The sequence below is a fragment of the Streptomyces sp. NPDC008079 genome (assembly GCF_042957385.1).
Classification (GTDB): domain Bacteria; phylum Actinomycetota; class Actinomycetes; order Streptomycetales; family Streptomycetaceae; genus Actinacidiphila.
On record NZ_JBIBIC010000006.1, the window covers coordinates 1 to 56,654 of the forward strand.

The 56,654-nt window shown below is 71.7% G+C and carries 51 protein-coding genes and 4 pseudogenes (1 of these 55 running past the window's edge); 36 read left to right on the plus strand and 19 right to left on the minus strand.

The features are described from left to right. Window positions 1-176: 176 nt before the first annotated feature. The 5 genes from ACFZAM_RS15315 to ACFZAM_RS15335 are packed head-to-tail and all read left to right on the plus strand — an operon-like array spanning window position 177 to window position 6,297. On the plus strand, window positions 177-1,196 hold the full coding sequence (locus ACFZAM_RS15315; protein WP_391046219.1) for an ABC transporter permease subunit: 1,020 nt from the start codon (window positions 177-179) through the stop codon (window positions 1,194-1,196). Continuing rightward, window positions 1,196-2,239 carry an ABC transporter permease subunit gene (locus ACFZAM_RS15320; protein WP_391046222.1) on the plus strand — a complete coding sequence of 348 codons (1,044 nt, stop codon included), beginning with the start codon at window positions 1,196-1,198 and terminating at the stop codon, window positions 2,237-2,239. The genes ACFZAM_RS15315 and ACFZAM_RS15320 overlap by 1 nt, the downstream gene beginning before the upstream one ends. Then, complete coding sequence (locus ACFZAM_RS15325) at window positions 2,236-3,336, plus strand: oligopeptide/dipeptide ABC transporter ATP-binding protein (RefSeq protein WP_391046224.1); 1,101 nt, start codon at window positions 2,236-2,238, stop codon at window positions 3,334-3,336. The genes ACFZAM_RS15320 and ACFZAM_RS15325 overlap by 4 nt, the downstream gene beginning before the upstream one ends. Beyond that, window positions 3,320-4,672: an oligopeptide/dipeptide ABC transporter ATP-binding protein gene (locus tag ACFZAM_RS15330; RefSeq protein WP_391046226.1), complete on the plus strand. Its 1,353-nt coding sequence runs from the start codon at window positions 3,320-3,322 to the stop codon at window positions 4,670-4,672. Before ACFZAM_RS15325 ends, ACFZAM_RS15330 begins: the two co-directional genes overlap by 17 nt. A 26-nt stretch (window positions 4,673-4,698) precedes the next feature. Then, window positions 4,699-6,297 carry an ABC transporter substrate-binding protein gene (locus tag ACFZAM_RS15335; RefSeq protein WP_355333012.1) on the plus strand — a complete coding sequence of 533 codons (1,599 nt, stop codon included), beginning with the start codon at window positions 4,699-4,701 and terminating at the stop codon, window positions 6,295-6,297. A 113-nt stretch (window positions 6,298-6,410) separates the two neighbouring features. Here ACFZAM_RS15335 and ACFZAM_RS15340 read toward each other — a convergent pair whose 3' ends face one another. Together ACFZAM_RS15340 and ACFZAM_RS15345 are read right to left on the minus strand one after the other, a co-directional pair. Next, window positions 6,411-7,082 carry a response regulator gene (locus ACFZAM_RS15340; protein ID WP_188282977.1) on the minus strand — a complete coding sequence of 224 codons (672 nt, stop codon included), beginning with the start codon at window positions 7,080-7,082 and terminating at the stop codon, window positions 6,411-6,413. Window positions 7,083-7,101: 19 nt separating this feature from the next. Then, the gene (locus ACFZAM_RS15345) at window positions 7,102-7,986 is read right to left on the minus strand and encodes a PD-(D/E)XK nuclease family protein (protein ID WP_355333010.1); all 885 of its coding nucleotides are present in this window, start codon (window positions 7,984-7,986) and stop codon (window positions 7,102-7,104) included. Between the two features lie 91 nt (window positions 7,987-8,077). Here ACFZAM_RS15345 and ACFZAM_RS15350 point away from each other — a divergent pair, with 91 nt between their 5' ends. From ACFZAM_RS15350 to ACFZAM_RS15360, 3 genes are all read left to right on the plus strand, one after another. Then, window positions 8,078-9,346 carry a site-2 protease family protein gene (locus ACFZAM_RS15350; protein ID WP_391046228.1) on the plus strand — a complete coding sequence of 423 codons (1,269 nt, stop codon included), beginning with the start codon at window positions 8,078-8,080 and terminating at the stop codon, window positions 9,344-9,346. 35 nt (window positions 9,347-9,381) lie between these two features. Then, on the plus strand, window positions 9,382-10,302 hold the full coding sequence (locus ACFZAM_RS15355; RefSeq protein ID WP_391046230.1) for a tRNA (adenine-N1)-methyltransferase: 921 nt from the start codon (window positions 9,382-9,384) through the stop codon (window positions 10,300-10,302). Window positions 10,303-10,533: 231 nt separating this feature from the next. Beyond that, entirely contained in the window at window positions 10,534-11,100 is a 567-nt protein-coding gene (locus ACFZAM_RS15360; RefSeq protein ID WP_355333004.1) for a hypothetical protein, read from the plus strand. A gap of 58 nt (window positions 11,101-11,158) precedes the next feature. Here ACFZAM_RS15360 and ACFZAM_RS15365 read toward each other — a convergent pair whose 3' ends face one another. Continuing rightward, window positions 11,159-11,512 carry a ferredoxin gene (locus tag ACFZAM_RS15365; RefSeq protein WP_355333001.1) on the minus strand — a complete coding sequence of 118 codons (354 nt, stop codon included), beginning with the start codon at window positions 11,510-11,512 and terminating at the stop codon, window positions 11,159-11,161. 236 nt (window positions 11,513-11,748) lie between these two features. On the opposite strand from ACFZAM_RS15365, the gene arc reads away from it, so the two are divergent. The 5 genes from arc (at window position 11,749) to prcA (ending at window position 17,147) form a co-directional block, all read left to right on the plus strand. Next, window positions 11,749-13,515, plus strand: coding sequence for a proteasome ATPase (arc, locus tag ACFZAM_RS15370; RefSeq protein ID WP_355332999.1), 1,767 nt, complete (start codon window positions 11,749-11,751; stop codon window positions 13,513-13,515). Between the two features lie 93 nt (window positions 13,516-13,608). Further along, window positions 13,609-15,120: a depupylase/deamidase Dop gene (gene dop, locus ACFZAM_RS15375; protein WP_391046233.1), complete on the plus strand. Its 1,512-nt coding sequence runs from the start codon at window positions 13,609-13,611 to the stop codon at window positions 15,118-15,120. 144 nt (window positions 15,121-15,264) lie between these two features. Then, the gene (locus ACFZAM_RS15380; RefSeq protein ID WP_188282985.1) at window positions 15,265-15,483 is read left to right on the plus strand and encodes a ubiquitin-like protein Pup; all 219 of its coding nucleotides are present in this window, start codon (window positions 15,265-15,267) and stop codon (window positions 15,481-15,483) included. Then, window positions 15,484-16,329 (plus strand): proteasome subunit beta, encoded by an 846-nt coding sequence (prcB, locus tag ACFZAM_RS15385; RefSeq protein WP_355332993.1) that lies wholly within the window; start codon window positions 15,484-15,486, stop codon window positions 16,327-16,329. A 71-nt stretch (window positions 16,330-16,400) separates the two neighbouring features. Then, a complete protein-coding gene (prcA, locus tag ACFZAM_RS15390) occupies window positions 16,401-17,147 on the plus strand; it encodes a proteasome subunit alpha (RefSeq protein WP_188282987.1) in 747 nt (248 codons plus the stop codon). A gap of 61 nt (window positions 17,148-17,208) precedes the next feature. Here prcA and ACFZAM_RS15395 read toward each other — a convergent pair whose 3' ends face one another. Next, window positions 17,209-18,273, minus strand: coding sequence for a substrate-binding domain-containing protein (locus tag ACFZAM_RS15395; protein WP_391046236.1), 1,065 nt, complete (start codon window positions 18,271-18,273; stop codon window positions 17,209-17,211). A gap of 132 nt (window positions 18,274-18,405) precedes the next feature. Here ACFZAM_RS15395 and ACFZAM_RS15400 point away from each other — a divergent pair, with 132 nt between their 5' ends. The 12 genes from ACFZAM_RS15400 (at window position 18,406) to ACFZAM_RS15455 (ending at window position 30,919) form a co-directional block, all read left to right on the plus strand. Then, window positions 18,406-19,662: an MFS transporter gene (locus ACFZAM_RS15400; protein WP_391046238.1), complete on the plus strand. Its 1,257-nt coding sequence runs from the start codon at window positions 18,406-18,408 to the stop codon at window positions 19,660-19,662. A 9-nt stretch (window positions 19,663-19,671) separates the two neighbouring features. Next, window positions 19,672-21,033: a Pup--protein ligase gene (gene pafA, locus ACFZAM_RS15405; RefSeq protein WP_355332986.1), complete on the plus strand. Its 1,362-nt coding sequence runs from the start codon at window positions 19,672-19,674 to the stop codon at window positions 21,031-21,033. Between the two features lie 205 nt (window positions 21,034-21,238). Beyond that, window positions 21,239-22,249 (plus strand): FKBP-type peptidyl-prolyl cis-trans isomerase, encoded by a 1,011-nt coding sequence (locus ACFZAM_RS15410; RefSeq protein ID WP_391046239.1) that lies wholly within the window; start codon window positions 21,239-21,241, stop codon window positions 22,247-22,249. Between the two features lie 39 nt (window positions 22,250-22,288). Next, window positions 22,289-22,660 carry an FKBP-type peptidyl-prolyl cis-trans isomerase gene (locus ACFZAM_RS15415; RefSeq protein ID WP_188282992.1) on the plus strand — a complete coding sequence of 124 codons (372 nt, stop codon included), beginning with the start codon at window positions 22,289-22,291 and terminating at the stop codon, window positions 22,658-22,660. A gap of 120 nt (window positions 22,661-22,780) precedes the next feature. Further along, complete coding sequence (locus ACFZAM_RS15420) at window positions 22,781-23,719, plus strand: WYL domain-containing protein (protein WP_355332982.1); 939 nt, start codon at window positions 22,781-22,783, stop codon at window positions 23,717-23,719. 141 nt (window positions 23,720-23,860) lie between these two features. Beyond that, complete coding sequence (locus tag ACFZAM_RS15425; RefSeq protein WP_391046693.1) at window positions 23,861-24,787, plus strand: WYL domain-containing protein; 927 nt, start codon at window positions 23,861-23,863, stop codon at window positions 24,785-24,787. Between the two features lie 12 nt (window positions 24,788-24,799). Next, window positions 24,800-25,054 carry a hypothetical protein gene (locus ACFZAM_RS15430; RefSeq protein WP_391046240.1) on the plus strand — a complete coding sequence of 85 codons (255 nt, stop codon included), beginning with the start codon at window positions 24,800-24,802 and terminating at the stop codon, window positions 25,052-25,054. 128 nt (window positions 25,055-25,182) lie between these two features. Beyond that, window positions 25,183-25,386, plus strand: coding sequence for a hypothetical protein (locus ACFZAM_RS15435; protein ID WP_355332978.1), 204 nt, complete (start codon window positions 25,183-25,185; stop codon window positions 25,384-25,386). 247 nt (window positions 25,387-25,633) lie between these two features. Further along, a complete protein-coding gene (tatA, locus tag ACFZAM_RS15440) occupies window positions 25,634-25,921 on the plus strand; it encodes a Sec-independent protein translocase subunit TatA (protein ID WP_391046241.1) in 288 nt (95 codons plus the stop codon). Window positions 25,922-25,989: 68 nt separating this feature from the next. Next, the gene (tatC, locus tag ACFZAM_RS15445) at window positions 25,990-26,919 is read left to right on the plus strand and encodes a twin-arginine translocase subunit TatC (RefSeq protein ID WP_355332976.1); all 930 of its coding nucleotides are present in this window, start codon (window positions 25,990-25,992) and stop codon (window positions 26,917-26,919) included. An 82-nt stretch (window positions 26,920-27,001) separates the two neighbouring features. Then, window positions 27,002-27,898 (plus strand): diacylglycerol kinase, encoded by an 897-nt coding sequence (locus ACFZAM_RS15450; RefSeq protein ID WP_391046243.1) that lies wholly within the window; start codon window positions 27,002-27,004, stop codon window positions 27,896-27,898. Between the two features lie 165 nt (window positions 27,899-28,063). Then, window positions 28,064-30,919 (plus strand): DEAD/DEAH box helicase, encoded by a 2,856-nt coding sequence (locus ACFZAM_RS15455; protein ID WP_391046245.1) that lies wholly within the window; start codon window positions 28,064-28,066, stop codon window positions 30,917-30,919. Between the two features lie 163 nt (window positions 30,920-31,082). Here ACFZAM_RS15455 and ACFZAM_RS15460 read toward each other — a convergent pair whose 3' ends face one another. The 5 genes from ACFZAM_RS15460 to ACFZAM_RS15480 all read right to left on the minus strand — a co-directional run bounded on the left by ACFZAM_RS15460 (window position 31,083) and on the right by ACFZAM_RS15480 (window position 38,785). Continuing rightward, window positions 31,083-31,646: a hypothetical protein gene (locus tag ACFZAM_RS15460; protein WP_391046248.1), complete on the minus strand. Its 564-nt coding sequence runs from the start codon at window positions 31,644-31,646 to the stop codon at window positions 31,083-31,085. 76 nt (window positions 31,647-31,722) lie between these two features. Then, window positions 31,723-33,363: an allophanate hydrolase gene (atzF, locus tag ACFZAM_RS15465; protein ID WP_391046251.1), complete on the minus strand. Its 1,641-nt coding sequence runs from the start codon at window positions 33,361-33,363 to the stop codon at window positions 31,723-31,725. A 210-nt stretch (window positions 33,364-33,573) separates the two neighbouring features. Next, window positions 33,574-37,170, minus strand: a complete 3,597-nt coding sequence (gene uca, locus ACFZAM_RS15470) for an urea carboxylase (RefSeq protein ID WP_391046253.1) — start codon at window positions 37,168-37,170, stop codon at window positions 33,574-33,576. Next, a complete protein-coding gene (locus ACFZAM_RS15475) occupies window positions 37,167-37,919 on the minus strand; it encodes an urea amidolyase associated protein UAAP2 (RefSeq protein ID WP_391046256.1) in 753 nt (250 codons plus the stop codon). The genes uca and ACFZAM_RS15475 overlap by 4 nt, the downstream gene beginning before the upstream one ends. Continuing rightward, window positions 37,916-38,785, minus strand: a complete 870-nt coding sequence (locus ACFZAM_RS15480) for an urea amidolyase associated protein UAAP1 (RefSeq protein WP_355332959.1) — start codon at window positions 38,783-38,785, stop codon at window positions 37,916-37,918. The genes ACFZAM_RS15475 and ACFZAM_RS15480 overlap by 4 nt, the downstream gene beginning before the upstream one ends. A 233-nt stretch (window positions 38,786-39,018) precedes the next feature. On the opposite strand from ACFZAM_RS15480, the gene ACFZAM_RS15485 reads away from it, so the two are divergent. Beyond that, on the plus strand, window positions 39,019-39,591 hold the full coding sequence (locus tag ACFZAM_RS15485; RefSeq protein ID WP_391046696.1) for a TetR family transcriptional regulator: 573 nt from the start codon (window positions 39,019-39,021) through the stop codon (window positions 39,589-39,591). Between the two features lie 42 nt (window positions 39,592-39,633). Here the strand turns inward: ACFZAM_RS15485 and ACFZAM_RS15490 are convergent, their stop codons facing one another. Beyond that, the gene (locus tag ACFZAM_RS15490; RefSeq protein ID WP_391046260.1) at window positions 39,634-40,074 is read right to left on the minus strand and encodes a VOC family protein; all 441 of its coding nucleotides are present in this window, start codon (window positions 40,072-40,074) and stop codon (window positions 39,634-39,636) included. 205 nt (window positions 40,075-40,279) lie between these two features. Here ACFZAM_RS15490 and ACFZAM_RS15495 point away from each other — a divergent pair. Beyond that, window positions 40,280-41,062, plus strand: a pseudogene (locus ACFZAM_RS15495) (DUF1731 domain-containing protein); the annotation flags it as partial. A 64-nt stretch (window positions 41,063-41,126) separates the two neighbouring features. Beyond that, window positions 41,127-41,906, plus strand: a complete 780-nt coding sequence (locus tag ACFZAM_RS15500) for an SDR family oxidoreductase (protein ID WP_391046263.1) — start codon at window positions 41,127-41,129, stop codon at window positions 41,904-41,906. 64 nt (window positions 41,907-41,970) lie between these two features. On the opposite strand, the gene ACFZAM_RS15505 is transcribed toward ACFZAM_RS15500, so the two are convergent. Next, the gene (locus ACFZAM_RS15505; protein WP_391046266.1) at window positions 41,971-42,216 is read right to left on the minus strand and encodes a hypothetical protein; all 246 of its coding nucleotides are present in this window, start codon (window positions 42,214-42,216) and stop codon (window positions 41,971-41,973) included. 135 nt (window positions 42,217-42,351) lie between these two features. Here ACFZAM_RS15505 and ACFZAM_RS15510 point away from each other — a divergent pair, with 135 nt between their 5' ends. Beyond that, window positions 42,352-42,891, plus strand: coding sequence for a GNAT family N-acetyltransferase (locus tag ACFZAM_RS15510; protein WP_391046269.1), 540 nt, complete (start codon window positions 42,352-42,354; stop codon window positions 42,889-42,891). Window positions 42,892-43,019: 128 nt separating this feature from the next. Here the strand turns inward: ACFZAM_RS15510 and ACFZAM_RS15515 are convergent. The 5 genes and pseudogenes from ACFZAM_RS15515 to ACFZAM_RS15535 form a co-directional block, all read right to left on the minus strand. Then, window positions 43,020-43,183, minus strand: a pseudogene (locus ACFZAM_RS15515) (diadenosine tetraphosphate hydrolase); the annotation flags it as partial. A gap of 35 nt (window positions 43,184-43,218) precedes the next feature. Further along, window positions 43,219-44,397, minus strand: coding sequence for an ABC transporter permease (locus ACFZAM_RS15520; protein WP_355332948.1), 1,179 nt, complete (start codon window positions 44,395-44,397; stop codon window positions 43,219-43,221). A 158-nt stretch (window positions 44,398-44,555) separates the two neighbouring features. Continuing rightward, the gene (locus ACFZAM_RS15525; RefSeq protein WP_391046271.1) at window positions 44,556-45,242 is read right to left on the minus strand and encodes an ATP-binding cassette domain-containing protein; all 687 of its coding nucleotides are present in this window, start codon (window positions 45,240-45,242) and stop codon (window positions 44,556-44,558) included. Then, window positions 45,239-46,696: a peptidoglycan-binding protein gene (locus tag ACFZAM_RS15530; protein WP_391046274.1), complete on the minus strand. Its 1,458-nt coding sequence runs from the start codon at window positions 46,694-46,696 to the stop codon at window positions 45,239-45,241. The genes ACFZAM_RS15525 and ACFZAM_RS15530 overlap by 4 nt, the downstream gene beginning before the upstream one ends. 128 nt (window positions 46,697-46,824) lie before the next feature. Continuing rightward, window positions 46,825-47,520 (minus strand): hypothetical protein, encoded by a 696-nt coding sequence (locus ACFZAM_RS15535; protein ID WP_391046277.1) that lies wholly within the window; start codon window positions 47,518-47,520, stop codon window positions 46,825-46,827. A 111-nt stretch (window positions 47,521-47,631) separates the two neighbouring features. Here ACFZAM_RS15535 and ACFZAM_RS15540 point away from each other — a divergent pair, with 111 nt between their 5' ends. Continuing rightward, window positions 47,632-48,360 (plus strand): response regulator transcription factor, encoded by a 729-nt coding sequence (locus ACFZAM_RS15540; RefSeq protein ID WP_355332939.1) that lies wholly within the window; start codon window positions 47,632-47,634, stop codon window positions 48,358-48,360. Then, complete coding sequence (locus ACFZAM_RS15545; protein ID WP_391046281.1) at window positions 48,350-50,242, plus strand: ATP-binding protein; 1,893 nt, start codon at window positions 48,350-48,352, stop codon at window positions 50,240-50,242. Before ACFZAM_RS15540 ends, ACFZAM_RS15545 begins: the two co-directional genes overlap by 11 nt. A 10-nt stretch (window positions 50,243-50,252) precedes the next feature. Here ACFZAM_RS15545 and ACFZAM_RS15550 read toward each other — a convergent pair whose 3' ends face one another. Continuing rightward, window positions 50,253-50,381, minus strand: coding sequence for a hypothetical protein (locus ACFZAM_RS15550; RefSeq protein ID WP_391046284.1), 129 nt, complete (start codon window positions 50,379-50,381; stop codon window positions 50,253-50,255). 168 nt (window positions 50,382-50,549) lie between these two features. Here ACFZAM_RS15550 and ACFZAM_RS15555 point away from each other — a divergent pair, with 168 nt between their 5' ends. Then, complete coding sequence (locus ACFZAM_RS15555; RefSeq protein ID WP_391046286.1) at window positions 50,550-50,738, plus strand: hypothetical protein; 189 nt, start codon at window positions 50,550-50,552, stop codon at window positions 50,736-50,738. Between the two features lie 96 nt (window positions 50,739-50,834). Here the strand turns inward: ACFZAM_RS15555 and ACFZAM_RS15560 are convergent, their stop codons facing one another. Beyond that, window positions 50,835-52,427 (minus strand): amino acid permease, encoded by a 1,593-nt coding sequence (locus ACFZAM_RS15560; protein WP_391046289.1) that lies wholly within the window; start codon window positions 52,425-52,427, stop codon window positions 50,835-50,837. 85 nt (window positions 52,428-52,512) lie between these two features. On the opposite strand from ACFZAM_RS15560, the pseudogene ACFZAM_RS15565 reads away from it, so the two are divergent. Both ACFZAM_RS15565 and ACFZAM_RS15570 read left to right on the plus strand, forming a co-directional pair. Beyond that, window positions 52,513-52,680, plus strand: a pseudogene (locus ACFZAM_RS15565) (PadR family transcriptional regulator); the annotation flags it as partial. Then, window positions 52,666-52,794: pseudogene (locus tag ACFZAM_RS15570) on the plus strand (ABC transporter permease); the annotation flags it as partial. The pseudogenes ACFZAM_RS15565 and ACFZAM_RS15570, both read left to right, overlap by 15 nt. A 353-nt stretch (window positions 52,795-53,147) precedes the next feature. Here the strand turns inward: ACFZAM_RS15570 and ACFZAM_RS15575 are convergent. Beyond that, entirely contained in the window at window positions 53,148-54,086 is a 939-nt protein-coding gene (locus tag ACFZAM_RS15575) for an SIP domain-containing protein (RefSeq protein ID WP_391046291.1), read from the minus strand. A gap of 361 nt (window positions 54,087-54,447) precedes the next feature. Between ACFZAM_RS15575 and ACFZAM_RS15580 the strand changes: the two genes are divergently transcribed. Continuing rightward, window positions 54,448-56,133, plus strand: a complete 1,686-nt coding sequence (locus ACFZAM_RS15580) for a cellulase family glycosylhydrolase (protein WP_391046698.1) — start codon at window positions 54,448-54,450, stop codon at window positions 56,131-56,133. Window positions 56,134-56,412: 279 nt separating this feature from the next. Beyond that, a protein-coding gene (locus tag ACFZAM_RS15585; RefSeq protein WP_391046294.1) for an MFS transporter crosses the window boundary here: on the plus strand, window positions 56,413-56,654 show its beginning. It continues 1,465 nt past the right edge of the window; 242 of the gene's 1,707 nt are visible here — the first part of the coding sequence; its start codon is at window positions 56,413-56,415; its stop codon lies beyond the right edge, outside the window.

Below are 56,654 nucleotides of genomic sequence, written 5' to 3' on the forward strand. Positions count from 1 at the left end.
GGCCCCGTCGGGGCGCCCCCCCGTTTTTTGTGTTTTGGGGGGGGGGGCGCCCCCGGGGGGGGGGGGGGGGGGGGGGGGGGCCCCCCCCCCCCCCCCCCGCCCGCCGCGGCTGTTCCCCAGCCCGCACCCCAGCCCGTACCTGAGCCTGTTCTGTTCCTGAAGAAAGACACACTCAGTTGAGCAACACGAGCAAGCAGTCCGGGTCGCTGCGCCGCTACGTCCTCACCAGGATCGCGCTCGCCGTGCCCATGGTCCTCATCCTGCTGGTCCTGGTCTTCGTCATGATGCGGGTGGCGCCGGGCGACCCCATCTCGGCCTCGCAGGGCGGCAAGCTGAGCGCGGCCGAACTCGCCGCCAGACGCCACGCGGCGGGCTTCGACGCCCCCATCTACCAGCAGTTCTGGGACTACCTGAAGTCCGTCGGCACCCTGAACTTCGGCACCACGTTCTCCGATCGCCGCAGCGTGCGGGACATCATCGTCGAGAACGGCGGCGCCACCCTCACCCTCACCGCGGGCGGCCTGGTCTTCGCCGCCGTCATCGGCATCCCCGTCGGCCTGCTCGCCGGCCGCTACCGGGACCGCGCGGTCGACGTCACCAGCCGGCTCTTCAGCACCGTCAGCTACGCCGCGCCCGTCTTCGTCACCGCGCCGCTGCTGATGCTCGCCTTCGGCTCCACCTCCGGCCAGGCCTCCCCGCTGGTGCAGCTCAACGTGCCCACCCAGACGCACATCCTCATCGTGGACGCGGTACTGGCCGGCGACTGGGACGCGGTCGGCGACATCACCCAGCACCTGATCCTGCCGTCGGTCTGCCTCGGCCTGCTCGTGGTCGGCGTCTTCATCCGGATGATCAGGATCAACCTCATTCAGTCGCTCCAGGGCGACTACATCGAGGCCGCCCGCGCCCGCGGCGTCAAGGAACGCCACGTCGTGGCGCGGCACGGCTTCCGCAACGCCCTGGTGCCGGTGATCACGGTCCTCGGCCTCCAGGTCGCCATGCTGCTCGGCGGCGCGGTGCTCACCGAACAGATCTTCAACTGGCCCGGCATCGGCCGCCAGTTGATCGACTACATCAACCAGCGCGACTACGTCGCCGTCCAGGGCATCGTCACCGTCTTCGCCCTGGTCGTCGTCGTGATCAGCATGCTGATCGACTTCGTGAACGCGCTGATCGACCCGAGGGTGCGGTACTGATGGCCCAGACAACCCCCATGCCCCCCGGCCCGGCCACCGAGGCCCCGCAGGCACAGCTGCCCGCCCCCAGGTCGACCCGCTTCGGCGGCCTGCGGCGGATCTGGGCGGCGATCCGCGAGGCCCGCGGCGTACCGCGGTTCATGCTCTGGACCGGCGCCCTGATCTCCGCGCTCTTCGTGATCATGGCCGTCTTCGGCCCGCTGATCGCGCCGTACGACTTCGACACGTACCAGTCCGGCGGCACCCGCTTCCCCAAGCAGGGCGCGCCCGACGGCGACCACTGGTTCGGCACCACCGTGCAGAGCCTCGACGTGCTCTCGCGCACCATCTACGGCGCCCGCACCGCGCTGGAGGTGATGGTGCTCGCCGTGGTGTTCTCGCTGATCATCGGCGTCCTGCTGGGCCTGCTCTCCGGCTACTTCGGCGGCTGGCTCGACCGCATCCTGGTGCTCGTGATGGACGCGCTCTTCGCGTTCCCCTACCTGCTGCTGGCGATCGTCGCCGGATTCGTCTTCGCCGGGATCGCGGGCGGCAGCATCATCACCGCCGCCCTGTCGATCACCGTGGTCTACATCCCGCAGTACTTCCGGGTGGTCCGCGCCTCCGCGCTCTCCGCCCGCGAGGCGACCTTCGTCGAGGCCGCCCGCGCGATGGGCGCCAAACCGTCCGTCGTCATCCGCAAGTACCTCTTCGGCAACGTCATCCAGTCGGTGCCCGTCATCACCACGATGAACGCCGCCGACGCCATCGCCACCCTGGCCGGCCTCGGCTTCCTGGGCCTGGGCATCCAGCCCACCGACGCCGCCGAGTGGGGCTACGACCTCTCCCGCGCCATCGACGACGTCAACGCGGGCATGTGGTGGACCTGCCTCTACCCGGGCCTGGCCATGGTCATCGCGATCCTCGGCTTCACCCTGCTCGGCGAGGGACTCAACGACGTCCTCAACCCGACCATGCGCCGCCGCCGGATCTCCAAGGTGCTGCTCCCGCCGCACACCCGCCGCCGCACCGTCATCACCCCCGAAGGGACGGCCGCCAAGTGACCACCGTGACCGAACCCGTCCCCGCCGGGCCCGCACCGGCCGGACCCGTCCTGTCCGTACGCGACCTGCGCGTCTGGTACGGCACCGACCGCGGCCCGGTCCGCGCCGTGGACGGCGTCAGCTTCGACGTACGCCCCGGCGAGACCCTCGGCCTGGTCGGCGAGTCCGGCTGCGGCAAGTCCACCCTCGGCCGCGGCGTCCTCGGCCTCACCCCGGCCGCCGCCGCGGTCGACGGCGAGGTCGTGCTGAACAGCGAGGGCGGCGCGGGCCGCAACCTCACCGAACTGTCCGACCGCGAGATCCAGAAGCTGCGCGGCCCGGAACTCGGCCTGATCTTCCAGGAGCCGATGACCCGGCTCAACCCCCTCATGCGGATCTCCCAGCACTTCGAGGAGGCCCTGCGCACCCACCACAAGGACCTCCCCAAGCGCGAGGTGAAGGCGCGCGCCCTGGAGGCGCTGCGCGGCATGGGCATCCCCGAGAGCCGCTACGAGAACTACCCGCACGAGTTCTCCGGCGGCATGCGGCAGCGCATCATGATCGCGCTCGCGCTGGTGCTGCGGCCCGCGTTCATCGTCGCCGACGAGCCCACCACGGCCCTCGACGTCCTGGTCGAGGCGCAGATCATCAAGATCCTCGCCGACCTCAGGAAGAACTTCGACACCTCACTGGTGCTGATCACGCACAATCTCGGTATCGTCGCCGAAGCGTGCGACCGCGTCGCGGTGATGTACGCCGGCCACATCGTCGAACAGGGCGATGCCCGCGCGGTGTTCGCCGACCCGCAGCACCCGTACACCAAGGAACTGCTCCGCTCGACCATCTCCCTGTCCACCACGGGACTGCACTACATCCCCGGCAGTCCGCCGGATCTGGTGCGACCGCCGGATGGCTGCCGGTTCCATCCGCGCTGTCCGGTGGCGATGGCGGGATGCGCGACGGCGGAGCCGCCCGAGGTGACGCTGCCCTCCGGCGTGCGCAGCGCCTGCTGGCACCAGGCCATCGAGGCCGATCCCTCGCTGGCCGACGAGTTGGGAACGGGCGGGCGCGAGCCGCTCGCCGCGGTGAAGGAGATCAGCGTTGCTGACGAAGCCTGATGTGATGCCCTCCGGCGGCGCCGCCGGGGACGGCGCGGAGGCGCTCGTCGAGGTCGACGACCTCGAAGTCCACTTCGGCCTGCGCGGCAGCCTGCTGGGACGCTTCGGCGGCCGGGCGGCCGGCGCGGTCAAGGCCGTCGACGGCGTGAGCCTCACCCTGCGCAAGGGCGAGGTGCTCGGCCTGGTCGGCGAGTCCGGCTCGGGCAAGACCACCCTCGGCCGCACCCTGATCGGCCTGAACAAGGCCACCGGCGGCTCCATCCGCTACCGCGGCCAGGAGATGGGCGGCCTCGGCGAACGCGCGCTGCGCCCCCTGCGCCGCAAGCTCCAGATGGTCTTCCAGGACCCGCACGCCTCCCTCAACCCGGCGATGGACATCCGCACGGCTGTCGGCCACCCGCTGCGCATCCACCGACTCGTCGACAGCGAGCAGGAGTACGACGCCAGGGTCACCGACGCGCTGGAGCGCGTCGGCCTCACCCCGCCCGAGCGCTACCTCTCCAAGTTCCCCGCCGACCTGTCCGGCGGCCAGAAGCAGCGCGCCGTACTGGCCCGCGCGATCATCGCCGAGCCGGAACTGCTGGTCGCCGACGAACCCATCTCGATGCTCGACATGAGCGTCCGCGCCAAGATCCTCCAGCTCATGCTGGACCTCAAGCGCGACCTGGACCTCACGTACGTCTACGTCACCCACGACCTGGCGAGCGCGAAGTTCTTCTGTGACACCATCGCCATCATGTATCTCGGCCGGATAGTCGAGTACGGCCCGACCGCACAGGTCTTCGCCGACCCGCAGCACCCCTACACCAAGGCCCTGCTCGCGGCCATCCCGGAGCCCGACCCGCGGCTGGCCGTGGAGCGCGAACTGCCGCGCGGCGAGATCCCGGACGCCGCCGCACCGCCCCTGGGCTGCGCCTTTCACCCGCGCTGCCCGGTCGCGGTCGCCGAGTGCGGCTGGGAGGCCCGCGACCTGCGCGCCCTGCTGGAACGCCGCTGGCTGGAGCTGCCCCCGCAGGACAGCACCGCGGAGAAGGCGCTGTTCGCGGACCTCGAATCACTGTCCGCTCCAGGGCTCGGCCGCGTATCGATCGCCCCCGGAAGAAGCCACACGGCCGAGGATGTGCTGGAATACCTCCGGCGTCTGCGCGAGGAAGCATCGGCGGCCGAACCGCGTGAGCCCTTCTGGCGCGGAGTGGTCACGATGCGTGCCGAAAGCGGCCGGGTCGTGGTGGAGTTCGCCCCGCCACGCGATCCGCGCCTCAACCTGATTCCGAAGACCGGCGTGCAAGTCGCCTGCCACCTGCACCAGCACGCCGCGAGCGCCCAGGGAACATGAGCGGGAACAAGAGGAGAACGACGACGATGAACCGCAAGCTTCTGGTGCTGCCCGCCCTGCTGGGCGTCATGACACCCCTGATCGCTGGGTGCGGCGGTACCGGCGGGGGGAGCGGCGACAGCGGCAAAGCCATCGTCGTCGGCACCACGGACAGTATCGAGCTGACCAAGGACAACCCGGCCCCCCTCGACCCGGCGACCTCCTACGACAGCGCGACCTGGAACATCTTCTACAACACGTTCCAGATGCTGCTCACCTACCCGCGCGGCAGCACCACCCCGACCCCGGACGCGGCGAAGGAGTGCCACTACAACGACACGTCCGGGCTGACGTACACCTGCACGATGCGCGACGGCCAGAAGTTCTCCAACGGCCACGACCTCACGGCGGAGGACGTCAAGTTCTCCATCGAGCGCATGCAGAAGATCAACTACAAGGTCGGCCCGGCGTCCCTCATATCGGACGTGAAGTCCGTCGAGGCGCCCGACTCCAAGACCGTGATCTTCCACCTGAAGGCCGCCGACGCCACCTTCCCGGCCAAGCTCGCCACCCCGGCCGCCGCGATCGTCGACAGCCGGGTCTACGAGATGGACAAGCCGTACACCGGCTTCAAGCTGGTCGGCTCGGGACCGTACACGCTGGACTCCTTCGTCCAGGCCAAGCAGGGCGTGTTCTCCAAGAACTCGCACTACGGCGGCATCCTCAAGCTCAACAACAGCAAGGTCGACCTGAAGCTGTTCGCCGACTCCAAGAAGATGGAGGCGGCGCTCAAGGCCGGCAGCATCGACGTGATGTCGCGCACGCTGAACCCGGACCAGATCAACAACCTGCTCCAGAGCACCGACCCGAACGTGAAGCTGACCGAGGCCCCCGGCGGCGAGGCGCGCTACCTGTTCCTCAACACCGACTCGCCGAACCTCAAGGACGTCGCGGTCCGGCAGGCCATGGCATGGGTCCTGGACCGCCAGGCGATCACCCGTGACGTCTACAAGCGCACCGCCGAGCCGCTGTACTCGGTCGTGCCGCAGGGCATCACCGGTCACATCAACTCGTTCTTCAACAAGTACCAGGTGCCGAGCGTCAGCAACGCCAAGTCGCTGCTGCACCACGCGGGCATCGACGACAAGGTCGAGCTGACCATCAACTACCGCCGTGACACCGGCGGCACGATGAACCAGCCGGAGGCCGAGGAGATCGCCCGGCAGCTCAACGCCAGCGGCCTGTTCACCGTCACGGCCAAGAGCGAGCAGTGGAACGCCTTCCTGTCCAAGGCGTCCTCCCGCGCCTACCAGATCTTCGCGATCAGTTGGCTCCCGGACTTCCCGGACCCCGACAACTACATCGCGCCGTTCTTCGACAAGGACAACTTCCTGAACCTGCCGTACAAGAACAAGCAGATCCAGGACCAGATCCTGCCCGCCACCCGCAAGCAGGCCGAACGGTCCACCGCCAGCGCCGACTTCGCGACCGCGCAGAACCTCATCGCGCAGGACGTGCCGATGCTGCCGCTGTGGCAGGGCAAGCAGTACATCGCGTCGCGCCCCGACATCACCGGTGTCGAGTGGGCGCTCAACTCCTCGACCACCACGCAGTTCTGGGAGCTGGGCCGCGGCGTCTCCGGCTGACCCGGAGACCGGCCGTCCGGTGACGGCGCGACGACGAAAGCGGCCGGCCGCGGTCCCGAACCTCAGGGACCGCGGCCGGCCGCTTCGCGCGTGTCGTGCGCCCGCGGGGGACGTCAGCCCGCGCCGGGGCGCACCAGCCCGCTCTCGTACGCGTAGACCGCCGCCTGGACGCGGTCGCGCAGCGCCAGCTTGGTCAGCACATGGCCGACATGGGTCTTGACGGTCGTCTCGCTGACGAACAGCTCGGCGGCGATCTCCGCGTTCGACAACCCGCGGGCCACCAGCTTCAGCACCTCGACCTCGCGCTCGGTCAGCGAGTGCAGCGGCTGCGGCACCGCGTCCTCACCGGACGGCAGCCGGCCCGCGTACTTGTCCAGCAGCCGCCGCGTGATGCTCGGCGCGAGCATCGCCTCACCGGCCGCGACCACCCGGATCGCCTGCACCAGCTCGGCGGCGGGCGCGTCCTTGAGCAGAAAGCCGCTGGCCCCGGCCCGCAGCGCCTCCACCACGTACTCGTCGAGGTCGAAGGTGGTCAGCACCAGCACCTTGGCCGGGCCCGACCGGTCGGGCCCGGTGATCTGCCGGGTCGCCTCCACCCCGTCCATCCGGGGCATCCGGATGTCCATCAGGACCACATCGGGCTGCAACGCCCGCACCTGGTCCAGGGCCTGCTGGCCGTCCCCGGCCTCGCCGACCACGACGAGATCGCCCTCGGCCTCCAGGATCATCCGGAAACCGGTACGCAACAGGGGCTGATCGTCCACCAGCAGGACGCGAATAGCCACGGGTTCTCCTTCGCCTTCGCTAGATCGGGCCATTCTCGCCCACGAGAGGCAGCGCACCCGCTATTTCCGCCAGGGGATAGGGCGGGGGAGTCCCCCCGAACTCGGGACAGAACGCCTGGTGGTCGCACCAGCCGCACAGCGGCGTACGGCGCGGGCGCCAGTCCCCGCTGGCCGTCGCCTCCCTGATCGCCTCCCACAGGGCCTGCAACTTGCGCTCGGTGGCCCGCAGATCGCCCTCGGTCGGGTCGTACGTCAGCACGTCCCCGCTGCCCAGGTAGACGAGCTGGAGGCGGCGCGGCACCACACCGCGCAGCCGCCACAGCACCAGCGCGTAGAACTTCATCTGGAACAGCGGCTCGTCCGCGTACTCCGGGCGCGGCGCCTTGCCCGTCTTGTAATCCACCACCCGCAGGTCGCCGCTGGCCGGTGCCACGTCCAGCCGGTCCACGTATCCGCGCAGCGTCAGCCCGGACTCCAGCACCGTCTCCACGTACAGCTCGCGCTCGGCGGGCTCCAGACGCGTCGGGTCCTCCAGGGTGAACCAGCGGTCCACCAGCCGCTCGGCGCTCTCCAGCCACTGCGCCAGCGCCCCCGCGTCCACCGCGTCGTCCGCCGCCCGGAACAGCGACGCCAGCTCGGGGCGGGCCGCCAGCAGCTTCCGCCACTCGCCCGGCACCATCGCCCGGGCCCGCTCGGCCGTACGCTCGGCGGCAGGGGCGTCGAAGAGCCGTTCGAGCACGGCGTGCACCACGGTGCCCCGGGTGGCCGCCTCGCTCGGCTGCTCGGGCAGCCGGTCGATCACCCGCAGCCGGTACAGCAGCGGGCAGCGCATGAAGTCCGCCGCGCGCGACGGGGACAGCGACGACGGAGGTCGCGGCGGGATGCTCTCGGTGCTGGTGCCCATGGCAGACGACCCTACGGCCTGCCACCGACAGTGCGGGTGTCCCGCCCGGAACAGCGGGGCAATAGCATGGCTGCGGAGCCCGTCGTCCCGCATGATCGACTCAGGGTCCGTATCCGAACGAGGGGAACCAGTGAGCGAGAGCGGCCGGCCGCCGTCCAAGAACACCAACATCCCGGGCCGGGACGGCGGCAGCGACAAGCCGCCGCGCGAGCCCGGAGGCGGCATCCTCATGGGCCGCTTCTACGGTGTCCCGATCTACGTCGCCCCGAGCTGGTTCCTGGTCGCCGCCCTGATCACCTGGGTCTTCGGCGGCCAGCTGGAAACCGTGCTGCCCGAGCTGGGCCGCATCCGCTACCTGGTCTCGCTCTTCTTCGCGGTCGCCTTCTACGCCTCCGTGCTCATCCACGAACTGGCCCACACCGTCGCCGCGCTCCGCTTCCGGCTCCCCGTACGGCGGATCCAGCTCCAGTTCTTCGGCGGCGTCTCCGAGATCGAGAAGGAGTCGGAGACACCGGGCCGCGAATTCGTGCTCGCCTTCGTCGGCCCGCTGCTCTCGCTGGTCCTGGCCGGGGTCTTCTTCGGCGGCATGCAGTTCGTGGAGTCCGGCACCGTCCCCGGAGTGCTGCTCGCCGGACTCATGGTCAGCAATCTGATCGTGGCCATCTTCAACTTCCTGCCCGGCCTGCCGCTGGACGGCGGCCGGATGCTGCGCGCCGTGGTCTGGAAGATCAGCGGCAAGCCGATGACCGGCACCGTCGCCGCCGCCTGGGTCGGCCGGGGCCTGGCCATCGCCGTACTGATCGGCCTGCCCCTGCTGTCGTACGCGGGCGGCCTGCGCGACAACGGCGACGGCAGCGGCGCGGACTCGCTCACCGACGCCCTGCTCGCCGCGATCCTGGCCGCCATCATCTGGACCGGCGCGGGCAACAGCCTGCGCATGGCCAGGCTGCGCGAGCGGCTGCCGGGACTGCGTGCCCGCACCCTCACCCGCAGGGCCGTGCCCGTCGCCTCCGACACCCCGCTGTCCGAGGCGCTGCGCCGGGCCAACGAGGCGGGAGCGCGCGCCCTGGTCGTCGTGGACGGCGCGGGAGCCGCGACCGCGCTGGTCCGCGAGTCCGCGATCGTCAACATCCCCGAGCACCGCCGCCCCTGGGTCGCCGTCAGCGGCCTCGCCCAGGACCTCACCCCCGGCATGCGCGTCTCGGCCGAGCTGTCGGGCGAGGAGCTGCTCGACGCCCTGCGGGCCGCCCCCTCCACGGAGTACCTGGTGGTCGAGCCCACCGGCGAGATCTACGGCGTCCTGTCCACCGTGGACGTCGAACGCGCCTTCCTCTCGGCGATGTCCCGGCCCGACGCGTGAACAGGCGGCCGTATAACAGCCGGTAGGGTGGTCTTATGTCCGAACCGACCGGTGCCGCCCGCCGACGCGGGCCCTTCAAAGTCGGGGACCAGGTCCAGCTCACCGACCCCAAGGGACGCCACTACACCTTCACGCTCGAAGCCGGAAAGCAGTTCCACACCCACAAGGGCGCTTTCCCGCACGACGAGCTGATCGGTGCTCCCGAGGGCAGTGTTGTCCGAACCACGGGAAACGTCGCCTACCTCGCGCTGCGCCCCCTGCTCCCCGACTACGTCCTGTCCATGCCCCGCGGCGCCGCCGTGGTCTACCCCAAGGACGCGGGGCAGATCCTGGCGATGGCCGACATCTTCGCCGGCGCCCGGGTCGTCGAGGCGGGCGTGGGCTCCGGCTCGCTGAGCAGCTTCCTGCTGCGGGCGATCGGCGACCACGGCATGCTGCACAGCTACGAGCGCCGCGCCGACTTCGCCGAGATCGCCACCCAGAACGTGGAGCGCTACTTCGGCGGACCGCACCCCGCCTGGCAGCTCACCGTCGGCGACCTCCAGGACCACCTCTCGGACACCGACGTGGACCGGGTCATCCTGGACATGCTGGCGCCCTGGGAGTGCCTGGAGCCGGTCGCCAAGGCCCTGGTCCCCGGCGGCATCCTGTGCGCGTACGTGGCCACCACCACGCAGCTCGCCCGTACTGTGGAGGCCATCCGCGAGCACGGCACCTTCAACGAGCCCGCGGCCTGGGAGACCATGGTCCGCACCTGGCACGTCGAGGGACTGGCCGTCCGCCCCGACCACCGGATGATCGGACACACCGGCTTCCTGCTCACCGCCCGCCGCCTCGCGGACGGCGTGGAGCCCCCGCTGCGCCGCCGCAGGCCCGCCAAGGGCGCCTACGGCGAGGACTACACCGGACCCGGCAGCGCGAGCGGCGGCTCCGCCCCGGCCGACGCCGCCCCGTAGCGCCACCCGGTCAACAGCGCCGTTTCGGCCAACTTCACCCGGCCGCCGCCGGTTTGCCCTCCGATGGGCACCGGCGGCGGCTTTTTCGCGGTCCGATTCTCCGGGTCCGTGGGCCTTTCCCCGCACCGCACGCGCGGTACCACGGGCAACTGCCGCCCCGCCGTTCCCCCCTGGTGTGACGTATGGCACCATGCTGGCCACCCCCGCCGTTCGACCCCAGGAGACAGGCGAGTGCAGCCGTCCGCAGGCCCGGCCCTCCCGCACACCCGCACCCGCACGGTGCACTGGATCACCACGGCCGCCGCGCTCGGCGCCATCGTGGCCGCGGGGGCCCTCGTACAGCCCGCGGACGCCTCATCGGGCGGCGCCGAGGCGCCCGCCACCCCGGTGGCCGCGCCGGACCCCCAGGCGGTCACGTACCCGCTGGACTGCGCGGGCGCCCCGGTGGAGGTCCTGAACCACGTGTCCGGCGACCTGGACGGCGACGGGCGGCCCGAGACGGTCGTCGTGGTGCGCTGCCGGACCGACACCGGCACCCCGCCCAGCGGCGTCTTCGTCCTCGCCGCGCCCGCCACCGCGGGCGGGCGTCCGACGATCGCCGAGACCCTGGTCAGGCCCGCCGACAAGCGGTCCGTCACCGGCTTCCGGCTCCAGGGCCGCACCGTACGGGCCACCGTGCTCGGCTATTCGAGCGACACCACGCCGCGCTGCTGCCCCGACCTGAAGCGGGACTACTCCTGGGAGTGGCGCGACGGCCGCTACGTGGCGCTGCCCGGCCCGGCGAACAACAGCATCTGACCGCGGGCGGCCGTCCGGCCGCACGGGCCCGGCGCCCGCCCCCGGCCGCCCGTCCGGCTCAGTCGGCGTCCGGGCCGTACACCTCGACCCGGTCCGCCGCGCGCCGCACGTGAATGCAGTCGCCCGGGCACTCCTTGGCCGAGTCCACCACATCCCGCAACAGCGGCAGCGGTACGGGTACGGTGGCACCAGGTGTCTGGAGCAGCTCGGCTTCCTCACCCTCCGGAGCCGGACCCTTCACATAGGCCAGCCCGTCGATGTCCAGCTCGAAAATCTCGGGCGCGTACTGCACGCAGATCCCGTCACCGGTGCAGAGGTCCTGGTCGATCCAGACCTCGAGTGCTTCGGCCGTCTCGTTGCCCACGGAAACCCTCGCCTGCCGTTCGTCGTTCAGGAAGCATCGGAAACTCATCAGCAACACCATCAGGAAGCAACAGCCTTCGCAGGGTGTTGACCGGATCGACGATACAACCGGCGGCTTTCCGATGGTGATCGGCGGGTCTCGGTGGGTATCTCACTGGCGGAGGGACGTACGCAAGGGTGAAGATCGGACACACCGCGATCGTCTTTTTGATCTAGGGGTTTACACCCCTACCGGCCCAGGTAGGGTCTGGAAACGTCCAGCTCCCCTTGGAGGAGGTGAGGACCGTGGCGGCCCACGACGACGACTACAACCGTGGCGGCCGACCCGCTCGTGGTTCGGAAGACCCCATGAGCCAGGTCGCCTTTCTTGAGCAGGAGATCGCCGTCCTGCGACGCAAGCTCGCCGATTCTCCGCGGCACACGAGGATTCTCGAGGAGCGGATCGTCGAGCTGCAGACCAACCTGGCAGGTGTGTCCGCGCAGAACGAACGGCTGGCGAACACCCTCCGGGAGGCCCGCGACCAGATCGTGGCCCTCAAGGAGGAAGTCGACCGGCTCGCGCAGCCACCTGCCGGCTTCGGCGTATTCCTTCAGGCGAATGACGACGGCACGGCCGACATCTTCACCGGCGGGCGCAAGCTCCGGGTGAACGTCAGCCCGGCCGTCGACCTCGAAGACCTCAGGCGCGGACAGGAGCTGATGCTCAACGAAGCGCTCAATGTGGTCGAGGCGATGGAGTTCGAGCGCGTCGGCGACATCGTCACCCTCAAGGAGGTCCTGGAGGACGGCGAGCGCGCCCTGGTGATCGGACACACCGACGAGGAGCGGGTGGTACGGCTCGCCGAACCTCTCCTCGACGGCGCCCTGCGGACCGGCGACGCCCTGCTGCTGGAACCGCGCTCCGGCTATGTCTACGAACGGGTCCCCAAGAGCGAGGTCGAAGAGCTCGTCCTCGAAGAGGTGCCCGACATCGACTACCGCCAGATCGGCGGACTCGGCGGCCAGATCGAGCAGATCCGCGACGCGGTGGAGCTGCCCTATCTGCACGCCGAACTCTTCAAGGAGTACGAACTGCGCCCGCCCAAGGGCGTGCTGCTCTACGGCCCTCCCGGCTGCGGAAAGACCCTCATCGCGAAGGCGGTCGCCAACTCGCTGGCGAAGAAGGTCGCCGAGGTCACCGGGCAGCCGCAGGGCAAGAGCTACTTCCTCAACATCAAGGGTCCCGAGCTGCTGAACAAGTACGTCGGCGAGACCGAGCGGCAGATCCGCCTGGTCTTCCAGCGTGCGCGGGAGAAGGCGAGCGAGGGCACCCCCGTCATCGTCTTCTTCGACGAGATGGAATCCCTCTTCCGCACCCGCGGATCCGGTGTCAGCTCGGACGTGGAGAACACCATCGTCCCGCAGCTCCTCGCCGAGATCGACGGTGTGGAGGGCCTGGAGAACGTCATCGTCATCGGCGCGTCCAACCGTGAGGACATGATCGACCCCGCGATCCTGCGGCCCGGCCGCCTGGACGTGAAGATCAAGATCGAGCGTCCCGACGCCGAAGCGGCCAAGGACATCTTCTCGAAGTACCTGGTCGACACCCTGCCGCTGCACACCGAGGACCTCTCGGAGCACGGCGGATCCAAGGCGGGCACCGTGGACGCCATGATCCAGTCGGTGGTCGAGCGGATGTACTCCGAGACGGAGGAGAACCGCTTCCTGGAGGTCACCTACGCCAACGGGGACAAGGAAGTCCTCTACTTCAAGGACTTCAACTCCGGAGCGATGATCCAGAACATCGTCGACCGGGCCAAGAAGATGGCGATCAAGGACTTCCTCGACCACGACCAGCGCGGCCTGCGCGTCTCCCACCTGCTCGCCGCCTGTGTGGACGAGTTCAAGGAGAACGAGGACCTGCCCAATACCACCAACCCCGACGACTGGGCCCGTATCTCCGGCAAGAAGGGCGAGCGGATCGTCTTCATCCGCACCCTGGTGACCGGAAAGCAGGGCGCGGACACCGGACGCTCCATCGACACCGTGGCGAACACGGGACAGTATCTGTAAGCACTACCCTCCGGCTGCGGGTCCCCACAGCGGGTACCCGCAGCCGGTGTGTTTCCGGCTCAGCACGGGCCGGAGCCGGGCAAGGAGGGCCGCATGACCGTACGGCGAGTAATGGGCATCGAGACGGAGTACGGCATCTCGGTCCCCGGCCACCCCAACGCCAATGCCATGCTCACCTCGTCCCAGATCGTCAACGCCTACGCGGCGGCGATGCACCGGGCCAGGCGGGCCCGCTGGGATTTCGAGGAGGAGAACCCGCTGCGGGACGCCCGGGGCTTCGACCTCGCCCGGGACTCGGCCGACTCCACGCAGCTCACCGACGAGGACATCGGCCTGGCCAATGTGATCCTCACCAATGGCGCGCGGCTGTACGTCGACCACGCGCACCCCGAGTACTCCTCGCCCGAGATCACCAATCCGCGGGACGCGGTGCTGTGGGACAAGGCGGGCGAGCGCATCATGGCCGAGGCGGCGCTGCGGGCGGCGCAGCTCCCCGGCGCGCAGCCGATCCACCTCTACAAGAACAACACCGACAACAAGGGCGCGTCCTACGGCACGCACGAGAACTACCTGATGAAGCGGGAGACCCCGTTCTCGGACATCGTGCGGCACCTGACGCCCTTCTTCGTCTCGCGCCAGGTCGTGACCGGCGCGGGCCGGGTCGGCATCGGCCAGGACGGCCGTGAGGACGGCTTCCAGATCAGCCAGCGCGCCGACTACTTCGAGGTCGAGGTGGGCCTGGAGACCACCCTCAAGCGCCCGATCATCAACACCCGCGACGAACCGCACTCCGACGCCGAGAAGTACCGCAGGCTCCATGTGATCATCGGCGACGCGAACCTCTCCGAGATCTCGACCTACCTCAAGCTGGGCACCACCGCGCTGGTGCTCTCCATGATCGAGGACTCCTTCATCAAGGTGGACCTGGCCGTCGACCAGCCGGTCCGCACCCTGCACGAGGTCTCCCACGACCCCACACTGCGACAGCTCGTCACGCTGCGTAATGGCCGGACGCTGACCGCGGTACAGCTCCAGATGGAGTATTTCGAGCTGGCCCGCAAATACGTCGAGGAGCGCTACGGCGTCGACGCGGACCCGCAGACCCGCGATGTGCTGGCCCGCTGGGAGGACGTGCTCAACCGGCTGGAGAACGACCCGATGAGCCTGTCGGGCGAGCTGGACTGGATCGCCAAGCGCGAGCTGCTGGAGGGCTACCGGCGCCGCGACAACCTGGGCTGGGACGCCGCCAGGCTGCACCTGGTCGACCTCCAGTACGCCGACGTACGCCCCGACAAGGGCCTCTACAACCGGCTGGTGGAGCGCGGCCGCATGCGGCGGCTGCTGGACGAGCCCGATGTCGTCAGGGCCGCCACCAAGCCGCCCGAGGACACTAGGGCGTACTTCCGCGGGCGCTGTCTCGAACAGTACGCGGACGACGTCGCCGCCGCCTCCTGGGACTCGGTGATCTTCGATCTGCCCGGCCGGGACTCGCTCCAGCGGGTTCCCACGCTGGAGCCGCTGCGGGGCACCCGCAAGCACGTGAAGGAGCTGCTGGACCGCTGTCGCACGGCGGAGGACCTGGTACGGATCCTTTCCGGCGGCTGATCCGCGGCTGAAACGGTCCAGAACCGGGAAACAACCCAGTGGCACTCGTACGTTGACGTAATCGAGCGCTGATGTCGGGCCCTGCTTGTAGGGTCTGATCTTGTAGGCAGTCAACCGAGCGCACGGAATAGCGGGGTGAGGGACATGGCTACCAAGGACACCGACGGCGGACAGCAGAAGGCGACGCGTTCCACGGAGGAGGTCGAGGAGGTCCAGCAGGACGCCCAGGCGGCCGACGACCTCAAGGAGCGCCAGGAGAAGCTCTCCGACGACGTGGACTCGGTGCTGGACGAGATCGACGACGTACTCGAGGAGAACGCCGAGGACTTCGTGCGTTCCTTCGTGCAGAAGGGCGGCGAGTAGGTGGCAGCCGGCACGTATGGCACCGGACGGCTCCCGGCGGCGTTCCTGACGCCGGGATCCTCCTCCTTCCTGGACTTCCTGGGCGACCACTCGCCGGAGCTGCTGCCGGGCAACCGGTCGCTCCCGCCGGTCAAGGGCGCCGTCGAACTCCCGCACGGCACCACCATCGTGGCCGCCACCTTCAGCGGCGGGGTCATCCTCGCCGGTGACCGGCGGGCCACGATGGGCAATGTCATCGCCCAGCGCGACATCGAGAAGGTCTTCCCCGCCGACGAGTTCTCGGCGGTCGGCATCGCGGGCACCGCGGGCCTCGCGGTGGAGATGGTCAAGCTCTTCCAACTGGAGCTGGAGCACTACGAGAAGATCGAAGGGGCGACGCTGTCCCTGGAGGGCAAGGCCAACCGGCTGTCCACCATGATCCGCGGCAACCTCGGCATGGCGCTCCAAGGGCTGGCCGTCGTCCCGCTCTTCGCCGGATACGACACCGAGCGCGAGAAGGGCCGCATCTTCTCGTACGACGTGACCGGCGGCCGCAGCGAGGACGTGGGCTTCACCGCGACCGGCTCCGGCTCGGTCTACGCCCGCAGCTCGCTGAAGAAGCTCTACCGCAGCGACCTCACCGAGCGTCAGTTGGCCACCGCCGTCATCCAGGCGCTCTACGACGCCGCGGACGACGACTCGGCCACCGGCGGCCCCGACATCACCCGGCGGATCTACCCGATCGTCGCGGTGATCACCGAAGAGGGCTTCCGCAGGCTCAGCGAGGCCGAGGTCTCCGAGATCGCCCGCGCCGTGCTGGACGGACGTCTGGAGCACCCCGACGGCCCGCGGGCCGAAGTGCTCTGAGAGCCGGTCAGTTGAGAACCGGTCAAGCGACGCATCCCTCAGAGCCGACAGCAGAAAGGCACGGTTAGCCGGTGTCCACGCCCTTTTACGTTTCACCTCAGCAGGCCATGGCCGACCGCGCCGAGTACGCCCGCAAGGGCATCGCGCGTGGCCGCAGCGTCGTCGTGCTCCAGTACACCGACGGCATCGTCTTCGTCGCCGAGAACCCGTCCCGCGCACTCCACAAGGTCAGCGAGATCTACGACCGGATCGCCTTCGCGGCGGTCGGCAAGTACAACGAGTTCGAGAATCTGCGGATCGGCGGCGTGCGCTACGCCGATCTGCGCGGATACACCTACGACCGCGAGGACGTGACGGCCCGTGGGCTGGCCAACGTCTACGCGCAGACCCTGGGCACCATCTTCTCCAGCGTGGGGGAGAAGCCCTACGAGGTCGAGCTGATCGTCGCGGAGGTCGGCTCGGCGCCCGAGGACGACCAGATCTACCGGCTGCCGCACGACGGGTCGATCGTCGACGAGCACGGCGCGGTCGCGGTCGGCGGCAACTCCGACCAGATCGGCAGCTACCTCGACCAGCGGCACCGCGACGGCATGACGCTCGCCGAGGCGCTGGCGCTGGCCGTCGAATCCCTCGGCCGCGACAACAACGGCAGCGACCGCCAGCTCACCGCCGAGCAGTTGGAGGTCGCCGTCCTCGACCGCACCCGCCCCCAGCAGCGCAAGTTCAAGCGCATCCTCGGCCGCCAGCTCTCCCGCCTGCTGGAGACCGAGTCCGCCTCGACGGCCACCACGGACGACCCCTCGGACGAGGAGGAGTAGCGCCCCGCACGGGCGCCGCCCGCCCCCCCGCGGGGGGGGCGGGCGGCGACCTGGCGAGGGGTCAGGCCGGCGGCGGGGCCGAGGAGCCGCGGACGACGAGTTCGACGGGGAGTTCCACCGGCCCGACGGAGCCCCCGTCGAGAAGGCTGAGCAGCGCGGTCATACCGCGGTCCCCGACCGCCTCGGCGGGCAGCCGCACGCTGGTCAGCTCGGGATCGAGCGCGGTGGCCAACGCCAGATCGTCGAAGCCGGTGACGGACAGGTCCGCGGGCACCCGGAGCCCCAGGCTCCTGGCGGCCTTGCACGCCCCCGCGGCCAGGATGTCGTCGTCGCACAGCAGGGCGGTGGGCCGGGGGCCCGGCCCGCGCAGAGCGCGCAGGGCGGCGGAGCGACCGGAGTCCACGTCCAGGGAGCAGCGCTCGGAGGTGAGTTCCGCTCCGGGAACCGCGGCCAGCTCGGCCGCGACCGTCCGCGTGCGCTCGTGGAACGTCCAACTGTCGATGTCGGCCGCGACATGGGCGATCCGCCGGTGCCCGAGCGCGACGAGGTGGCGCACCACCTGCCGGAATCCGTCGCCGACCGCCAGGTCGACCGTGGGGGGACCGCCCGGCGCCGCCGGACCGCTGTCCAGCATCACCAGCGGCAGTTCACCGCCGCCGATGCCGGTCAGGGCGTCCGCGGCCATCGAGGAGGCGATGACCCCGTCGATGGCCGCCCGGGCGGAGCCGAAGGGGTCGCGGGCCGGTCCGACGCCGTCGGGTGACGGGTAGAGCACCACGCCGAAGCCGTGCTCGGCGGCGACCAGCGCCGCCCCCGTGTAGACGCGGGCGAAGTACTCGTTGGTGAGCGCGGGCACCACCATCAGGGCCGTCCGGGTGCGGCCGAGCCGCAGATTGCGGGCGGCGAGATTCGGCCGGTAGCCGAGCCGCCCCGCCGCGTCCCGTACGGCGTGCGCCGTCCGCTCCGACACCCGGCCGTGCCACTTCCCGCCGAGCACGAGCGAGACCGTCGCCTGCGACACTCCGGCCGCCCGCGCGACGTCACGAGAGGTCGGCCGCGTACTCCCCGTCAACCTTCCGCACCCTTCCCGTTCGCTCCTGCGGGTGGACCCGCCGACTGCCGACATGGTACGTATGACCGTAGACGTTATACGTAACACGTGAGCGGTCGCGGCCTTCGGGTCGCGGTGCGGGTCGCGGCCGTGACCCGCCGGTCACGGCGGCGAGGCACCGGGGACCGCCGGGGGAGAGGGGCCGGGATGGCTGGGCAGACCGCGGGATACGGGGACCTGCTGCGTACACGGCACGCCGCACGGCTGCTCGGCGGGACCCTCCTCGGACGGCTGCCCAACGCCATGGCGGCGCTCGCCATCGTGCTCTTCGCGCGCTCCGAGGGCGCCGGATACGGCCTCGCGGGCACCCTGTCCGCGATCTACGGCGCCGCCGTCGCCATCGGGCAGCCGCTGCTCGGCCGGGCCGTCGACCGGCGCGGCCAGCCGCGGGTGATGACCGCCGCCGCGCTGCTGGCCGCGGCGGGCTTCGGACTGCTCGCGGCCGTCGGCCCCGACCCGCTGCCGCTGGCCGTCGCCGCCGTCGTCCTGGCCGGGGTCGCCACACCGCCGCTGGAGGGCGGCCTGCGGGCCCTGTGGGCCTCCGTGCTGCGCGACGAGGAGCGGGTGCAGAAGGCGTACGCGCTGGACGCCGCCGCGCAGGAGGTGCTGTTCACCCTCGGGCCGCTGCTGGTGACCGTCATCGTCTCGGCCGCCTCGCAGGCCGTCGCCCTGATCGTCACCGGCGCGCTCGGCGTCGCGGGCACCCTCGTCGTGGTGACCTCCCGCCCCTCCCGGCAGTGGCGGGCCGTCCCGCACGAGGCCCACTGGCTCGGCGCGCTGCGCTCACCGGGCCTCGCCGTCCTGCTCGGCGCCTTCTTCTTCGTCGGCATCGCCCTCGGCGCCGTCTCGCTGGCCGCCGTGGCCTACGGCGACGCGCACGGCGGCGGCCCGGTCGCCGCGTACGTCCTGGCCGCCAACGGCGCGGGCGCCCTCGTCGGCGGCCTCACCTACGGCGCCCGCGTCTGGTCCGGCGTGCCCGAGCGCCGCCTGCGGCTGCTCTCGGTCGGCCTCGCCCTCTGCTACCCGCCGCTGGCGCTGGTGCCGGGCCTGCCCTGGATGCTGCCGCTGGCCGCGCTCGCCGGACTCTTCCTCGCCCCCGCCCTGGCCTGCGGCTTCCTCGTGGTCGACCGACACGCCCCGGCCGGCACCGTCACCGAGGCGTTCTCCTGGGTGGTGACCTCCGCCGGGGTCGGCGCGGCGCTCGGCACGGCCGCCGCCGGAGTCGCCGCCCAACACGGCGGAACGGCCGCCGGATTCGGGGTCGCGGGCGCGGGCGGCGCGGTCGCGATGCTCGTCCTGCTGTGCACCGGCCGAATCCTGACGCCGCCAAACCTCCGGAGCCCCTCCGAAAAAGATCGAAACGGAGCGGTCGAACCTCGTTTCAGCACCACGCATCAGGCGTAATGTTCAGACATGGACCGCCGCATTTTCGGGCTGGAGAACGAGTACGGCGTCACATGCACGTTCAGGGGACAGCGGCGTCTGTCCCCTGACGAGGTGGCGCGGTACCTCTTCCGCCGTGTCGTGTCATGGGGCCGGAGCAGCAATGTTTTCCTCCGCAACGGTGCCCGCCTCTATCTCGACGTCGGTTCGCACCCGGAGTACGCCACTCCCGAGTGCGACAACGTCACCGAACTCGTCACGCACGACAAGGCCGGCGAACGCATCCTTGAGGGCCTTCTCGTGGACGCCGAACGACGCCTTCACGAAGAGGGCATCGCAGGCGATGTGTACCTCTTCAAGAACAACACCGACTCGGCCGGCAACTCCTACGGATGTCACGAGAATTACCTGGTCGCCAGGCACGGAGAATTCTCCCGGCTCGCCGACATCCTCATTCCGTTCCTCGTCACCCGGCAGCTTCTGTGCGGCGCGGGGAAGGTGCTCCAGACCCCGCGCGGCGCCGTTTTCTGCGTGAGCCAGCGGGCCGAGCACATCTGGGAGGGTGTCAGCTCCGCCACCACCCGCTCCCGTCCGATCATCAACACCCGCGACGAGCCGCACGCCGACGCCGAGCGCTACCGGCGCCTGCACGTCATCGTCGGCGACTCCAACATGTCCGAGACCACGATGCTGCTCAAGGTCGGCGCCACCGACCTCGTCCTGCGGATGATCGAGGCGGGCACCGTGATGCGCGACCTGACCCTGGAGAACCCGATCCGGGCCATCCGCGAGGTCAGCCACGACATCACCGGCCGCCGCAAGGTCCGGCTCGCCTCGGGCCGCGAGGCGTCCGCCCTGGACATCCAGCAGGAGTACTACTCCAAGGCCGTCGAGTTCTGCGAGCGCCGCGGCATCCGCAGCGGTGTCATCGAGCAGGTCCTGGAGCTGTGGGGCCGCACCCTGGACTCCATCGGCAGCGGCGACCTCGCCCGGATCGGCACCGAGATCGACTGGGTGATGAAGTACCAGCTCATCGAGCGCTACCGGAACCGGGACAACATCACGATGTCCCACCCCCGGGTCGCCCAGATCGACCTCGCCTACCACGACATCCACCGCCGCCGCGGCCTGTACTACCTGCTGGAACGCAAGGGCCAGGCCAAGCGGATCTGCACCGACCTGAAGATCTTCGAGGCCAAGTCGGTGCCCCCGCAGACCACCAGGGCGCGGCTGCGCGGCGACTTCATCCGCCGTGCGCAGGAACAGCGCCGCGACTTCACCGTCGACTGGGTGCACCTGAAGCTCAACGACCAGGCGCAGCGCACCGTGCTGTGCAAGGACCCCTTCCGGTCGGTCGACGACCGGGTGGAGAAGCTCATCGCCGGCATGTAGGCCGGTACGCGAGCCGATATGTCCTACCGGCGGCGTGACATCCCGGTACGACCTGTCGGTTAGACGTACCGGCGCACGCCATGACCCGGCGTCACAGACGGCACACAGGCCCCGTGCAGAACTCGTACGGGGCCTGTGGCACGCCGTAGGGTGTGGGACGGCATCCAGCCGCCGTTCCCGAACCCGATCCGAACCGAGGACATCCGTGCGCCGACGCTCCGTACTGCTCGCCGTGCCCGCGCTCATGCTCACCGCCGCCGGTTGTGGCAGCGACGACAGCAAGAGCAAGAGCGACCCGGCGGCATCCGAATCCCCCTCGACCTCGGGCTCGCCGTCCGCGTCCGCCACGCCCAGCACGAAGATCGTGGCGGGCCCCGTACCGGACATCACCGGCGGCACCAAGTTCGGCGAGAAGCCCACCGTCGCCAAGGGCACCGGCACCCCGTCCACCGACCTGGCCGTCAAGACCGTCATCCAGGGCGACGGCGCCGCCATCGTCGCGGGCGACTACGTCACGACCAACTACCTCGGCCAGATCTGGGACACCGCCAAGGTCTTCGACACCTCCTACGGCCGCGCGCCGTACACCAACGTCATCGGCCAGGGGAAGGTCATCCCCGGCTGGGACAAGGGCCTGGTCGGCCAGAAGGTCAACAGCCGCGTCGAGATGGCGATCCCGCCGGCCCTGGGCTACGGCACCTCGGGCAACTCCCAGGCGGGCATCAAGGGCACCGACACGCTGGTCTTCGTGATCGACGTGCTGGCGACCTACAACGCCAAGAGCTCCGCCAAGGGCAAGGCCGTCCCGCAGAACGACGCGAATCTGCCGAAGGTCGGCACCAACACCGACGGCAAGGCGCCCAGCATCACGGTGCCCAAGGTCAAGGCGCCGACCAAGCTGGTCTCCGAGTACATCCTGGAGGGCGACGGCACCGCGGTGAAGGCCACCGACACGCTGCTGCTCCAGTACAAGGGCGTGCTGTGGGACGGCGGCAAGGAGTTCGACGCCAGCTACACCGCCGGTCAGCTCGCCGCCTTCCCGCTCGCGCAGCTCATCAAGGGCTGGCAGGAGGGCCTGGTCGGCAAGAAGGCGGGCAGCCGCGTCATGCTGGTGACCCCCGGAGACCTGGCCTACGGCGCCACGCCGCCCAGCGGCAGCAACATCCCGGCCAACGCCACCCTGGTCTTCTCCTTGGACATCCTGGCGATTCTGTAAGACTGTCCAGGTTGCCCGCAACGCACAAGGAGCATTGAAGTGAGCATCGAGAAGCCCGAGATCGACTTCCCGGGCGGCGAGCCGCCGGCCGACCTGGAGATCAAGGACATCTGGGAGGGCGACGGCCCGGTCGCCAAGGCCGGGGACACGGTCTCCGTCCACTACGTCGGCGTGGCCTTCTCCTCCGGCGAGGAGTTCGACGCGAGCTGGAACCGCGGCTCCGCGCTCCAGTTCAAGCTCGGCGTCGGACAGGTCATCGCCGGCTGGGACCAGGGCGTGCAGGGCATGAAGGTCGGCGGTCGCCGCCAGCTCATCATCCCCGCGCACCTCGCCTACGGCGACCGCGGCGCCGGCGCCGCGATCAAGCCCGGCGAGACCCTGATCTTCGTCTGCGACCTCGTCGCCGTCTGATCGGGCCCGTCCGCACAGCCGTCACAGGAGCCCCGGCCTGCCAGGCCGGGGCTCCTCGGCTTTTGTCGCGGGACCTCGGGGCGGTACGGTCGGCGACGAGAGCCGAACGAAGGGTGCGGGATGGCGATTGCCAAGGCTGAGCGGTTGATGAATCTCGCACTGTGCCTGATGAACACCCGGCGGCCGGTCAGCAAACGCGAGCTGCGCAGCTCCATCGAGGCGTACCACGAGGTCACCTCCGACGACTCCTTCAACCGGATGTTCGAACGGGACAAGGACGACCTGCGCGAGCTGGGTCTGGTCATCGACACGGTGGAGAGCATCGACGGCGAGTTCGGCTACCTGGCGCGGCGCGACCGCAACCGGCTGCCCGACATCGCCCTCGACCCCGAGGAGGCCGCCGCGCTCGCGCTGGCCGCCAAGGTCTGGCAGCAGGCCAGATTCGCCGAGGCCGCCAGCGGCGCGCTCCAGAAGCTGCGCGCGGCGGGCGTCCCGTACGAGGACACCCACAGCGCCCTCGAACCGCGCATCCCCACGCCGGAACCCGCCTTCGAGGCCCTGATGCTCGCCACCCGCGAGCGGCGCGCCGTCTCCTTCGAGTACCGCAAGGCCAACGCCGCACGGCCGGAGCCGCGGCAGATCGAGCCGTGGGCGCTGGAGTGCTGGCGCGGCCACTGGTACGTGGCGGGCTGGGACCGCGACCGCGGCGCCGTCCGCGTCTTCCGGCTCTCCCGGATCAGCGGCAAGGTCCGCGCCCGCGGCGCCTTCACCACCGAGGTGCCCGCGCACGTCGACGTCCGCGAGGCGGTGGCCCGCTGGGCGGGCGAGGGCGCCACCGCCACCGCCCGCATCCGGCTGCGCCGCGACAGCGGCTACCCGCTGCGCTCCCGCGCCGTGACGACCACCCCGGTGGACGCCGACTGGGACGAGCTGGAGATCCCGTACGGGCACGGACTCGACGCCTGGCTGGCCGAGTTCGGCCCCGACGTACTCGTCCTGGCGCCCGAGGAGCTGCGCACGGACGTACTGGACCGGCTGCGCGCCGTGGCGAAGGGCTGACGTGGCCGACGTGAGCGACGCACGCGGGGCCGCCGGGCGGCGGACCAGAACGACGGCCGCGGCCTTGCGCCGGGCGGGCACGGAAGCGAAGAACAGGCGGGGGACGGCGGCGTGAGCAACGCGATCGACCAGACGCGCAGGATGCTGTCCCTGGTGACGTATCTGCGGGAGCGGCCCGGAGCACGGGTCAGCGAGGTGGCACGGGCCTTCGGGGTGACCGAGGCCGAGCTGATCGGCGACCTCAATGTGCTGCCGCTGTGCGGCACCAGCTTCCGCGGCGGCGACCTGCTGGACATCGACACCGACGGCGAACGGATCTGGTGGCACAACCCCGGCACCGCGGACGACGTGGCGCAGCCGCTGCGGCTGGCCGCGGACGAGGCCACCGCGCTGCTGGTGGCCGCCCGCGCGGTGGCCAATCTGCCGGGCCTGCGGGACAGCGACCGGCAGGCGCTGCTGCGCGCCGGGGCGAAGCTGGAGGCCGCCGCGGGCGAGGCGGCCGGGGCCAGCGCGCAGCTCTCGGTGACCTTCGAGTCCGAGGGCAGCGTGTTCGCCACCGTGGACCGGGCGATCACCGAGCGGCAGCGGCTGTGGATGCGCTACTACTCGCCCGCCAGGGACGCGCTGACCGAGCGCGAGGTCGACCCGATCCGGCTGTTCGCCGTCGGCCACACCTACTTCGAGGGCTGGTGCCGCCTCTCGGAGGACCGGCGCACCTTCCGGCTGGACCGGGTCGAGGAGATCCGGCTGCTGGACGAGCCGTCCGACCCGCCGCGGCTCCAGCCGCGCGACCTGTCGCAGGGCCTGGTCCAGCCCGCGGGCGACGACCCCGAGGTAGTGATCGAAGTGGGCCCCGGCGGGCGCTGGGTCGCGGAATACTATCCGCACGACAGTGCCGAGGAGCAGCCCGACGGCGGCCTGCGCATCACCTTGCGCACCCCCGACCCCGGGTCGCTGCGGCGGCTCGCGCTGCGGCTCGGCAAGGACGGCCGGATCGTGTCGCCCCCCGAACTGGCGGGGGACGCGCGCGACGCCGCCGTGCTGGCGCTCGCCGCCTACGGGGAGTGAGAGGACATCACGATGACGGCCACGGCGTCCGGCTGCGCGCCCATGACCATGCCCGTGCTCTTCCGCGCGGGCTGCCCGCACTGCCGCACCAGCTTCGAACTGTCCGCGGGAGCGCTGCTGCTGGCGATCGGCGGCTCGGCGCGTACGACCTTCTACTCCTTCACCTGCCCCGAGTGCGACACCGCCGTCCGCAAACCGGCGGGGGAGCGGATCGTCGAACTGCTCACGGTCGGCGGGGTCCGCACGATGCGGCTCCACGCCCACTGACGGGTGTTCACGTCGGGCGGCCGCGGACAGGGCCGGTGCGCACGGGGGGCGGTACGGAACAGGCCGGTACGGAACAGGCCGGTACCGGTGGCGTCGGCGCGGAAACGGAACCGGTAGGCTCGCGGCCCATGTGGTGGCTCTATCTCTGCGTCGGCCTGGCGACCGCGGGACTCCTGGTGCTCGGGGTGCTGGCGGTCCGGGTCTTCGCCGCCGTCCAGGAACTGGCCCGGCAGGTGGCCGCGGCCACCGACGCGCTGGCCGCCGCGGGCGACCGTCTGCAGCGCGCCGCCCGCCCGTTGAGCGAGCGTGCCGGGCAGATCTCCAGAAGCTGAGCCTGCCGCGAGGCCGCGAACGCGGGGTACGCTGACCGGGCGGCCCGTACTCACGAGCGCGGCGAGGGTCGCAATCCGGCGGATTCCGGGGCATTCCCCGGTGTTCACCGGTGCACGATACGATCACAGCCAGCGCGGCGGCCGGGCACCTGCCCGAATCGTCGTGCACCTGCGGAAGCGGACGCGCGAGCGCCACGCCCTCGCAGTCACGGAACACGCCGCCCACCGGTGAGAAGGTAGACATTTTATGCTCGGCAATCTCAAGCCCCTAGAGATCGTCCTGATCCTTCTCGTCGTCGTCCTGCTCTTCGGCGCGAAGAAGCTGCCCGACATGGCCCGGTCGCTCGGCAAGTCGGCGCGCATCCTCAAGAGCGAGGCCAAGGCGATGAAGAACGACGACTCCGGCACCGCGGAGTCCACCGCCGCCCCGGCTCCCCAGGAGCAGGCCGCACCCCGCACCATCCAGGCCGCGCCCGGCGACACCACGAGCGCCCGTCCGGTCTCCGAGCCGGCGGACCGCACGCCCCAGGCCTGACCTGACCCTCTGCTGAAGGACGAAGCCGACCGCGAGCCGGGCGGCTGCCGCACGAGACGAGGACGTGGGTGCTCAAGACTGCCCGCAAGCAGGAGAAGGACCCCGAGGGGCGGATGCCCCTCGCGGACCACCTGCGTGAGCTGCGCAACAGGCTGGCCAAGTCCGTCCTGGCGATCCTGGCCGTCACGATCGTGGCTGCGTTCGTCTACAAGGACATCATTCACTTCTTCCAGCACCCGATCCTCAAGTCGGTCGGCTGTGTGGACGGTGCGACGCACCAGAAGAACGGCCAGCCCTGCGCCCAGATGACCGTCAACGGTCTGCTCGGCGGTTTCTCCATCGCGCTGAAGGTCTCGCTGATGGCGGGCATCCTCTGCGCCTCGCCGGTCTGGCTCTACCAGCTCTGGGCATTCCTCGCGCCCGGTCTGCACCGCAGCGAGAAGCGGTACACCCTCGGCTTCGTCGGCGCGGGCGTCCCGCTCTTCTTCGCCGGTGCCTGGCTGGCCTACGCGATCCTGCCGCAGACCGCCAGGATCATGATCGGCTTCGTGCCGGACGACACCACCAACCTGCTGGCCCTGGACGACTTCCTCGACCTCGTCGTCCGCATGGTGATCGTCTTCGGTCTCGCCTTCGAACTGCCCCTGGTGCTGGTGCTGCTCAACTTCACCGGCATGGTCAGCGGCCGTCGCATGCTCGGCTGGTGGCGCGGCATGGTGATCGGCATCACCGTCTTCGCCGCGGTCGCCACGCCCACCGGCGACCCGCTCACCATGTGCCTGCTGGCCGCGCCGATCGTCTTCCTGTACTTCGTCGCCATGGGCATCTGCTTCTTCAACGACAGCCGCCGCAAGCGCCGACTCGAAGCGAACCCGGACTACGCCCTCGACCCGGACGAGGCGTCCACCCTGGACCACGTCCCGGAGCAGATCGCCGCCGAGCCGTACGAGGACCGGACCGGCGAGCGCGTCGACGACGGCTACGACGACGCGACCTGAGCGCCCGGCCGCCCGGCCGACCCCTGACACCGCCGCCCCCCACCGCTACTGGTGGGGGGCGGCTGTCCGGTAGGGTCCGCGCGTGACCAGCGAGATCACCCTCTTCGTCAATCCCGTCGCCGGACGCGGCCGGGGCGCCCGCGCCGCCCAGCCCGCCGCCCACGCGCTCCGCGAAGCCGGTTACGGCGTCCGTACCGTCGTGGGCGAGGACGCGGCCGACGCGCTGGCCCGCGCCCGGCAGGCCGTCGACAGCGGTACGGGGGCGCTGGTCGCGGTCGGCGGTGACGGCATGGTCTCGCTGGCCCTCCAGGCGGTCGCCGGGACCGACACGCCGCTCGGCGTGGTCGCCGTCGGCACCGGCAACGACTTCGCGCGGGTCAACGGCCTGCCGGTCCGGGACGCCGCGGCGGCCGGTAGGGGCATCGCCGAGGCGCTGCGGGACGGCCGCAGCCGGGCGCTGGACCTGGGCAGGACCGGGGAGCGCTGGTTCGGCACCGTCCTCGCCTCCGGCTTCGACTCGCGGGTCAACGACCGCGGCAACCGTATGCGCTGGCCCGTGGGCCGCTTCCGCTACGACCTGGCGATGCTCGCGGAGCTGGCGGCGCTGCGGCCGATCCCGTACCGGGTGACCTTCGACGACGCGCCGGAACGGCAGATCGAGGCCACGCTCATAGCCGTCGGCAACGGCTCGTCGTACGGCGGCGGCATGCGGATCTGCGCGGACGCGGTGATGGACGACGGGCTCTTCGACGTGTGCGTGGTCGGCCCGTGCAGCCGCACCACCCTGCTGCGGGTCTTCCCCCGCGTCTACCGGGGCACCCACCCGAGCCACCCGGTCGTCACCGTGCACCGCGCGGCCCGCGTCCGGCTGGACGTCGACCCGGCGCAGGGCGTGACCGGCTACGCGGACGGCGAGCGGATCGGGCCGCTGCCACTGGTCGCCGAGACGGTGCCGAAGGCCGTACGGCTGCTGGTCTGAGCCGGTTGCCGCGCGGGTGCGCGGTGCCCCATGGGGGACCTGATCCGGTCGGCGTGGCGGGCCTGATCCGGGCGGCGCGGCGGGCCTGATCCGGCCGCTCGACGGGTATAGCGGCAATAAAGATCACGTGCCGTGTCAGTGGTGGCGGGTAGGCTCGGAGCCAAGATGACCGATGAGAAGTCCGCAGATGAGATGGCGCTCGATGAGATGTCGCCCGCCGAGCGCTTCGCCGCCAGCCGTCGCCGCGCAGCGGAGAACGCAACGGCCCTCGCCCAGTTCCGTGAGATGTACGAGTTCGGCCTCGACCCCTTCCAGGTCGAGGCGTGCCAGGCGCTGGAGGCGGGCAGCGGCGTCCTCGTCGCCGCCCCGACCGGCTCGGGCAAGACCATCGTCGGCGAGTTCGCCGTCCACCTCGCCCTCGCCGAGGGCCGCAAGTGCTTCTACACCACGCCCATCAAGGCCCTGTCCAACCAGAAGTACAGCGACCTCGCCAAGCGCTACGGCGCAGAGAAGGTCGGCCTGCTGACCGGTGACAACAGCGTCAACGGCGACGCGCCGGTGATCGTCATGACCACCGAGGTCCTGCGGAACATGCTGTACGCCGGCTCCGCCGCCCTCGACGGCCTCGGCTACGTGGTGATGGACGAGGTGCACTACCTCTCCGACCGCTTCCGCGGCGCCGTCTGGGAAGAGGTGATCATCCACCTCCCGCAGTCCGTCACCCTCGTGTCGCTCTCCGCGACCGTCTCCAACGCCGAGGAGTTCGGCGACTGGCTCGACACCGTCCGCGGCGACACCGAGGTCATCGTCTCCGAGCACCGCCCGGTCCCGCTGTGGCAGCACGTGCTGGCCGGCCGCCGGATGTACGACCTCTTCGAGGAGAAGGCCGGCGCCACCGACGGCAAGGGCCGCCGCGAGGTCAACGCCGATCTGGAACGGCTCGCGCGGATGGAGAACCAGCGCAGCTACCACCCGCGGGCCAAGCGCGGCCGCGAGGCCGACCGCGAGCGGGAGCGGCGCGCCCGCAGCCGGGTGTGGACGCCCAGCCGCGCCGAGGTCATCGACCGGCTGGACAACGAAGGACTGCTGCCCGCCATCACCTTCATCTTCAGCCGCGCGGGCTGCGAGGCCGCCGTCCAGCAGTGCCTCTACGCGGGCCTGCGGCTGAACACCGAGGACAAGCGCGCCCAGGTGCGCGCCATCGTGGAGGAGCGCACCCGCGCCATCCCCGACGAGGATCTGCACGTCCTGGGCTACTTCGAATGGCTCGAGGGCCTGGAGCGCGGCATCGCCGCCCACCACGCGGGCATGCTCCCGACCTTCAAGGAGGTCGTCGAGGAGCTCTTCGTCAAGGGCCTGGTCAAGGCGGTCTTCGCCACCGAGACGCTGGCGCTCGGCATCAACATGCCCGCCCGCTCCGTGGTGCTGGAAAAGCTCGTCAAGTGGAACGGCGAGACCCACGCCGACATCACCCCCGGCGAGTACACCCAGCTCACCGGCCGCGCGGGCCGCCGGGGCATCGACGTCGAGGGCCACGCCGTGGTGCTCTGGCAGCGCGGTTTCGACCCGGGCGCGGTCGCCGGACTCGCGGGTACCCGTACGTATCCGCTGCGGTCGTCCTTCAAGCCGTCGTACAACATGGCGGTCAACCTCGTGGGGCAGTTCGGGCGGCACCGCTCGCGCGAGCTGCTGGAGACGTCCTTCGCGCAGTTCCAGGCCGACCGCTCGGTGGTCGGCATCTCCAAGCAGGTGCAGCGCAACGAGGAAGGGCTCGACGGCTACAAGCAGTCGATGACCTGCCACCTCGGCGACTTCGACGCCTACATGCGGCTGCGGCGGGAGCTGAAGAAACGCGAGTCGGAACTGTCGAGGCAGGGCGCGATGCAGCGCCGCGCCGCGGCCTCCGACGCGCTGGAGAAGCTGAAGCCGGGCGACATCATCCACGTGCCCGCGGGCAAGTACGCCGGGCTCGCGCTGGTCCTGGAACCCGGTGTCCCCGCGGGCCGTTCCAACGGCCACCCGCATCGCAACGAGGAATTCGCCGACGGCCCGCGCCCGTTGGTGCTCACCGCGGAGCGCCAGGTCAAGCGGCTCGGGCAGATAGACTTCCCCGTTCCCGTCGAGGCGCTGGACCGGATGCGGATCCCCAAGTCCTTCAACCCGCGCAGCCCGCAGTCCCGGCGCGACCTCGCCTCCGCGATGCGCTCCAAGGCGGGCACCGCGGGCTGGGCCGCACCCTCACGGCACCGCAAGCAGCGGGCCGCCGCGGCCGACGACACCGAGATCTCCCGGCTGCGTACCGCGATCCGCGCGCACCCCTGCCACGGCTGCGAGGAACGCGAGGACCACGCCCGCTGGGCCGAGCGCTACCACCGACTGCGGCGCGACACCCAGCAGTTGGAGCGGCGCATCGAGGGCCGCACCAACACCATCGCCCGCACCTTCGACCGGATCTGCGCGCTGCTCACCGAACTGGGCTATCTCCAGGCCGAGAAGGTCACTCCCGAGGGGCGGCGGCTCGCCCGGCTCTACGGCGAGTTGGACCTGCTCGCCAGCGAATGCCTGCGCGAGGGCGTCTGGGACGGCCTCGGCCCGGCCGAACTGGCGGCCTGCGCCTCGGCGCTGGTCTACGAGACCCGGCAGGCCGACGACGCCGTCGCGCCCAAGCTGCCGACCGGCAACGCGAAGGAAGCCCTCGGCGAGATGGTCCGTATCTGGGGCCGTCTCGACGCGCTGGAGGAGTCCCACCACATCAACCAGGCCGAGGGCGTCGGCCAGCGCGAGCCCGACCTCGGCTTCGCCTGGCCCGCCTACCGCTGGGCCTCGGGCCACGGCCTGGACGCGGTCCTCTCCGACGCCGACATGCCCGCCGGTGACTTCGTCCGCTGGTGCAAGCAGCTCATCGACGTCCTGGGCCAGATCAGCGACGCCGCTCCGGAGGGCAGCCCGGTCCGCCGCAACGCCCGCCGGGCGGTCGACGGGCTGCGACGCGGGGTCGTCGCGTACTCCTCGGTGGGGTGAGCCGCCCCTGCGGCGTGCACCTGTGCGGCCCGGTCCCGGAGGATGACGGGCCGCACGGGCGGCCCGCGCATTGACTCACGGCATCACGGCCTTACGGCCGCACCGGCGGACCGGCGGACCGGCGCACCGGCGCACCGGCGCCCCGACACACCGCCGCACCGACTCACTGACCGGTGAGCTTGGTGCAGGTCAGAGAGCCGTTGACGGTGATCGACTTCCTGTCGTCGCCGTGGTTGCCCGCGATGACGAGGTCCTTCACCGTCACCTTCCAGGTCCCGGCGCTCTTGGCGGCCGTCACGCTGCCGGACGACCGCTGGGAGTACGAGTCGGTGGCCGTCGGCTGGAGCATGGCCAGCTTCTGGAGGCCGCCGGTCGTCGCGATGAACGACGGGGACTTCGGCGCCGACGCGTCCGTCCTGTCGGGGGCGGTCACCCCGACCAGCTTTCCCGCCACGATCTCGCAGGAGATCGCCGAGGTGAACAGGGCGGTCCCGGTGGTGTCCCCGGTGTAGTCCAGCCTGCCGTTGGCGTTCTTCGTCGGTACCGCCGAGGTCGTCGGCGTGGCCGACGGTGTCCCGGCCGACGCGGACGGTTTGGCGCTGTCGTCGGACGAGTCCGACGACGAACAGCCCGCCAGGGCCGTCCCGGTGAGCGTGGCGGTCAGCAGAGCGGTGGTGATTGCGGTGACGCGGCGCATACGGCCGTGGTCCTCCCCGTCGGTGAACAATCCGCACAGTGTACGGAGGGTGCCGCTGGGTGGCGGGGGACGGGTGGGGCGACTTCTCCGCGTTCGCCGTCGAGGTTCATGCCCCGGACCGGTCGGCGAGGTACGCGCGCCAGCCGCCGTAGGCCGTGATGTCCTCGGCGCTGTCGAGCGCCGACGGCTCGCACAGGAAGCCGGGGCAACTGGTGCCGTCGGACAACTCGACGCTGCCCAGGGCCATCGGGCGCGGCAGGGCGGCGGTCAGCGTGCCGAGACCGGCGGCGGGCAGTTCCCAGACCTCGGCCTCGACGGCGGCGCCGCCCTTCTCGGTCCGCACCAGACCGGGCTTGGCGGGTTCGGTGTCCAGGGCGTAGAGCCGGTACGCGGGGGCGGTGGTGGTCATGGCCGTCAACCGGCCTCCGAGCGCGACGAGTTGGTGGTTGAGGGGCTGGCCGCTGAGGTGGGCGCCGACCACGGCGACGCGGAGAGGCGGCTCCAGCAGGGCGGCGACGTCCGCGATCCGGTCGTCGGTGTGCGCGGGGCCGAGCAGCATCACGCCGAAGGGCCGGCCCTCGACGGTGCCCGCCGGGACCGCGACCGCGCAAAGGTCCAGCAGGTTGGCCGAGTTGGTGAAGCGGCCGAGGCGCGCGTTGGCGCCGAGCGGGTCGGCGGCGACCTCGGCGAGTGTCGGGTGCCCTGGTGCGGTCGGCAGCAACAGGGCGTCGGCGTCGCCGAGTCGCGCCATGGCCTCGGTGCGCAGCGCGGCCAGCCGCCGCTGATCGGTGAAGAGGCGGTGCGCGGGCAGGTCGCGGGCCGCCGTGATGACGGCCGCGACGGTCGGGTCCAGGTCGGGGGCGTCCCGGTGCGCCTCGATGAACTCGCCCACGGCTGACCAGCGTTCCGCGACGAAAGCGCCCTCGTAGAGCAGCGCCGCCGCCCGCGTGAACGGCGTGAGGTCCAGTGTCCGCAGCTCGGCCCCGGCGGCGGCCAGCCGGTCCGCCGCCGCCTCGTAGGCCGCCGCCCATCCGGCGTCCATCTCGCCGAGTTGCGCTCGCGCCGCCACCGCGACCCGCCACGGTTCAGGGCGGCGCGGCGGTGCCTCGCAGCTCGCGAGGAGCGCCATCGCGCGGCGGGCCTCGGGCAGTGTCCTGGCGAAGACGGACACGCAGTCCAGGCTCGCGCACGCCGGTACGACGCCCCGCGTCGACACCAGGCCGCGGGTCGGCTTCACCCCGACGATGCCGTTGAACGCCGCCGGGACGCGGCCGGAGCCGGCCGTGTCCGTACCGAGCGCCACGTCCACGAGGCCGAGTGCTACCGCGACGGCCGAGCCCGAGCTGGAGCCGCCGCTCACCCGCTCCGGGGTGACGGCGTTGCGCACCGCGCCGTAGGGGCTTCGCGTGCCGACCAGGCCCGTCGCGAACTGGTCCATGTTCGTGCTGCCCAGCACGATCGCGCCCGCCGCGCGCAGGGCCCGCACCGCCGGGGCGTCCTCCCGCGGCGCGTACGCGTACGACGGGCAGCCCGCCGTCGTCTCCAGGCCCGCCACGTCGATGTTCCCCTTCACCGCCAGCAGCCGCCCCGCCAGTGGCAGCGCCTCCCCGGCCGCCCTTCTCTCGTCCACCTCCGCTGCCTCTGTCCGCACCTCCTCCTCCGCGCGCAGCGCGATCCACACCTCCGGGCGGTCCACCTCCGCGATCCGCCGATACGCGGCCCGCACGCGGTCCTGAGCGCTCTCCATGGGCTTCCTCCGTCTGATGTGCGGGTGCGGGTGCGGTGGCAGGGGCCGCTCATTGCCGCTGGGGCTAGTCCTCAATCGCCGGACGGGCTGATTTTTTGCTTCTGGCATGTCGCACACGCCTGGCCGCATGCGGGGTGAGTTGCGATCGGCGGTGGCGGCACAAATCAGCCCCGCCGGCGATTGAGGCGGCGTGAGCCGGAAGGGGGTGGGTTAGGGGGAGAGGGTCAGGAGGGGGGTGCCGGGGGTGACTTGGTCGCCGGGGGAGACGAGGACTTGGGCGACGGTCCCGCCGGTGGGGGCGGTGACGGGGGACTCCATCTTCATGGCCTCCAGGGTCAGGAGGTGCTGCCCGGCCGCGACGCAGTCGCCGGGGCGGACGGCGATGTGCCAGACGGCGGCGGCGAATTCGGCGTCGACCGTACGGCCGCCGGGCGGCACGGTGACGGCGGCGGGGGCCGGGACGGCGGCGGCCGAGTCGTCGGTGCGGGCGAACTCACCGGCGGCTTCCCACGCGTCGCGCTCCGCGGCGAACGCGGCCCCCTGCCGGGCGCGGAAGGCCGCGATGGACTCCGCGTTGTCGGCGAGGAACCGCTGATGGTCCGCGAGAGCGAAACTCCCGTCCTCCACCCGCAGCGGCAGCCGCCCGGCCGCCATGTCGGCCCGGAGGTCGAGGAGTTCGTCGGCGGAGACCGGATACCACTTGATGCGGTCGAAGAAGCGCAGCAGCCACGGCTGTCGGCGGGCGCGGCTGGACCAGACCTGGATCGTACGGCCGACGAACTGGTAGCCGCCGGGCCCTTCCATGCCGTAGATACAGAGGTAGGCCCCGCCGATGCCGACGGAGTTCTCCGCCGTCCAGGTGCGCGCCGGGTTGTACTTGGTGGTGACGAGCCGGTGGCGCGGATCGAGCGGCGTGGCGACGGGCGCGCCGAGGTAGACGTCGCCGAGCCCGAGCACGAGGTATTCGGCGTCGAAGACGGTCCGGTACACGTCGTCCACGGAGTCGAGACCGTTGACGCGGCGGATGAACTCGATGTTCCACGGGCACCACGGCGCGTCGTCGCGGACGCCCGCCATGTAGCGCTCGATGGCCTCACGCGTGGCGGGGTCGTCCCAGGACAGCGGCAGGTGCACGGTCCGGCTGGGCACCACGAGCCGGTCGGTGGGCGGCAGTTGCTCCTCCGCCTCGCGCACGGCGTCGAGCAGTTTGGCGGTGGGCAGCGCGCCCGGGTCGGCGTGGATCTGGAGGGAGCGGATGCCGGGTGTGAGGTCGACGACGCCGGGCAGGCGTTGGGCGGCGAGGTGTTCCGCCAGGGCGTGCACCCGCATCCGCAGCGCCAAGTCGAGCTGCATGGGCCCGTATTCGACGAGCAGATTGTCGTCGCCGCTGCGGCGGTACGTCACGGCCGGGCGTGTCGCGGTCGCTTCGGCGCGCCCGAGGACACCCCCGTCGGCGATGACGGGCCGCGACGGCGTCGGCAGGGTCGCGGGCGCGCGCCGCAGCCCGGCGGCGGCGTCCTCGCTGACCGGCACGAATCGTACGGTGTCGCCCGGCCGGAGCTGCCCGAGCTTCCAGCGCTGACCGGTCACGACGGTCGCGGGGCACACGAATCCGCCGAGCGAGGGGCCGTCGGGACCGAGCAGTACGGGCATGTCGCCCGTGTAGTCGACGGCGCCGACCGCGTACGGCGTGTCGTGGATGTTGGACGGGTGCAGTCCCGCCTCGCCGCCGTCGGAGCGCGCCCAGCGCGGCTTCGGGCCGACGAGCCGTACGCCGGTGCGCGCGGAGTTGAAGTGCACGCTCCACTCGGCGGCGTAGAAGTCGCGGATGTCGTCCTCGGTGAAGAACTCCGGCGCGGCGTGCGGGCCCTCGACGGCGCCGATCAGCCACCGCGTCCCCCACTCCGGCCGCAGCGAGGCCGGTACGGGGCCGCTCGCCTCCGTCGTCGTACCGCCGTGCAGGACGTCACCGACGCGCAGCGCCCGGCCGCCGTGGCCGCCGAATCCGCCGAGCGTGAAGGTGGCCGCGCTGCCGAGGAAGCGGGGGACGTCGAGGCCGCCCGCGACCAGCAGATATGTGCGCAGCCCTGCCGCCTCCGGCGCGCCGATGTCGAGCAGCGCGCCCGCCGGTACGGTGACCGGCTCCCAGCGCGGCACCGGGTGTCCGTCGACCGTGACGGTCGCGGGGGCGCCGGTCACACAGACGGTGGTGGGGTGGCTGAAGCGCAACGCCGGTCCCTGGAGGGTGCATTCGAGGCCGGGCGCGCCCTCGTCGTTGCCGAGCGCTTCGTTGCCGAGCCGGAAGGACAGGTCGTCCATCGGGCCGCACGGCGGAACGCCGACGTGCCACAGGCCGGTGCGGCCCGGCCAGTCCTGGACGCTGGTCAGGGTGCCCGCGCGGACCACGTCGATCCGGCGGGTGGGGTCGGTGACCGCGTCGAGGGTCGCGGTGCTGTGCGTCGCGGCGTGCAGCGCCGGATCGGCGACGGCGGCCCGCAGCAGCCCCAGATTGGTCTCGATGCCGTCGATCCTGGTCGCGGCGAGGGCGTCCGCGAGCCGGGAGAGGGCCTGCGCCCGGTCGGCGCCGTGCGCGATCACCTTGGCGAGCATCGGATCGTAGGAGGTGGTGACCTCGGTGCCGGTCTCGATCCAGGCGTCGACGCGGACCCCCGGCGGGAAGACCACCTCGGTGAGCCGTCCCGCGCTCGGCAGGTGGCCGCGCGTGGGGTCCTCGGCGTAGATCCGGGCCTCCACGGCGTGTCCCACTCGCTTTGTCGACAGGTCAATCGGCGTGTCGTCGCCGGTGCTCAGCGGTGTGTCGCCCTGCGCGAGCCGCAGCATCCACTCCACGAGGTCGACACCGTACGTCTCCTCGGTCACCGGATGCTCCACCTGGAGACGGGTGTTGACCTCCAGGAAGTACGCCTGGCCGCGCGCCGCGTCGTACACGAATTCCACGGTGCCCGCCGAGCGGTAGTCGACCGAGGCGCACAACGCCCGCGCGCTGAGCGCCAGTCGCTCCCGCAGGGCGTCGGGCAGGCCGGGCGCGGGGGCCTCCTCCAGGACCTTCTGGTGGCGGCGCTGGAGGGAGCAGTCGCGGTCGCCGAGGGTCAGGACGCGGCCGTGGCCGTCGCCGAAGACCTGCACCTCGACGTGCCGGGCGCTCTCCACCAGCCGTTCCAGGAAGACGCCCGCCGAGGAGAAGCTGGCCGCCGCTACACGCTGCACCGAGCCCCAGGCGTCGGTGAGTTCGGCGGGGGAGTGGCAGGCGCGCATGCCGATGCCGCCACCGCCGCCGGTCGCCTTGAGCATCACCGGGTAGCCGAGCGACGCGGCGGCCGTCAACGCGCTGTCCACGTCGGGCAGCAGTCCGGTGCCGGGCAGCAGCGGCACCCCGGCCGCCTCCGCCGCGGCGCGCGCGGTGTGCTTGGCGCCGAAGAGTTCGAGCTGGTCCGGCGTCGGACCGACGAAGGCGAGCCCCGCCGTTTCGCAGCGGCGCGCGAAGTCCGCGTCCTCCGACAGGAATCCGTAGCCGGGGTGGACGGCGCCCGCGCCGGTCTCGCGGGCCGCCGCGAGCACCGCGTCCACGTCCAGATAGCTGGACTTGGCCGGTGCGGGGCCCAGCCGTACGGCGGCGTCGGCCAGGTGCACGTGCGGCGCGGCGCGGTCGGGGTCGGAGAAGACCGCGACCGTGCGCAGCCCCATCCGGCGGGCGGTGCGGATGATCCGGGCGGCGATCTCGCCGCGGTTGGCGACCAGCAGGGTGTCGAAGCGCGCGGGGGCGCGCTTCACGGGCTCGTCGGTCATCGGACCGCCTCTCCGGACGGCGCGCCGACCGTGTCCCCGGCCCGGCCCGGCGTCCTGACCGTCATCAGGACCGGGGTCGGATCGAAGCCGTTGCAGGGGTTGTTGATCTGCGGGCAGTTGGAGACCAGGACCAACACGTCGGTCTCGGCGCGCAGTTCGACCTCAAGGCCGGGCGCGGAGATGCCGTCCACGATGCCGAGGGTGCCGTCCTCCTCGACAGGCACGTTCATGTACCAGTTGACGTTGCTCACCAGGTCGCGCTTGCCGAGGCCGTAACGCGCGCCCTCGGACAGGAAGTTGTCCACGCAGGCGTGCTGCGACCACGTGTGGTGGCCGTAGCGCAGGGTGTTGGACTCCTTGGAGCACGCGCCGCCGATCGTGTCGTGCCGGCCGCAGGTGTCGGCGACCACGGTCATCAGCGGGGTGTGCTCGTTGGACAGCAGCACGCTGCCGGTGGTCAGGAAGAGGTTGCCCTGGGCCTGTACGGTGTCGGGCGCGCTGTAGCGGACGGCGGTGTCGTGGGCGTCGTAGACCAGGAAGTCCACGGCCTGGTTGCCGTGCAGGTCGGTGATGGTGAGGTGGCCGCCCGCCGGGATCACCGCGGACCAGGGTGCCCGCGCCGGTACGGTCACGGAGGTCGCGCCGCCCCGGGGGGACGGGCACTCGATACGGTCCTGGCCGCCGGTCCGGTCCGCGCCGTCCGCGTCGTCCGTACGGCCCCGGTCGTCCGTCACATTCTGGCCGTTCATACGATCCCCCTGGCGGTGAGGTGTTCCGCGGTGTTGAGGAAGGCGCGGCGGCCCTCGGGTGTCGCGTCCCACAGCGGGTCGCCGGGCGCGGTGGCGGCGCCGGGCCGTGCGCGTACCTCCAACGGGCCGCAGGTGTAGGCCGGTCGGGGGTCCAGCGGGTGCGGCACATTGGCCAGCAGTACGGTCAGCGGCTGCTCGGCGCGCAGGGTCACGCTCGTGCCGGGCCCCGCGGAACCGATGAACTCCAGTGCCCCGTCGGGCTCCACGCGCAGTCCCTGGAAGAAGGAGAGCGACGGCGGGAGGTCGCGGGCCCCCAGCCCGTTCTTGGCGGCGGCCAGCAGGAACAGCTCGCGGCCCGCGGGAGAGCGGCCCTGCGCCGAACCGTCCCCGTACCGCGCGGTGTTGCGCGCCGCCGACGACGTACCGCACAGCGTGTCGTGCCGCCCGCTGGTGTCCGAGACCAGGGAGGCCAGGACGCGGCCCTGGTCGGACAGCAGGAGGCGGCCCGCGCCGAGATACGCGTTCCACTGGACCTTGACGGTGTCGGCCGCGTTCAGCCGCTCCCAGGGGCGGCCGTCCACGAAGAGCAGGACGTGCGCGCACGCGTCGCCGGTCGGGTCGGCGAGCCGCAGTTCGCTGCCGCGGGCCAGCACCTTGTGGGTGTAGCCGCCGCCCGCCACGGTCTCCGACCACAACAGGCCCTCGGGCGCGGGCACTTGGGGCATCGCGGCGGCGCGGGCCCCTTCCTGGGCGCGGGCGTGCTCCCTGGCCTCGTACGTGGTCCCGGTCGGGCGCGGGGCCCTGCGGGATGTCCTGCGGGCCGTGCTCTGGCCGGTCTTCCTTCCACCGGTCGTCCCTGTCGCCACGGGGCTGCACCTCCGTCGTCTCACGGCTCCTGCTCCACACGAATTTCTGTCGCTCGACAGAAATTAGGCGGCGGTGGCTTCACGGCGATTGCCCGGTTGTTGCCGCCCGGTTACCGGCCCCTCACCGGACTGCCCGCCGTCGTCGTCGCGTCGCCGCGTGCGACGATCGGCGGGTGAGCACGAGCGGAAAACGGGTCGGCAGGCCGCGCGCCCAGCAGCGGCCGGACAGCGGCATGAGCGTGCGCGAGGAACTGCTCGCGGCGGCGGCCGAACTCTTCACCACCCGCGGCTACACCGCCACCACCACGCGGGCGGTCGCCGAGCGGGCCGGGATGCGGCAGGCGTCGATCTACCACTACGTCGGCGGCAAGGAGGATCTGCTCGCCGAACTCCTCGAAGGCACGGTCACCCCGTCCCTCGACCTGGCCCGCGCGCTGCTCGCCGACGACACCCGCTCCGCCGAGGCCCGGCTCTGGGACCTGTGCCGCTACGACGCCGAACTCCTCTGCGCGGGGCCGCACAATCTCGGCGCCCTCTACCTCCTGCCCGAGGTCGCCGCCGAGCGCTTCACCGCCTTCCGCCGCGCCCGCGCCGACCTCAAGGCCGCCTACGCCCGCCTGCTGGCCGCCACCGCCCCGGGGCGCGCGCTGCCCGCCCCCGAACTGGCCCTCCGCACCGACCTGATCTTCGCCCTCATCGAGGGCGTCATCCTCGTGCACCGCTCCACCCCGGCCCGCCCCGTCCCCGCCTTCGCCCGCGCCGCCGCCGACGCGGCCCTGCGCATCGCGGACATCCCCGCTCCCTGAGCCGGGGGACCGCCGAGGAGGTGGCCGAACCGGGCTGTCCGCTCAGCTCAGTTGCTCGGCCAGCCCGACGATGATGCCCTCCGGGCCCCGGACGTAGCAGAGCAGGAAGCTGTCCTCGAACCGGGCGATCTCGCCGAGGACTTCGGCGCCGTGCGGGCGCAGGCGGGCGACGGTGTCCTCGATGTCGTCGACGGCGAACATGACGCGGTGGGTGCCCAGGATGTTGTGGGGCCGGTCGCGCGGTCCGCCGCTGATCGCCTCGGGGCTGCGGTACTTGGCCAGTTCGAGCCGGCTGTGACCGTCCGGGGTCCTGACCATCGCGATGTCGCAGTGGACGCCGTCGAGTCCGGTGCATTGGTCGGCGAAGCGGCCCTTGACCTCGGCCCTGCCCTCCAGCTCCATACCGAGGTCCACGAAGAACGCGATGGCGGCGTCCATGTCCTCGACGACGATGCCGACGTTGTCCATCCGCTGAATGGCCATGCTGGTCTCTCCTTCGTCCTCGCGCGGCCGGTGGCGGCCGCCGCTGCCCCTGGGACGGAGCCGATGGCTCGTTCTCGGCATCGCTCGCCCTCGGCATCGCTCGCCCTCGGCATCGCTCGCCCTCGGCATCGCTCGTCCTCAACATCTCTCGTCCTCGGCATTTTCGGGCAGGGGCCGCGCCGCCGCGCGCCCTGAGCGCACCGGCGTCTCCTGCCGGTACACCGCCGGGAACCGGCAGGTCATGATGGACTCCCGGGTGGATTCGGCGCGGGTGGTCGGAAAGGCGATCGCCGCCGCCGCGCGGTCACCGCGCCTCTGGCTCCAGATGAGTACGGCGACGGTCTACGCCCACCGCTTCGACGCGGCACACGACGAGGCGACCGGAGTGATCGGCGGCTCGGAGGACGGAGTGCCGGACTACTGGGCGTACAGCGTCGCGATCGCCGAGAACTGGGAGCGCGCGCAGACCGAGGCGCCGACCCCCGCGACCCGCAAGGTGGCGCTGCGCTCGGCGATGGTCATGAGCCCGGACCGGGGCGGTGTGTTCGACGTGCTGTCACGACTGGCGCGCCTCGGGCTCGGCGGCCCGGTCGCCGGTGGCGCGCAGTACGTCTCCTGGATCCAGGACGAGGACTTCGTGCGGGCGGTGGAGTTCCTGATCGCGCGCGACGACATCGAGGGGCCGGTGAACCTCGCCTCGCCCGGCCCCCTTCCCCCGCGCGACTTCATGCGGGCGCTGCGCGCGGCCTGGGGCGTCCCGCTGGGGCTGCCCGCGACGCGCTGGATGGCCGAGCTGGGGGCGTTCGCGCTGCGCTCGGACACGGAGCTGCTGCTCAAGAGCCGTCGGGTGGTGCCGGGGCGGCTGCTCGCGGCCGGGTTCACTTTCGCCTGTCCCGAGTGGGGGAGCGCCGCCACGTCCCTCGTGGAGCGGGCCAGGCCGCGGCGCGTTGCCACGAAGCGGGTCCGTGAATCGGGCGATGCCGCGTAACCGGCCACGGGCCTGCGGCTGACCTGGTCGTTGTCGCCGCGGGCCCGCCGTTTAGGATCCGGGCATGACGTCACAGACCTACCTCTCCGAACTGTTCTCGCTGGAGGGACGGGTCGCCGTGGTGACCGGCGGCAGTTCCGGCATCGGCCGCGCTGTCGCCGGGGCCCTCGCGCACGCGGGGGCGAGCGTCGTGGTCGTGGCGCGCCGGGAGGCGGAGCTGGCCGCGACGGTCGGCGAGCTGGCGGCCGACGGCTGCCGGGCGGCCTGGGTGAGCGCCGACCTGAGTACGCGCGACGGCATGCGCGTGGCCGCCGAGGAGGCGGCCGAGGCGTTCGGCGAACCCGACATTCTCGTCAACTCCGCCGGGATCAACCTGCGGCCCCCGATGGGCGAGTTGGGCGAGGACGTGTGGGACACCACGATGGCGGTCAACCTGGAGGCGCCTTACCTGCTGGGGCAGCGCTTCGGGCCCGGCATGGCGGAACGCGGCTTCGGGCGGATCATCCACGTCACCTCCCAGCAGGCGCACCGGGCCTTCGTCCAGAGCGGCGCCTACGGCGTTTCCAAGGGGGCGCTGGAGTCACTGGCCCGCTCGCAGGCCGAGGCGTGGTCGCCGTACGGCGTCACGTGCAACACCCTGGTGCCCGGATTCGTCATGACCCCCCTCAATGTGCGCCTGTCGTCCGACCCCGAGAAGGTGGCGGCCCTGGCCGCCCGCACGATGGTCGGGCGCAACGGCCTGCCCGAGGACTTCGCGGGCGCGGCGGTCTTCCTCGCGAGCCGCGCCTCCGGCTACGTCACCGGCCAGGCGGTCTTCGTCGACGGCGGATTCTCCGTTCACTGACGGGGCGGGACGGGGTGGGCCCCGGCAGGACGCGGTAGGCCCCGGTGCGAGCGGGTGCGATCGCTCAATCGCCGGGAGGCCGCATGGGCGGCCACTCTTCGCTGCTCTCCTGCCGGAACAGCCTCCCGGACACATGAAGGGCCTGTTCCGGCAGCCACCCCTCGCAATAGTCCGGGTCGCCACGGAACGCCAGCGCCAGGCGCCGGACATGCAGGCAGGGCCACTGCTCCACGTCGATGCGGAAGAAGCTTGTGAACAGCGAGCCCGGCTCGATGCGCGAGCATGCGACGCAGCCCGTGAACATCACCATCCTCGACGCGAAAGCCGCGTCAAGGCGTCGGCGGAGTTGGGGAGTTGAGCCATTGGCCGCCCAGGGTATCCGGGACGTTCGCCGGAAGAGCCCGGTAACCGGCCCCCTGTCGGCGCCGCCCCATAGGCTTTCGCCATGAGCGACGACACGCGTGTGATACGGATCAGGCCGGGCAGCCCGGCAGACGCACCAGCCGTGTTGGACATGCTCGACTCCGCGGTGGTCTGGATGAACGATCGCGGCAATACCGAGCAGTGGGGCACGACACCGTATTCGAAGAAGCCCGGTGGTGCGGAGCGGGTCGAGCGGTACATGACCGAAGGTGCCCCACATATAGCGGAGTTGGGCGGAGCGCCGGTCGGGGCCATGGTGCTGGACTCCGGGCCCAGTCCCCAGATGCCGATCGCCCCGGCCGGAGAACCCGAGCGGTATGTACGGCTGTTGGTCTCCGACCGACGGCACGCCGGTCTCGGCATCGGGGCGACGCTGCTGGCCCATGCCGTGCGGGAGACCCGGCGGGCAGGCGTCGACCTGCTGCGGGTCGACTGCTGGGCGGGCGGCGGCGGCGAACTCGTCGCGTTCTACGAGCGCAACGGCTTCGTTCCCACCGATCCTTTCCTGTTCGGGACCTGGCCGGGACAAGTGCTGGCCCGACGGGTCGGCGCGCATCGCTGACCGGGAGAGACACCGGAATCCACGTCAAAGGCCGGGCCCGCCCGGCGTTGACGGGCGCTCACGTCCGGGCGCATCGGCGCCCACCAGCAGCATGACCCCTGCGGGACACGCACCACGTCACCCATCGGACGCGACCGATCCAGTTCGCTCCCGATCCCGTCCCGCAGTACGTCATGCTGCGGCCCCAGCCTGAAGCCCTCGTCGGTCCACCGGTCGCCCGGATACAGCCACACAGGCTTGCCCACCAGATCGGCCGGCTCCCACCCGAACGCGGCCAGACGTGGGCATGCAAGTGAGCTCACGCCCGCGCGGGACCGCGGCTGCTCCTCAGGTGGCGCTGAGGGCCTGAGTCGGCGTCAGCCGGGAGGCCCGTACCGACGGGTAGGCGCCGGCGATCATGCCGATCAGGACCGCGCCCAGCAGGCCCGCGGCGAGGGCCGCAGGCGGGATGACCGTCGGCCAGCCCTGGTAGGCGCAGTAGGCGAAGCTCGCCGCGACCCCGATCAGCGTGCCCGCCGCGCCACCGATGCCGGACAGCACGGCCGACTCGGTGAGGAACTGGGCGCGGATCTGGCCGCGGTTGGCGCCGAGGGCCCGGCGCAGGCCGATCTCGCGGCGGCGCTCCAGGATGGAGATGTACATGGTGTTGGCCACGCCTATACCGCCGACCAGCAGGGCGACGGCCGCGAGGCCGAGGAAGAGCGCGGAGAAGGTGGTCCGGGTCGCCTGCTTGGCGGCGAGCACCGACGAGGGGTTGCTGACCCGGACGACGCCCGGCAGCCGCGGGTTGACGGTGGCGGGCAGGACGGCGTGCACCGCGTCGATCTCGTCGTCCGGGGCCTTGACGTAGATCACGGTGGGGCTGCGGTGGAAACCGAGCTCGGTCGCCGCGATGTCCCAGCCGACCAGCACCGACGTGTCGAGGTCCGGATGCAGCGGCACCGGCTTGAGGATGCCCGCCACGCTGAACCACGTCTTCCCGACGAAGATCAGCGGCGGTGTCCGGCCGGTGAGGACCTCGGGGAAGCCGAGCCGATTGGCTGCCGTCGCACCGAGGACGGCCACCGGGAACCGCTCCGTCGCCGCGGTGAGGAACGTGCCGGACGCCATGCTGCCGTTGACGGCGGGCAACAGGTTGAGCTGGGTGGCGAGGGTGGTCAGCCCGGTGGCGTAGGTGGCCGGGATCTTGTCGGAGCGTTCGACGGGCAGATTGAGGTTGGCCACCGCGCTGGCGATGGTGACCGGGCCGATCCGGGAGACCATCGCCACCGACTCCGGCGGCAGGACCACGGCGGGTTTCGCGTTCGGGTCGTAGCTGACCTGGAGCATGTTGGTCCCCAGCGCGGTGAGCTGGTTGAAGAGGGATCGCTGGCTGGACGCCGGGATGCTGGTCACGACGATGAGCGTGGCGATGCCGATGGATATACCCAGCGCGGACAGCGCGGCGCGCAGCTTGCGGGTGCGGATGCCGAGAAGGCCGAGCCCGAGCAGGTCGAAGGGCGCCAATCGGACCGGCGCCGTGCGCAGGGGCGGTCGTGCGGCCCGCGCGGGGGCGGGCCCGGCCCCCGTACGAGCGGGTGGACCCGCGGCTGAATCCGAGTCAGAACCGAGGCCGGGACCGGAACCATGGCGGGGCGGCTGTCGGCGGGCCGCGTCGGGACCGCTCATACCGGCTCCCCCTGCCGGATGTCGGCGACCAGGCGGCCGTCGAGGATTTGGAGCCGGCGAGGCAGCCGGGCGGCGATGCCCAGGTCGTGTGTGATGACGGCGATGGTCGTGCCTTCCTCGTTGAGCCGGCCCAGCAGGTCCAGGACCGCCGTCCCGTTGGCCGTGTCCAGCGCGCCGGTCGGTTCGTCGGCCAGCACCAGCGCGGGATCGTTGACCAGCGCCCTGGCGATGGCGACGCGCTGCTTCTCGCCGCCTGAGAGCTGGTGCGGCAGATGCGCGGTCCGCCGGGCCAGGCCGACCCGCGCCAGGGCCTCCAGTGCCAGCCGCCGCCGGTTGCGCCTGGGGACCCCCGCGTACAACAGGCCGGTGGCGACGTTCTCGGCGGCGCTGAGCCCCTCGGTGAGGTGGAACTGCTGGAAGACGAAACCGAGCCATCGCCCGCGCAGCGCCGACAGGCGCCGGTCGGAGAGCAGCGCCGCGTCCTGCCCGGCGATCTCCACCACGCCGCTGGTGGGACGGTCCAGGGTGCCCATGATGTTGAGGAGCGTGGACTTGCCGGAGCCGGAGGGACCGACGATGCCCAGCAGTTCGCCTTCCTCGATGGTCAGCGAGACCCGGTCGAGGGCGAGAACGCCGCCGGGGTAGGCCATGCTGGCGCCGCGTACGGCCAGGACCGGGTTCACGCGGCCGTCACCACCCGGGTGCCGGCGGTGATACCCGTCCCGGTGATCTCGACGAGACCCTTGGCGAACATCCCGAGGCGCACCGCGACCAGGGTGCCGCTCCTCAGCTGCACCGCGTAGCCGCCGCCGCTGAGCGCCAGCAGCGCGCCGACCGGCACCGCCAGCACCCCCTTCTCGACCTTGCCGGTGAACTCGACCTGCACGGGGGCGGAGTCCAGGTTCCGTACGTCGGCCGGCCGGTCCAGCGCCACCGAGACGTTCTGCTGGGGCGCGTTGCCGGAGTCGTCCCCCGAGCCGCCGCCCGCCGAACCCTGCTCCTGGACGGTGGCGCTCACCGTGGCGACGTGGCCGGGCGTGGTGGAGCTGTCCGGCAGGGTGACGACGACACGGTCGTTCTCCTTGATGCTGCTCACGGCGTCCGGGTCGGCGGGCACGGTGACGGTCTTGTCGGCCAGGGTGACGGACATCAGCGGCTCGGCGGCGGGGTCCCCGAGGGCCGCCTGCACTCCGCTGACCCGGACCCTGCCGGGCAGCACCACCACGTCACCTGGGCTGAGGGTGCCGGTGGCCGGAATGCCGAACGTCCGCTGAAAGCGCTTCAGCGCCGCCATGAGGGACGAGGTGAGCACACCGTCCCCGCGCCGCACGACGACCGTCGTCGGCGACGCCGGGGGCGCCGCGGGCGGGCCGTCGCCGGGCGGGGCCGTCGTACCGGCGGTCGCGGATGCCGGCCCGGAGCCCGAGCCGGCGCCGGGAGCCGAGCTCGCACCCGATCCGGAGCCGGAGCCGTGGCCCGGTCCTGAGCCGTCCGTGCCGGAGGTCGCGGACCCGCTGCCCGCCGCGGGCGCGTCGCCCTGCCGGATCGTGCTGCCGACGGACGGCTGCGCGCCGATGTCGTAGCCGAGCGCCTTCAAGTTCGCCGCGACCATCGCCACGTCCCGGCCCACCAGCCCCCGCCGGTCCAGCGGCCGGAACAGCGGGGTGCTGCCGTAGAAGAGCATGACGGGGTGGTCGTCCACCCGCAGCAGCGGACGGCCGCGGGACACGTTCTCCCCCTGCGCGGGGAGCTGGGTCACCGTGCCGGTGCCCGCGCCCTTGACCGTCACCGGTTTTCCGAAGCCCAGCGTCCCGCTGAGGCTCTGCGAGCTGGACAGGTCGGTACGCACCACGGCGACGGTCTGCACCGGCGTCGACGCCGTCCCCCGGCCGGGGGACCTGCTGTCGTGGTGCATGACGACCGCCCCCACGGCCGCCGCCGCGACGGCTGCCGCCACCCCGAGGCTGACGAGCGCCCGCCCGCCCGGCCGCCGGGACGGCGCGGGCGACTCCTCGTCCCCGCGGCCGGCGTCGCCCGGCGGTCCGCCCCCGTCCCCGGCCCCGGCCCCGAGCAGATCACCGCCGGGCGACGCACCGCCGCCGGCCGCCCGGTGTCTGGGGCTCTTGCTGTCGGCCATGACCCGGCCCCTCTGTTTCATCATCGGTCGCACACGTACTTTCCGAGCTCCTGTTCACCACGGCCGCTGCCCGGCCCGATCGGCGGCGGCCGTCACGGCACCGCCCCCGCGCACCCGCTCCCGTTTCCCTACGGGTACACGTGCGAGTACACCTGGATGTGGCAGGCCCGCTCCGCCGCCATGGCCTTCTCGCCCTGCTCCTGGGTGCGGGGCGCCCGCACGTAGGTCCAGCTCAAGCCGCCCTCGTAGGCTCTGACCGTCTCGTAGCCCTTGCGGTTGATGCAGTTCACCTCGTCCCGCACGTAGTCCCTGGCGTGCGGGTTGTCCGGGTCCTCGCTGGTCGGCATGAGCGGCTCCTTCGACTCGCAGGCGATGATCGCGGCCCGCGGGGCACCGTCCTTCACGCCGATTGCCTGGATTCCGCCCTGCTCCTTGCCCGCACCCCCGGTCTCGCGGGTGGCACCGTGCTGGATCAGGCAGGACGCGTAGGCGTTGGTGAGGCGCATCTGGGTCGCGGGGGAGTCGTCGAGCCGTATCTGGGGACGACCGGAGGCGGTGTTGGACGGGTCGGGTGCCGGTGCCGCCGGGTTTTCGCCCGCCGCTGACGTCGAGGACCCCGACGACGGCCCCGAGCCCGGTGCGGGTGGCGAGGTGGCGGCGAGCGATGCCACACCGCTGCCGCGGGCACCCTCGGAGGAGTGGGAACCGCCGCACGCGGTCAGGGAGGCCAGCGCGGTGACCGCGGCCAGACCGGCGGCGGTCAACGCCGCGTGACGGGACAGGCTGCGGCGGCGGAAGGGCGTGGCTGGGGTCGTGATCGGCATGACCACATCGTGGACAAGGGGTGTGGGCACCTGGTCAGAGACTTGTCAGAATTCTGTTTTTCGTATTTCCGGTCTCTTCGGATCGCACCTGTACGGCTCTACAGTCGTCGCATGAGCGCACGTGTCCTGGTCGCGGAGGACGACGAGACGCACGCCGAACTCCTCCAGCGGTATCTGGAGCATGAGGGCCACGGCGTGGTCGTCGCCCGCGACGGCCGTGAAGCCCTCGACCAGGCCCGCAGATTCCGGCCCGACCTGCTCATCCTCGACGTGATGATGCCCGAGGTGGACGGCATGGACGTGTGCCGGATCCTGCGCCGGGAGTGCGACGTGCCGATGCTGATGCTGACCGCGCGGACGGACGAGGAGGATCTGCTGCTCGGCCTCGGCCTGGGCGCCGACGACTACGTCACCAAGCCGTACAGCCCGCGGGAGTTGATGGCCCGGGTACGCACGCTCCTGCTCCGCTCCCAACGGTCCGGCGGGTGGTCGCGGCTCACCCTGCACGTGGGCGGCCTCACCGTCGATCCGGCCCGGCACCAGGTGTGGATCGACTCCGATGTCGTGGACTGCACACGCGGCGAGTTCGAGATCCTGGCGGCGATGGCCGCGAAGCCCGACCGGGTCTTCACCCGCGCCCAACTGCTGCGGGAGGTCTCCGGCACGGACGCGTACACCTCCGAGCGCACCATCGACATGCACGTCATGAACCTGCGCCGGAAGACCGAGGCCGATCCGCGCCGCCCGGCGCGCCTGGTCACCGTCTTCGGGGTGGGCTACAAGTTGACGGACGGTGCGAACGGCCGGGACCGCACGGATCGCGGCCACCGTGCCCCGTAGCGACAGCCGCACCCGTAGGAGCCGTACCCGTAGCAGACGCGGCGTCCCGTTGCGCAAGAGCCTGATGGTGCGGCTGCTCGCCACCTCCGTGCTGATCGCGGTCTGCTCCATCGCCGCGACCGCCTGGCTGGCCGCGACGACCACGTCCCACGCGCTGCGGCAGGAGCAGGGGCAGGTACTGGCCCGGGACGCCCAGGTCTACGACGCGCTGCTCGGCTACGCGGCCACCCACCGCAGCTGGGACGCGGTGGCCCCCGACGTGGCGTCGCTGGCCAAGCGCACCGGGCGCCGTATCGTCCTGACCACCCCGCAGCGCCGGACGCTGGCCGACTCCGCGGCGGCCGACCACGCCGCACTGCCCGCCGCGGTGTCCGCGGTCGTCAACCCGCTCGCGGTGGACTCCTCACTGACCGGTGGCACCGGCGCCACCCCGATCGACCCGCGGGCTGTCGGCCCCTATCGCCTCACCGCCGCGGAGCGGACGGCACTCGCGGCCTCGGCGCGGAGCATCACCGGGTGCCTGCTCAAGCTGGGCGAGCCGTCGCAGATCAGCTACGCCCCCAGCGGCCGGCCCCGGGTCACCACCGAGTCCCTCACCGCCGCCGCCCCCGTGATCCCCGACGTGTGCGGCGGCCAGAGCAGGATCCTGACCCGCCCCACCCCGACCGAGGCCGCCGCCCTCCACCAACTGGAGGGCCTGGTCAACCCGTGTCTGCGCCGCCAGGGGATGTCGCCCATCCGGATCGGTCTCGACTACATCGGCCCGCAGTCGATCGAGACGCTCTACGCGCCCATGGACGCAGGCCGGATCACCGAGGGCTGTGTCGAGGACGGGCGCCGCGAACAGCTCGCTCCCTACGTGGCGCCCAGTGCCCTGCTCTTCGTCACCGGCGTTCCGGGCGCCGACACCACCGGCTTCGCCCTGACCGGTGCGAACGCCGTCCGCATCGTCGAGGTCGCCGCCCTGGTGCTCACGGTCACCGTCGCCGCCGCTGTGCTGATGTCGACCCGGCTGATCAGGCCGCTGCGCACCCTGACCGAGGCCGCCCAGCGGCCCGACCAGGCGCGCAACCGGGTCCCGGTCTCCACCGACGACGAGATCGGCTCGCTCGCGGTCGCCTTCAACGACCTGTCCGCGCGCCGCGAACGCCTGGAGGACCAGCGCAAGGCGATGGTCCGGGACGTCGCCCATGAGCTGCGCACCCCGCTGAGCAACATCAGGGGCTGGCTGGAGGCGGTCGAGGACGGTGTGGCGGTCGCCGACCGGCCCCTGACCTCGCGGCTGCTGCGTGAGGCGCTGCTGCTCCAGCACATCATCGACGACCTGCGTGACGTGGCCGCCGACGACGCGCACACCTTCCGGCTGCACACCGAGCGGGTCCGGGCCGCGGAGGTCGTGGAGTGGGTCTGCGCCGCCCACCGTGACGCCGCCCGCACCGCGCGGGTCGCGCTGACCTGGTCCGCGGAAGGCGATCCGGAGCTGACTGCCGACGCGCTGCGGCTGCGGCAGGCCGTCGGAAACCTGCTGTCCAACGCGGTCCGGCACACCCCGCCGGGCGGCAGCGTCGAGGTCCGGACGTCCGTTCGGGACCGGTCGGTGCTGATCGAGGTCGCCGACACCGGCAGCGGCATCAGCGATGAGGAGCTGCCGCACGTCTTCGACCTCTTCTGGCGGTCGGAGAAGTCCCGCAGTCGGCTGACGGGCGGCAGCGGCCTCGGCCTTGCGATCGTTCGCCAGTTGACTGAGGCGCACGGCGGCCGGGTCACGGTGTCCAGCACTTTGGGCGCGGGGTCGCTCTTCACCCTCCACCTGCCGTCCGCCGCCGCACCGCCTCTGCGGCGCGACCCCGCCGGGGCGGCGAAGGACCGCCGGGAGCGCTGAGCTCGACACCTCAGGTGAACACGACGGCCTCGCCGCCCAGGATCACGCCGGGCGCCAGCGCCGTTCCGGCCGCTTTGAGGTCGGGCCAGGATGTGGTGCTGTCCCGGCCGGAGCGAGAGACGTCTCGCTGCTCCGTCACCCCAGGTATCACCCGTCGGCGCCAAGGGTGGCCAGGGCGGCCTCGTAGGCGTGCAGGGCGGTGATGACCGCGGCGCGGTCCGCGGGATCGAGACCGCGCATGACGCGTTCCCGGGCAGAGGCGCTGCCAGAGAGCCATTCGCCGATCGGTGCGGCGTAGGCGGGGGCGATGGCGACGATGCGGCGGCGGCCGATCCGCCGGTCGACGTGGGCACGAATTGGGAAGCGGATGCGCGAGGACGCGAACCGCGTCCTGATCGCTGTCGGATCGGTGGCGCGGGTGCCCGAGAAGCTGACGCTCCACGGGCTCCGCGACTGGTACGCCGTCGTGTCCGATCAAGAACAACGAGAAACGTGAAGACCGTTCAGGTGCGACTCGGCCACAGCAAGCCGTCGATCACGCTCGACGAGTACACAGGCTTGTGGCCGGTGGTCGACGACACCACGGCGGCTGTCATGGAGTCGGCGCTGGAACCGGTGCCCCTTCGGGGGCCACGCGCCCCCGATGTGCCCTCAGGATCCGCCAGAGGAAGCCCACCAGCAGCACGGCCAGCAGAAATAGCAGGGTGAACCACTGGAAGTACCAGTGGCCGCCGGAGGGGTCGTAGACGGTGGCGCGGGGCCAGGCGAGGTTGACGGTCATGGCGAGGCCGTAGAGGAGGGCGAGGGCGTTGACGGGGAGGCCCCAACGGCCCAGGGAGAAAAGGGGGTTGCCGGAGGGGTCGGTGGCCGGGGGGAGGGGGGAGCGCAGGCGGCGCAGGAGTTGGGGGCCTGTGACCATCGCGTAGGCGAGGTAGAGCATGACGATGCAGGTGGTGCCGATGGCGAGAAAGGCGTCGGGGGAGCCGAAGTTGAGCAGCAGGAGGGCCGCGGCGAGGACTCCGACGACGAGGGCGGGGGCGGCGGGCTGGCCGGTGCGGGGGGAGACGCGGGCGAGGGGCCCGGAGAAGGGCAGTGCCCGGTCGCGGGCCATCGAGAAGAGCATCCGGGTGGCCGACGTCTGGATGGCGAGGGTCGCCACGGTGACGGCCACCGCGACGTCACAGAGCAATGCGCGCCCGACACCGTCGCCCAGCCGGCTGGTGAGCACGTAGGACAGGCCCTCGGTGCCGAGCCGCCCGTCGGTGAGGCTGGGCGCGGCCAGCAGGGCGGCGAGGACGAGGAGCGTGGCCAGAGCGCCGGCCGCGGCGAGCGCGGACAGGATCGTACGGGGCGCGACGCGCTGCGGATCGCGGGTCTCCTCGCTCATCTCGCCCGCGCTGTCGAAGCCGATCATCACGTACGCGGCGGCGATCGAGCTGACGAGCAGCGCCGACGAGCCGCCCCCGCCGTGCACGGTCACCGACGGCGTGCGGTCGGCGTGCGTGAAGAGCAGCGTGACGATGAGCACGGCGCCGATGATCTCGGCGGTCACGCCGACCCGGTTGACCAGCGACATCACCGTGTTGTCGAGGAGGTTGACGACGGTGGTCAGGACGAGCAGCGCGATCCCGAGCAGCGCCGCGTTGGCCGCGCCGTCCGACGAGACCGGTGACGTATCGGTCCCGATGAACTGGAAGCCGGACCAGACGGCGGGCAGGACGACCTGGAGGGCGAGCGCGGCGGCGGCCACCACCACGACCTGGCCGATGACCATGATCCAGCCCGCGTACCAGCCGAAGACGGCGTTGCTCAGCCGGGTCGACCACTGGTAGACGGCGCCGGAGATCGGGTAGCGGGCGGCGAGTTCGGCGAAGCAGGCGGCGACGAGGAGTTGGCCGATCAGGACGGCGGGCCAGGTCCAGAAGAACCGCGGGCCGCCGAAGGAGTAGCCGAAGGCGAAGAACTGGAAGACGGTGGTCAGCACCGAGATGAAGGAGAAACCGGCGGCGAAGGACGCGTACCGGCCGAGGCTGCGGTGCAGTTCCTGGCGGTAGCCGAAGCCCGCGAGCCCCGCGGTGTCGGTGCCTGCGGTGTCGGTGCTCGGCGCGTCGGTGGCCGCCGCGTCGGCGGCGGTGCCGTGGTCCGGCGGGTCTGAGCGGACCTCGGAAGGTGCGGTGGCGGTCATGGGCCTGGCCCCCTGTCACGAATTCCTGTCGGGCGACAGAAATTAGGGACCCGGTGTTTCGCCGGAATGACACGGCCGTGTCGCGCGCGGGCCGAAGTCCTCACCCCGCCTCGCGCGCGGACGCCTCACGGTGCGGGAGCACCCATGGTTTGCGGAGAAGCACGGCTTCGTGGAGGTCGCGGGCGTCCAGCGGCAGGGCAACCGGCCGGAGCGCACGCTCTACGGGCTCACCGCCGAGGGCCGTTCCGCGATGTCCGCCGACCCCGGCCGGGGCGACGTCCTCAGCCGCGGCGGCGGCCTGCTCGCCCTGGTCCTGGTCGCGGTGCGGCTGTCGACCCGCACCTTCCGCTCGTACCAGAAGTCGGTCCAGCCCTCCGGCCCGAGCGGCATCAACGGCCCGAGTGGCATCAACGGCCCGAGTGGCGAAGGCGGCTCCCGGCGGCAGCGGTTCGCCCCGCGCGGCGGACGGCCCGCCCCCCCCGGTCACCCACTCGGGCCGAACGGGCGGCGGGCCGCCGCCGCGCGTGTCCACGGCCGGAAGACGCTCCATCCACGGCCGGGGGACGTTCCGTCCACGGCCGGGCGGGCAACGGGTCGGCCCCGCTCCCCGTCCGTCAGGGACGCCCGCCGCGCGCTCACGCCCGCCGCGCGCTCACGCCCGCCGCGCGCTCACGCCCGCCGCGCGCTCACGCCCGCCGCGCGCTCACGCCCGCCGCGCGCTCAGCGCCCGGCGCCGCTCTCCTGCTCGCGCTCCACCTGCTCGTTCCACTCCCGCTTGGACGCCTGCCAGCCGTCCTCGTCGGCGCCGCGGCGCCAGTAGCCGGAGATCGACAGGCGCTCGCGGGGGATCGAGCGGTCGAGGCGGAGGTGGCGGCGGAGGTCCTTGACGAAACCGGCCTCGCCGTGGACGAAGACCTGGACGTCACCCGGCGGGAACTCCAGACCGGTGACGGCCTCGACCAGCGCCTCGCCGACCGGCCGGGCACCGCGGTGCAGCCAGACGAGCTCGGCGTCGCCCGAGGTGGCCAGCTTCTGCTCCTCCGCCGGGCCCTCGACCTCCACGAAGACCTTCGCCCGTGCCCCCGGCGGCAGTTGCTCGACCGCCGCGGCGACGGCGGGCAGCGCGCTCTCGTCGCCCGCGAGCAGGTGCCAGTCGGCGGCGGGGTCGGGCGCGTAGGCACCGCCGGGGCCCATGAAGTAGATGCCGTCGCCCGGCCGGACACCGGCCGCCCAGGGCCCGGCCAGCCCTTCGTCGCCGTGGTGGACGAAGTCGATCGTCATCTCGGGCGCGACCGGGTCCCAGGCGCGCACGGTGTACGTACGGGTGGTCGGCCACTGCTCGCGCGGCAGGTCGCGGCGGACGGCCTCCATGTCCAGCGGCTCGGGGTACGTGACCCCGGGAGGCGCGAAGACCAGCTTGACGTAATGGTCGGTGTAGTCGCCCACGGGAAGCCCGGCGAGCCCGTCGCCGCCGAGCACCACCCGGATCATGTGCGGGGTGACGCGCTCGGAACGGATCACGCGGGCGTGGTTCAGCCGCGGGGCCCGGCGCGCGGGGCGCTCGGCGGCGGCGGGTGCCGCCCGCTCCTCGGCCCGCGGGTCCTGCGTCGCCGCGCCCGTCTGCTGGTCCGTCGCCCGTCCCACCGGTCGGTCTGCCATGGGCGTGCTCCGCTCTCTCGGTGCTGTGCCGTACTGCGTGGTTCGCGCTGCGCCCGGACTGTTCCCCCAGGCTTAGTTAGGTAAGCCTAACTGATTACGGGCCAGGTGTCGGCGACCCCGCTCGTATGACTCCCAGACCCCACTCCGACACCTCTTCAGTGCGGCCCCCGGCCCCGCCCCCACTCGGCTTCACTACTTGAAGCCTGTGTTTCCTCTTGACGCCACTCGCGTGTCCTCGCTTCCATACGGTTACGAATGGGAGCGCTCCCACCAGGCTTCCGCCGTCCACCCCCACCACGAACTGAAGCGTTCCGTCCCCCCACCGAGAGGAATCGCCACCGTGGTCCCCTTTCCGGGCTCGCTGAGCCCCCTGAGAAAAACGAATAGGCTGCGGGTCTTTCTGGCCGCCGCCGTCGCGGCGGCGCTGCTCGCGCTGCTCTCCCTCGCCGGACAGACGCACGCCACGGCGGCGGGCGCGCCCGCGGCTCCGGCGGCGGCCGAGGCCGCCACCGGCTACTGGCACACCAGCGGACGCCAGATCCTGGACTCCACGGGCAAGTCGGTCCGCATCGCGGGCGTCAACTGGTTCGGCTTCGAGACCAGCAACTACGTGGCCCACGGCATCTGGTCGCGCGACTACAAGAGCATGATCGACCAGATGAAGCAGCTCGGCTACAACACGATCCGACTGCCGTACAGCGACGACATCTTCAAGGGCACGATGCCCTCCAGCATCAACTACTCCGGCGGCATGAACGCCGACCTCCAGGGCCTCAACTCCCTCGGCGTAATGGACAAGATCGTCAACTACGCCGGTTCCATAGGGCTGCGGGTCATCCTGGACCGGCACCGTCCGGACTCCGGCGGCCAGTCCGCGCTCTGGTACACCGCCGCCGTCCCCGAGTCGACCTGGATCACCAACCTCAAGGCGATGGCGACCCGTTACCTGAACAACCCGGCGGTCGTCGGCATCGACCTGCACAACGAGCCGCACGACCCGGCCTGCTGGGGCTGCGGCGACACCACGATCGACTGGCGTCTGGCGGCCGAGCGCGGCGGCAACGCCGTCCTCGGCGTCAACCCCAATCTGCTGATCTTCGTGGAGGGCGTCCAGACCTTCAACGGGACGTCCGGCTGGTGGGGCGGCAACCTGATGGGCGCGGGGCAGTACCCGGTCGAGCTGAACGTGGCGAACCGGGTGGTCTACTCGGCGCACGACTACGCGACCAGCGTCGCCCAGCAGCCGTGGTTCAGCGACCCGAGCTTCCCGGCGAACATGTCGGCGATCTGGGACAAGTACTGGGGCTATCTGTTCAAGCAGAACATCGCCCCGGTCTGGGTCGGCGAGTTCGGCACCACCCTCCAGTCGACCGTCGACCAGACCTGGCTGCGGACGCTGGTGGACTACCTGCGGCCGACCAGCACCTACGGCGGCGACAGCTTCAGTTGGACCTTCTGGTCGTGGAATCCCAACTCCGGGGACACCGGCGGCATCCTCAACGACGACTGGACGACGGTGAACACCGTCAAGGACGGCTACCTGGCCAGCATCAAGGCGCCCGGCTTCGGCGACTCGGGCGGCACGACCGGCGGCACCACCAACGGCGGTACGTCGACCGGCACGTCGTCGGGCACGTCGAGCGGCACGTCCTCCGGCACCTCGTCGGGCACCTCCTCCGGTACGACGACCGGCACGTCGACCGGTACGACCTCCGGCTCCACCGGCGGTCCGACCGGCGGCAGTTCCGGCTGCACGGCCACCTGGCACACCGACAACCAGTGGAGCGGCGGCTTCACCGCCACCGTGACCGTGGCCAACTCCGGTACGGCCGCGACCAAGAGCTGGAAGGTCACCTGGACGTGGCCGGGCGGGCAGCAGGAGACCAGCGGCTGGAACGCGGACATCCACCAGGCCGGAGCGGCGGTGACCGCGGGCAGCCTCGCCTACAACGCCGCGCTCGCCCCGGCCGCCACGACCACCTTCGGCCTCCAGGGCACCTCCAGCGGCACCCTCGGCGCACCCGCGCTGACCTGCACCGCCACCTGACGCACCACTGATGTGCCGGCGCTCCCCGCGGGGCGCCACCGACCGGCGGGTCCCGTTCAGGGGCCCGCCGGTCCCCGTTGCGCGCGGGGCCGGCGCGGCCCGCCCCGGCCTTGATGCGACGCGGAATTGACCCCGTGCAGACCCCTAGGCATACCGACCAGTCGGTACTAGCCTCTGGCCACACCTTCGGGGCCGGCCGCACCGCACCCCCGAGGGGCCGCAGCAGTGCCGTCCCCGTGCCACTCCACCCGGTCTCCAAGCATCTCCAGGAGGAGCCGTATGTCCGCCACCCCGACGCCGCTCGACGCCGACAGACCCGGGCCCGACGCCCGGTCCGCAGGCGCCCGTACCGCGCTCAGTCGGCTCTACCGCCGTGACCTGGCCGAATATCCGGCCACCGGGCGTCGTATGGCGTATCTGGCGATCGTGGTGATCACGACGGTCGTGCTGTACTACATGCTCTACATCCAGTACGCGGTCGCCACGTCGATCATCACGCACTTCGACATGACCTACCGCTA

Excerpts from the sequence above, each read along its gene's own strand:
- ACFZAM_RS15530 (WP_391046274.1), bottom strand. The coding sequence starts at position 46,696 with ATGGCCGACAGCAAGAGCCCCAGACACCGGGCGGCCGGCGGCGGTGCG.
- ACFZAM_RS15430 (WP_391046240.1), top strand. The coding sequence starts at position 24,800 with ATGACGGCCACGGCGTCCGGCTGCGCGCCCATGACCATGCCCGTGCTC.
- ACFZAM_RS15505 (WP_391046266.1), bottom strand. The coding sequence starts at position 42,216 with ATGGTGATGTTCACGGGCTGCGTCGCATGCTCGCGCATCGAGCCGGGC.
- ACFZAM_RS15320 (WP_391046222.1), top strand. The coding sequence starts at position 1,196 with ATGGCCCAGACAACCCCCATGCCCCCCGGCCCGGCCACCGAGGCCCCG.
- ACFZAM_RS15485 (WP_391046696.1), top strand. The coding sequence starts at position 39,019 with ATGAGCGTGCGCGAGGAACTGCTCGCGGCGGCGGCCGAACTCTTCACC.
- ACFZAM_RS15475 (WP_391046256.1), bottom strand. The coding sequence starts at position 37,919 with ATGAACGGCCAGAATGTGACGGACGACCGGGGCCGTACGGACGACGCG.
- ACFZAM_RS15510 (WP_391046269.1), top strand. The coding sequence starts at position 42,352 with ATGAGCGACGACACGCGTGTGATACGGATCAGGCCGGGCAGCCCGGCA.
- ACFZAM_RS15535 (WP_391046277.1), bottom strand. The coding sequence starts at position 47,520 with ATGCCGATCACGACCCCAGCCACGCCCTTCCGCCGCCGCAGCCTGTCC.
- ACFZAM_RS15420 (WP_355332982.1), top strand. The coding sequence starts at position 22,781 with ATGGCGATTGCCAAGGCTGAGCGGTTGATGAATCTCGCACTGTGCCTG.
- ACFZAM_RS15345 (WP_355333010.1), bottom strand. The coding sequence starts at position 7,986 with ATGGGCACCAGCACCGAGAGCATCCCGCCGCGACCTCCGTCGTCGCTG.
- ACFZAM_RS15395 (WP_391046236.1), bottom strand. The coding sequence starts at position 18,273 with ATGTCGGCAGTCGGCGGGTCCACCCGCAGGAGCGAACGGGAAGGGTGC.
- ACFZAM_RS15575 (WP_391046291.1), bottom strand. The coding sequence starts at position 54,086 with ATGGCAGACCGACCGGTGGGACGGGCGACGGACCAGCAGACGGGCGCG.
- pafA (WP_355332986.1), top strand. The coding sequence starts at position 19,672 with ATGGACCGCCGCATTTTCGGGCTGGAGAACGAGTACGGCGTCACATGC.
- ACFZAM_RS15335 (WP_355333012.1), top strand. The coding sequence starts at position 4,699 with ATGAACCGCAAGCTTCTGGTGCTGCCCGCCCTGCTGGGCGTCATGACA.
- ACFZAM_RS15355 (WP_391046230.1), top strand. The coding sequence starts at position 9,382 with ATGTCCGAACCGACCGGTGCCGCCCGCCGACGCGGGCCCTTCAAAGTC.
- atzF (WP_391046251.1), bottom strand. The coding sequence starts at position 33,363 with ATGGAGAGCGCTCAGGACCGCGTGCGGGCCGCGTATCGGCGGATCGCG.
- uca (WP_391046253.1), bottom strand. The coding sequence starts at position 37,170 with ATGACCGACGAGCCCGTGAAGCGCGCCCCCGCGCGCTTCGACACCCTG.
- ACFZAM_RS15425 (WP_391046693.1), top strand. The coding sequence starts at position 23,861 with ATGCTGTCCCTGGTGACGTATCTGCGGGAGCGGCCCGGAGCACGGGTC.
- tatA (WP_391046241.1), top strand. The coding sequence starts at position 25,634 with ATGCTCGGCAATCTCAAGCCCCTAGAGATCGTCCTGATCCTTCTCGTC.
- ACFZAM_RS15435 (WP_355332978.1), top strand. The coding sequence starts at position 25,183 with ATGTGGTGGCTCTATCTCTGCGTCGGCCTGGCGACCGCGGGACTCCTG.
- ACFZAM_RS15560 (WP_391046289.1), bottom strand. The coding sequence starts at position 52,427 with ATGACCGCCACCGCACCTTCCGAGGTCCGCTCAGACCCGCCGGACCAC.
- ACFZAM_RS15365 (WP_355333001.1), bottom strand. The coding sequence starts at position 11,512 with ATGAGTTTCCGATGCTTCCTGAACGACGAACGGCAGGCGAGGGTTTCC.
- ACFZAM_RS15455 (WP_391046245.1), top strand. The coding sequence starts at position 28,064 with ATGACCGATGAGAAGTCCGCAGATGAGATGGCGCTCGATGAGATGTCG.
- ACFZAM_RS15380 (WP_188282985.1), top strand. The coding sequence starts at position 15,265 with ATGGCTACCAAGGACACCGACGGCGGACAGCAGAAGGCGACGCGTTCC.
- ACFZAM_RS15555 (WP_391046286.1), top strand. The coding sequence starts at position 50,550 with ATGGCGACGATGCGGCGGCGGCCGATCCGCCGGTCGACGTGGGCACGA.
- ACFZAM_RS15500 (WP_391046263.1), top strand. The coding sequence starts at position 41,127 with ATGACGTCACAGACCTACCTCTCCGAACTGTTCTCGCTGGAGGGACGG.
- ACFZAM_RS15490 (WP_391046260.1), bottom strand. The coding sequence starts at position 40,074 with ATGGCCATTCAGCGGATGGACAACGTCGGCATCGTCGTCGAGGACATG.
- ACFZAM_RS15400 (WP_391046238.1), top strand. The coding sequence starts at position 18,406 with ATGGCTGGGCAGACCGCGGGATACGGGGACCTGCTGCGTACACGGCAC.
- ACFZAM_RS15350 (WP_391046228.1), top strand. The coding sequence starts at position 8,078 with ATGATCGACTCAGGGTCCGTATCCGAACGAGGGGAACCAGTGAGCGAG.
- ACFZAM_RS15540 (WP_355332939.1), top strand. The coding sequence starts at position 47,632 with ATGAGCGCACGTGTCCTGGTCGCGGAGGACGACGAGACGCACGCCGAA.
- dop (WP_391046233.1), top strand. The coding sequence starts at position 13,609 with ATGACCGTACGGCGAGTAATGGGCATCGAGACGGAGTACGGCATCTCG.